General features: G+C 53.2%; 55 protein-coding genes, 1 other RNA gene and 1 pseudogene. 27 read left to right on the forward strand and 30 right to left on the reverse strand.

All coding sequences use genetic code 11. The features are described 5' to 3' along the window. On the forward strand, positions 1–1,107 hold a 1,107-nt coding region (locus tag A0129_RS07020), incomplete at its 5' end, for a putative solute-binding protein (RefSeq protein WP_291713664.1). A 15-nt stretch (positions 1,108–1,122) separates the two neighbouring features. Here the strand turns inward: A0129_RS07020 and A0129_RS07025 are convergent. The 5 genes from A0129_RS07025 to trxA all read right to left on the reverse strand — a co-directional run bounded on the left by A0129_RS07025 (position 1,123) and on the right by trxA (position 4,895). Continuing rightward, positions 1,123–1,623, reverse strand: coding sequence for a TPM domain-containing protein (locus A0129_RS07025; RefSeq protein ID WP_291713666.1), 501 nt, complete (start codon positions 1,621–1,623; stop codon positions 1,123–1,125). A 2-nt stretch (positions 1,624–1,625) separates the two neighbouring features. Further along, positions 1,626–2,495: a YgcG family protein gene (locus tag A0129_RS07030; protein WP_291713669.1), complete on the reverse strand. Its 870-nt coding sequence runs from the start codon at positions 2,493–2,495 to the stop codon at positions 1,626–1,628. Beyond that, positions 2,495–3,088, reverse strand: coding sequence for a LemA family protein (locus A0129_RS07035; RefSeq protein ID WP_291713671.1), 594 nt, complete (start codon positions 3,086–3,088; stop codon positions 2,495–2,497). Before A0129_RS07035 ends, A0129_RS07030 begins: the two co-directional genes overlap by 1 nt. A 98-nt stretch (positions 3,089–3,186) precedes the next feature. Next, positions 3,187–4,443: a transcription termination factor Rho gene (gene rho / locus A0129_RS07040; protein ID WP_008250210.1), complete on the reverse strand. Its 1,257-nt coding sequence runs from the start codon at positions 4,441–4,443 to the stop codon at positions 3,187–3,189. 122 nt (positions 4,444–4,565) lie between these two features. Further along, a complete protein-coding gene (trxA, locus tag A0129_RS07045; RefSeq protein WP_291713674.1) occupies positions 4,566–4,895 on the reverse strand; it encodes a thioredoxin TrxA in 330 nt (109 codons plus the stop codon). Positions 4,896–5,078: 183 nt separating this feature from the next. Here trxA and A0129_RS07050 point away from each other — a divergent pair, with 183 nt between their 5' ends. The 7 genes from A0129_RS07050 (at position 5,079) to A0129_RS07080 (ending at position 15,063) form a co-directional block, all read left to right on the forward strand. Then, a complete protein-coding gene (locus A0129_RS07050) occupies positions 5,079–7,595 on the forward strand; it encodes a PD-(D/E)XK nuclease family protein (protein WP_291713676.1) in 2,517 nt (838 codons plus the stop codon). Further along, complete coding sequence (locus tag A0129_RS07055; protein ID WP_291713678.1) at positions 7,588–10,824, forward strand: exodeoxyribonuclease V subunit beta; 3,237 nt, start codon at positions 7,588–7,590, stop codon at positions 10,822–10,824. Before A0129_RS07050 ends, A0129_RS07055 begins: the two co-directional genes overlap by 8 nt. A gap of 10 nt (positions 10,825–10,834) precedes the next feature. Further along, an RNA gene (gene ffs, locus A0129_RS07060) (signal recognition particle sRNA small type) lies at positions 10,835–10,931 on the forward strand. A gap of 35 nt (positions 10,932–10,966) precedes the next feature. Then, positions 10,967–12,805, forward strand: a complete 1,839-nt coding sequence (dnaX, locus tag A0129_RS07065; protein ID WP_291713679.1) for a DNA polymerase III subunit gamma/tau — start codon at positions 10,967–10,969, stop codon at positions 12,803–12,805. A 22-nt stretch (positions 12,806–12,827) separates the two neighbouring features. Then, positions 12,828–13,154, forward strand: coding sequence for a YbaB/EbfC family nucleoid-associated protein (locus tag A0129_RS07070; protein WP_040512993.1), 327 nt, complete (start codon positions 12,828–12,830; stop codon positions 13,152–13,154). A gap of 25 nt (positions 13,155–13,179) precedes the next feature. Continuing rightward, positions 13,180–13,815, forward strand: a complete 636-nt coding sequence (recR, locus tag A0129_RS07075) for a recombination mediator RecR (protein ID WP_291713681.1) — start codon at positions 13,180–13,182, stop codon at positions 13,813–13,815. 27 nt (positions 13,816–13,842) lie between these two features. Then, positions 13,843–15,063 (forward strand): CaiB/BaiF CoA-transferase family protein, encoded by a 1,221-nt coding sequence (locus A0129_RS07080; RefSeq protein ID WP_291713683.1) that lies wholly within the window; start codon positions 13,843–13,845, stop codon positions 15,061–15,063. 51 nt (positions 15,064–15,114) lie between these two features. On the opposite strand, the gene tal is transcribed toward A0129_RS07080, so the two are convergent. Next, positions 15,115–16,065, reverse strand: coding sequence for a transaldolase (gene tal / locus A0129_RS07085; RefSeq protein ID WP_291713685.1), 951 nt, complete (start codon positions 16,063–16,065; stop codon positions 15,115–15,117). Between the two features lie 129 nt (positions 16,066–16,194). Between tal and A0129_RS07090 the strand changes: the two genes are divergently transcribed. Together A0129_RS07090 and A0129_RS07095 are read left to right on the forward strand one after the other, a co-directional pair. Continuing rightward, a complete protein-coding gene (locus A0129_RS07090) occupies positions 16,195–16,548 on the forward strand; it encodes a hypothetical protein (protein ID WP_291713687.1) in 354 nt (117 codons plus the stop codon). A gap of 3 nt (positions 16,549–16,551) precedes the next feature. Beyond that, the gene (locus tag A0129_RS07095) at positions 16,552–17,055 is read left to right on the forward strand and encodes a disulfide bond formation protein B (RefSeq protein ID WP_291713689.1); all 504 of its coding nucleotides are present in this window, start codon (positions 16,552–16,554) and stop codon (positions 17,053–17,055) included. Here the strand turns inward: A0129_RS07095 and A0129_RS07100 are convergent. Then, a complete protein-coding gene (locus tag A0129_RS07100) occupies positions 17,039–17,347 on the reverse strand; it encodes a hypothetical protein (protein WP_291713691.1) in 309 nt (102 codons plus the stop codon). The two genes, A0129_RS07095 and A0129_RS07100, sit on opposite strands and share 17 nt — an antisense overlap. Before the next feature lie 148 nt (positions 17,348–17,495). Here A0129_RS07100 and A0129_RS07105 point away from each other — a divergent pair, with 148 nt between their 5' ends. Next, positions 17,496–18,581 (forward strand): HD domain-containing phosphohydrolase, encoded by a 1,086-nt coding sequence (locus A0129_RS07105; RefSeq protein ID WP_291713693.1) that lies wholly within the window; start codon positions 17,496–17,498, stop codon positions 18,579–18,581. Here the strand turns inward: A0129_RS07105 and A0129_RS07110 are convergent. The 11 genes from A0129_RS07110 to A0129_RS07160 form a co-directional block, all read right to left on the reverse strand. Further along, positions 18,578–19,549 carry an ATP-binding protein gene (locus A0129_RS07110; protein ID WP_291713694.1) on the reverse strand — a complete coding sequence of 324 codons (972 nt, stop codon included), beginning with the start codon at positions 19,547–19,549 and terminating at the stop codon, positions 18,578–18,580. The two genes, A0129_RS07105 and A0129_RS07110, sit on opposite strands and share 4 nt — an antisense overlap. A gap of 20 nt (positions 19,550–19,569) precedes the next feature. Continuing rightward, positions 19,570–19,875 carry a hypothetical protein gene (locus tag A0129_RS07115; protein WP_291713696.1) on the reverse strand — a complete coding sequence of 102 codons (306 nt, stop codon included), beginning with the start codon at positions 19,873–19,875 and terminating at the stop codon, positions 19,570–19,572. Next, on the reverse strand, positions 19,872–20,708 hold the full coding sequence (locus A0129_RS07120; RefSeq protein WP_291713698.1) for a lipopolysaccharide assembly protein LapB: 837 nt from the start codon (positions 20,706–20,708) through the stop codon (positions 19,872–19,874). Before A0129_RS07120 ends, A0129_RS07115 begins: the two co-directional genes overlap by 4 nt. A gap of 3 nt (positions 20,709–20,711) precedes the next feature. After that, positions 20,712–21,665 carry a type II secretion system F family protein gene (locus tag A0129_RS07125; RefSeq protein WP_291713700.1) on the reverse strand — a complete coding sequence of 318 codons (954 nt, stop codon included), beginning with the start codon at positions 21,663–21,665 and terminating at the stop codon, positions 20,712–20,714. 10 nt (positions 21,666–21,675) lie between these two features. Continuing rightward, complete coding sequence (locus A0129_RS07130) at positions 21,676–22,584, reverse strand: type II secretion system F family protein (protein ID WP_291713702.1); 909 nt, start codon at positions 22,582–22,584, stop codon at positions 21,676–21,678. Then, positions 22,581–23,822 carry a CpaF family protein gene (locus tag A0129_RS07135; RefSeq protein ID WP_291713753.1) on the reverse strand — a complete coding sequence of 414 codons (1,242 nt, stop codon included), beginning with the start codon at positions 23,820–23,822 and terminating at the stop codon, positions 22,581–22,583. Before A0129_RS07135 ends, A0129_RS07130 begins: the two co-directional genes overlap by 4 nt. A 128-nt stretch (positions 23,823–23,950) precedes the next feature. Further along, a complete protein-coding gene (locus tag A0129_RS07140; protein WP_105028322.1) occupies positions 23,951–25,150 on the reverse strand; it encodes a hypothetical protein in 1,200 nt (399 codons plus the stop codon). A gap of 12 nt (positions 25,151–25,162) precedes the next feature. Beyond that, on the reverse strand, positions 25,163–26,584 hold the full coding sequence (locus A0129_RS07145; protein WP_291713704.1) for a pilus assembly protein N-terminal domain-containing protein: 1,422 nt from the start codon (positions 26,582–26,584) through the stop codon (positions 25,163–25,165). Then, a complete protein-coding gene (gene cpaB / locus A0129_RS07150) occupies positions 26,581–27,546 on the reverse strand; it encodes a Flp pilus assembly protein CpaB (RefSeq protein WP_291713706.1) in 966 nt (321 codons plus the stop codon). Before cpaB ends, A0129_RS07145 begins: the two co-directional genes overlap by 4 nt. 24 nt (positions 27,547–27,570) lie before the next feature. Then, entirely contained in the window at positions 27,571–28,065 is a 495-nt protein-coding gene (locus A0129_RS07155; protein WP_291713709.1) for a TadE/TadG family type IV pilus assembly protein, read from the reverse strand. A gap of 21 nt (positions 28,066–28,086) precedes the next feature. Beyond that, on the reverse strand, positions 28,087–28,272 hold the full coding sequence (locus A0129_RS07160) for a Flp family type IVb pilin (protein ID WP_291713711.1): 186 nt from the start codon (positions 28,270–28,272) through the stop codon (positions 28,087–28,089). 250 nt (positions 28,273–28,522) lie between these two features. Here A0129_RS07160 and A0129_RS07165 point away from each other — a divergent pair, with 250 nt between their 5' ends. The 5 genes from A0129_RS07165 (at position 28,523) to A0129_RS07185 (ending at position 35,546) form a co-directional block, all read left to right on the forward strand. Then, positions 28,523–29,239, forward strand: a complete 717-nt coding sequence (locus A0129_RS07165) for an EcsC family protein (protein ID WP_291713713.1) — start codon at positions 28,523–28,525, stop codon at positions 29,237–29,239. 111 nt (positions 29,240–29,350) lie between these two features. Further along, positions 29,351–32,950: an indolepyruvate ferredoxin oxidoreductase family protein gene (locus tag A0129_RS07170; RefSeq protein WP_291713715.1), complete on the forward strand. Its 3,600-nt coding sequence runs from the start codon at positions 29,351–29,353 to the stop codon at positions 32,948–32,950. After that, positions 32,925–33,860: a PPK2 family polyphosphate kinase gene (locus tag A0129_RS07175; protein WP_291713717.1), complete on the forward strand. Its 936-nt coding sequence runs from the start codon at positions 32,925–32,927 to the stop codon at positions 33,858–33,860. The genes A0129_RS07170 and A0129_RS07175 overlap by 26 nt, the downstream gene beginning before the upstream one ends. Positions 33,861–33,905: 45 nt before the next feature. Next, a complete protein-coding gene (locus A0129_RS07180; RefSeq protein WP_291713719.1) occupies positions 33,906–34,292 on the forward strand; it encodes a hypothetical protein in 387 nt (128 codons plus the stop codon). 114 nt (positions 34,293–34,406) lie between these two features. After that, a complete protein-coding gene (locus tag A0129_RS07185; protein WP_291713721.1) occupies positions 34,407–35,546 on the forward strand; it encodes a mechanosensitive ion channel family protein in 1,140 nt (379 codons plus the stop codon). On the opposite strand, the gene rfaE2 is transcribed toward A0129_RS07185, so the two are convergent. From rfaE2 to A0129_RS07245, 12 genes and pseudogenes are all read right to left on the reverse strand, one after another. After that, entirely contained in the window at positions 35,543–36,037 is a 495-nt protein-coding gene (rfaE2, locus tag A0129_RS07190) for a D-glycero-beta-D-manno-heptose 1-phosphate adenylyltransferase (protein WP_291713722.1), read from the reverse strand. The two genes, A0129_RS07185 and rfaE2, sit on opposite strands and share 4 nt — an antisense overlap. 14 nt (positions 36,038–36,051) lie before the next feature. Next, positions 36,052–36,916, reverse strand: a pseudogene (locus A0129_RS07195) (ferritin-like domain-containing protein). A gap of 133 nt (positions 36,917–37,049) precedes the next feature. Continuing rightward, positions 37,050–37,538, reverse strand: coding sequence for a nuclear transport factor 2 family protein (locus tag A0129_RS07200; RefSeq protein ID WP_291713724.1), 489 nt, complete (start codon positions 37,536–37,538; stop codon positions 37,050–37,052). Continuing rightward, entirely contained in the window at positions 37,522–38,331 is an 810-nt protein-coding gene (locus A0129_RS07205) for an SDR family oxidoreductase (protein ID WP_291713726.1), read from the reverse strand. Before A0129_RS07205 ends, A0129_RS07200 begins: the two co-directional genes overlap by 17 nt. 12 nt (positions 38,332–38,343) lie before the next feature. Beyond that, on the reverse strand, positions 38,344–38,898 hold the full coding sequence (locus A0129_RS07210) for a DUF3833 domain-containing protein (RefSeq protein ID WP_291713728.1): 555 nt from the start codon (positions 38,896–38,898) through the stop codon (positions 38,344–38,346). Then, entirely contained in the window at positions 38,895–40,298 is a 1,404-nt protein-coding gene (locus A0129_RS07215) for an MFS transporter (RefSeq protein ID WP_291713730.1), read from the reverse strand. The genes A0129_RS07210 and A0129_RS07215 overlap by 4 nt, the downstream gene beginning before the upstream one ends. Before the next feature lie 17 nt (positions 40,299–40,315). After that, positions 40,316–40,885: a chalcone isomerase family protein gene (locus A0129_RS07220; protein WP_291713732.1), complete on the reverse strand. Its 570-nt coding sequence runs from the start codon at positions 40,883–40,885 to the stop codon at positions 40,316–40,318. Continuing rightward, entirely contained in the window at positions 40,882–42,108 is a 1,227-nt protein-coding gene (locus A0129_RS07225) for a cyclopropane-fatty-acyl-phospholipid synthase family protein (RefSeq protein ID WP_291713734.1), read from the reverse strand. The genes A0129_RS07220 and A0129_RS07225 overlap by 4 nt, the downstream gene beginning before the upstream one ends. After that, a complete protein-coding gene (locus A0129_RS07230) occupies positions 42,105–42,923 on the reverse strand; it encodes a DUF1365 domain-containing protein (RefSeq protein WP_291713736.1) in 819 nt (272 codons plus the stop codon). Before A0129_RS07230 ends, A0129_RS07225 begins: the two co-directional genes overlap by 4 nt. Next, positions 42,923–44,236 carry an NAD(P)/FAD-dependent oxidoreductase gene (locus tag A0129_RS07235; RefSeq protein WP_291713738.1) on the reverse strand — a complete coding sequence of 438 codons (1,314 nt, stop codon included), beginning with the start codon at positions 44,234–44,236 and terminating at the stop codon, positions 42,923–42,925. The genes A0129_RS07230 and A0129_RS07235 overlap by 1 nt, the downstream gene beginning before the upstream one ends. Before the next feature lie 109 nt (positions 44,237–44,345). Then, entirely contained in the window at positions 44,346–45,149 is an 804-nt protein-coding gene (folE2, locus tag A0129_RS07240) for a GTP cyclohydrolase FolE2 (protein WP_291713741.1), read from the reverse strand. 21 nt (positions 45,150–45,170) lie between these two features. Beyond that, positions 45,171–45,728, reverse strand: coding sequence for a glutathione peroxidase (locus tag A0129_RS07245; RefSeq protein WP_291713755.1), 558 nt, complete (start codon positions 45,726–45,728; stop codon positions 45,171–45,173). Positions 45,729–45,961: 233 nt separating this feature from the next. Between A0129_RS07245 and A0129_RS07250 the strand changes: the two genes are divergently transcribed. From A0129_RS07250 to A0129_RS07300, 11 genes are all read left to right on the forward strand, one after another. Further along, the gene (locus A0129_RS07250) at positions 45,962–46,903 is read left to right on the forward strand and encodes a MerR family transcriptional regulator (protein ID WP_105028343.1); all 942 of its coding nucleotides are present in this window, start codon (positions 45,962–45,964) and stop codon (positions 46,901–46,903) included. 5 nt (positions 46,904–46,908) lie between these two features. Then, positions 46,909–47,082 (forward strand): DUF2256 domain-containing protein, encoded by a 174-nt coding sequence (locus tag A0129_RS07255; RefSeq protein WP_105028344.1) that lies wholly within the window; start codon positions 46,909–46,911, stop codon positions 47,080–47,082. A gap of 16 nt (positions 47,083–47,098) precedes the next feature. Next, on the forward strand, positions 47,099–47,449 hold the full coding sequence (locus A0129_RS07260; RefSeq protein ID WP_291713742.1) for a cryptochrome/photolyase family protein: 351 nt from the start codon (positions 47,099–47,101) through the stop codon (positions 47,447–47,449). Next, entirely contained in the window at positions 47,431–48,642 is a 1,212-nt protein-coding gene (locus A0129_RS07265) for a cryptochrome/photolyase family protein (protein WP_291713744.1), read from the forward strand. Before A0129_RS07260 ends, A0129_RS07265 begins: the two co-directional genes overlap by 19 nt. Before the next feature lie 53 nt (positions 48,643–48,695). Further along, complete coding sequence (locus A0129_RS07270) at positions 48,696–49,691, forward strand: glutathione S-transferase family protein (protein ID WP_291713747.1); 996 nt, start codon at positions 48,696–48,698, stop codon at positions 49,689–49,691. 41 nt (positions 49,692–49,732) lie between these two features. After that, on the forward strand, positions 49,733–50,905 hold the full coding sequence (locus A0129_RS07275) for a hypothetical protein (protein WP_291713748.1): 1,173 nt from the start codon (positions 49,733–49,735) through the stop codon (positions 50,903–50,905). 73 nt (positions 50,906–50,978) lie between these two features. Further along, on the forward strand, positions 50,979–51,290 hold the full coding sequence (gene sugE / locus A0129_RS07280) for a quaternary ammonium compound efflux SMR transporter SugE (RefSeq protein WP_275270019.1): 312 nt from the start codon (positions 50,979–50,981) through the stop codon (positions 51,288–51,290). After that, positions 51,287–51,853, forward strand: a complete 567-nt coding sequence (locus A0129_RS07285) for a TIGR00730 family Rossman fold protein (RefSeq protein ID WP_275270018.1) — start codon at positions 51,287–51,289, stop codon at positions 51,851–51,853. The genes sugE and A0129_RS07285 overlap by 4 nt, the downstream gene beginning before the upstream one ends. Positions 51,854–51,859: 6 nt before the next feature. After that, the gene (locus A0129_RS07290; protein WP_291713750.1) at positions 51,860–52,408 is read left to right on the forward strand and encodes a GNAT family N-acetyltransferase; all 549 of its coding nucleotides are present in this window, start codon (positions 51,860–51,862) and stop codon (positions 52,406–52,408) included. Positions 52,409–52,412: 4 nt separating this feature from the next. Then, positions 52,413–53,165, forward strand: coding sequence for a sulfite exporter TauE/SafE family protein (locus tag A0129_RS07295; protein ID WP_275270016.1), 753 nt, complete (start codon positions 52,413–52,415; stop codon positions 53,163–53,165). Positions 53,166–53,206: 41 nt separating this feature from the next. Beyond that, positions 53,207–53,596, forward strand: coding sequence for a hypothetical protein (locus A0129_RS07300; RefSeq protein ID WP_291713751.1), 390 nt, complete (start codon positions 53,207–53,209; stop codon positions 53,594–53,596). Positions 53,597–53,650 lie beyond the last annotated feature (54 nt).

Below are 53,650 nucleotides of genomic sequence, written 5' to 3' on the forward strand. Positions count from 1 at the left end.
CCTGTGTGCCTTGCAAACAGGAAAAAAATGATGAATGCATGTTTAAAAAACAGCCTGCGTATCGCAGCTGTTTTCAGTTTAATGATGTTGGTTTTTCTGGCCTTCCAGAACACGGCACGTGCTCAAACGGTTAGCGGTCAAGAGCCCAACATTTGCGTATTCGATTTGCTCGGTGCCAAAGGACCTATTTTTAATCTGGCTCAAGAGTACGCGCTTGAGGGCCGAAAAAACGGTTATGGCTTCAAGCCTGTGGTGTATACCAACGAATCAGTAGCTGCCAAAGACTTTGAAATTGGTGTGTGTGATGGCTTGGTGGCCACCGGTATTCGAACCCGGAAATACAACAGTTTCACCGGCAGCCTGGATGCGATTGGTGGTTTGCCCAATTACGATGCAGTGTTGTTGGCTTTGAGGTCCATGGGTAGTCCTCAGTTGCAAAGTGTGATGCAGCAAAGCGATTTTGAAGTGGGTGGTGTACTGCCTTTTGGAACTGCGTATGTGTTTGTGCGCGATCGTGAAATCAATTCCCTGGCCAAGGCCGCGGGCAAGCGAGTGGCTGCGTTGTCGCACGATGAATCCCAGCGCAGGCTGATTGAGCAGGTTGGCGCACAACCAATTTCCGCTGACGTTTCCAATTATGGTTCGATGTTCAACAATGGTGCGGTGGATATAATTGTGGCGCCCTCTATCGCCTATTCACCTCTTGAACTCTACAAGGGCCTTGGCAAGCGTGGCGCAATTATTCAGCTCCCGGTGGCCATGGTGACCTACCAAATCATTTTGCGGAAGTCGAAATTTCAGCCAGGTTCTGGCCAGAAGTTGCGTGCTTTTGTCGCACAGGAAATGCCCAAGGCCTTGGATGCGGTGAAAAAAATTGACCGGCAAATTCCAGACAAAGCCTGGCTGAAAATGAGCGAGGCTGACAAGGTGGAATACACCACCATGATGAGGGAAGCCCGAATCAGCTTGAGCAAAGATGGCGTGTATGACGGTTGCGCCTTGCGCTTGTTGAAAAAGGTGCGCTGCTCGATCGATGGCAAAGCCTCCGAGTGCAGTTTGCCTGAGGGGTACACTGTGCCCAAAAGCTGCCCAATCCAGGCGATGTAAGCTGGCACCCGATAATCAGCCAATCACAACCGGGGTGTCGGGAAGTTCATTCTTGCCACCCCCCTTGTGTGGAAAGTGTTCGATCAGTTGTTTGCTCACGGCCTCGATACAGTCCATCACCCCGGCTTCAAATTGTCCTTCCCTGAAAGCGCGTCCAACTTCCTTGCACAATTCTTCCCAATAAGCGTTGCCTACTTTGGCATGAATGCCTCGATCGGCAACGATTTCGATGGCATGGTCGGCCAACAAGACGTAAATGAGCACCCCGTTGTTCAGTTCGGTGTCCCAGACATGCAACTCGCTAAACACCTCAATGGCGCGTTCTCGAGGTGTTTGTTGCCTTAGCAAGGGTTGCAGTTCAAGCGAGCTTTCCACGGCGACCCGAATTTCCCCGGAGTGGAGCATCTCACTGGTTTTGATCGCATGGGCCAGATGATCCAGTTGTTCACGCTTAAAGATCCTTCGCACGTGGCGTTCAGCAGTCATCAGGTGTGTGTAGATTCGCTTGAAACCCATGTTTACCACCTTCCTGAGGCACCACCGCCTCCAAAACCACCGCCGCCACCGCTGAAGCCGCCACCCCCACCAAAGCCTCCGCTACTTCGGCCAAAGCCACCACGTCCGCCGCCGATACCCCCCACCGAACTCCCAAAGAGGGTAAGCAGGGCAGCTACGGCTGAGGCGAGCAGTGCAAAAATGATTACTCCTGCAAACAGCCAAGCCACCACGAACACCAAACTGCCTGTGAGCACTGCCGCCGGTAACTTGCCAATTGCTTTGCGCAAGAACCCACCCACGAACAGCGAGAGCATGAACAACACGGGTGCGATATCCTCGATGGGGTCTTTGACGCTGTTTTCCGTCGCCTGCGCTTGGGGTTCAGGCAGTGGCTCGCCTTCAATGACCCTCATCATCTGATCCACCCCGGCCGACACACCGCCCGCAATATCACCCCGGCGAAACAGAGGCACAATCACTTCTTCAATGATTCGTTTCGAAGTAATGTCGGTGAGGGCACCTTCAAGGCCATAGCCCACCTCAATGCGCAGCGCACGGTCTTGCAGGGCCACCACCAAAATTGCACCATCATCAATATTCTTGCGCCCAATTTTCCATTGTTCGGCCACGCGCAAGGCGTATTGTTCAATTGCCTCAGGTTGAGTGGTCGGCACCAGTAGCACCGCAATCTGGCTGCCTTTGCTGGCCTCAAACACCTGCAATTTTTGGATCAGCGCAACCTTCTGTTGCTGGCTCAGCGTGCCGGTGGTGTCCACCACTTGAGCGCTTAAAGGGGGCACCGGTATTTCATCGGCCCACAACAAGCCCGGTGCAAGAAGGGCGATTGCATACAGCAAAAATTGGCCGAAAGTATGACGGATGGCGATCATCACTTGGTGCCGAAGTCCACAGTGGGTGGCTTGGAAATTGCCGCTTCATTCTCAACCGTGAAGCTGGGTTTGACGTCGTAACCCATTACCATGGCGGTGAGATTATTGGGGAATGAGCGCACGGTCACATTGTAATCCTGAACCGATTTGATGTAACGGTTGCGGGCCACTGTAATCCTGTTTTCCGTACCCTCAAGCTGCGTTTGCAAATCACGAAATCCCTGGTTTGCTTTCAAATTCGGGTAGTTCTCGGTGATCAGCAACAACCGTGACAGGGCTCCGCTCAGTTCTCCTTGAGCTTGTTGAAACTTGTTGAAAGCGTCTGGGTCGTTGATCAGTTCCGGGGTGGCCTGAATTGAAGTTGCTTTTGAGCGCGCTTCAACTACCTGGGTCAGAGTTTCCTGCTCAAAATTGGCCTCTGCCTTGACTACATTTACCAGGTTGGGCACCAGGTCGGCCCGGCGCTGATACTGGTTCAACACTTCTGCCCAGGCTGCTTTCACTTGTTCGTCATTGGTTTGAATGGTGTTATATCCGCAGCCGCTGAGAGCCAGCGCAAACATCAGGGTGAACAGAGAGAAAACGCGATTCATGTGAACGCTCCTTAGTGGGGTGGGTTGACTGATTGTGCAATTAAAAAAGCCCATGGTGCAACTGCAGCATGGGCTTTGCTTTGAAAAGATGATCCGCTTTACTTCTTCATCATCTCGAAAAATTCTGCGTTGTTTTTCGTTTGACGGATCTTGTCCATCAGGAATTCCATCGCAGCAATTTCGTCCATGTCGTGCAGCAAGCGGCGCAGTACCCAAATCTTCTGCAGCAGATCGGGCTTGATCAGCAGTTCTTCGCGGCGTGTGGAAGAACGGTTGATGTTGATGGCCGGGTACACACGTTTTTCGGCCATACGGCGTTCCATGTGAATTTCCATGTTACCGGTGCCCTTGAATTCTTCGTAAATCACTTCATCCATGCGGCTGCCAGTGTCTACCAGTGCAGTTGCGATGATTGTGAGCGAACCACCTTCTTCAATGTTTCGGGCGGCGCCGAAGAATCGTTTGGGGCGGTGCAGGGCGTTGGCATCTACACCACCGGTCAGCACCTTGCCAGAAGACGGCACGACGGTGTTGTACGCACGGGCCAAACGGGTAATGGAATCGAGCAGGATGACGACATCGCGCTTGTGCTCAACCAGTCGCTTGGCCTTTTCAATCACCATTTCTGCAACCTGCACGTGGCGGGTCGCGGGTTCATCGAATGTGGAGGCGATCACTTCGCCACGCACGGAGCGCATCATTTCCGTTACTTCTTCGGGGCGTTCATCGATCAGCAACACAATCAAGGTGATGTCGGGGTGATTGGCGGTGATTGCGTGGGCAATATGCTGCAGCATCACGGTTTTACCTGATTTCGGCGGGGCTACCAGCAAACCTCGCTGGCCCTTGCCAATGGGTGCCACCAGGTCAATGATACGGCCCGTGTTGTTCTCTTCACCGCGCATGTCGCGTTCCAGCTTCAATGGCTGGTTGGGGTGCAGCGGCGTCAGGTTTTCAAACAGAATTTTGTGTTTGCTGGCCTCAGGCGCTTCGCCGTTGACCTTGTCCACTTTCACCAGCGCAAAATAACGCTCACCGTCTTTCGGGGTGCGTACCTCACCTTCAATGCTGTCACCCGTATGCAGGTTGAAGCGGCGGATCTGGCTGGGGGAAATGTAAATGTCGTCCGGGCTGGCCAGATAGGAAGTTTCCGGTGAGCGCAGGAAGCCAAAGCCATCCGGCAATACTTCGAGCACGCCGTCACCAAAAATTTGTTCGCCGTTTTTGGCACGTTTTTTCAGGATTGCGAACATCAATTCCTGCTTGCGCATGCGGTTGGCGTTTTCAATTTCGAGGCCACCAGCCACTTCAAGCAGGGCAGAGACGTGTTGCGTTTTGAGTTCAGATAGATACATGTTTGGCTATTTGTGTAGGTGGCGAACGCCGCGAGGTAAACAGGTTAACGAAGGGTGGGGGTTGTGCTGCAGTGAGGGGGTTCGATGCCCGGCACACGCCGGGCTACTCAATCAATATTGTATTACAGGTGGCTGTCGATAAAAGCAGCCAGCTGTGATTTGGACAACGCGCCTACTTTCGTAGCCACCACTGCACCATTCTTGAACAACATCAAGGTTGGAATGCCGCGGATGCCGTACTTGGCGGGTGTTTCCGAGTTTTCGTCGACGTTCATCTTGGCGATTTGCAGTTTGCCCTGGTATTCAGAGGACAAATCATCAAGAATTGGCGCGATCATTTTGCAAGGACCACACCATTCAGCCCAATAATCCACCAGCACTGGGCCGTCGGTTTTCAAAACATCGCTGTCGAAAGATGCGTCACTGACGTGTTTGATCAGGTCACTGCTCATTTAAATCCTCAAGTGGGTAATTGCTTTGGAGGGTATTCACAAAGCATGTCCGGGTGATTAAAGCACACGCGCAGACCATGAAAGTTCTTCATTTAAGAAAATGCTATTCTGAATGGTACAGCGAAATCGAACTGAAACACAAACCCGTGCTCGTTTTAATTGACTTAACAACACATACACGCTTTGACCCTACACCCCGTTTCCATCGATCCTTTTCAAGGCACTCCTTTTGCCAAGGCCTTTGACTGGCTGAACCAATCGGGTCTTGAGGCCGGGCGAGTCTTGTGGATCATGCCCCGAATCGAGACGGTGGGTGGCTTTAAACAACTTTGGGCGCAGCACCATGCTGGCCGGGCCACACTGGGGCCCTGGATTCAAACCGCAGACCGTCTGAGCCAGCCTGCAGCCCTTGGTCCCTGGTTGACCCTGCAAGCTGATTTGGTGGGGGTGTTGCGACAATTGCCTCTGCTAAGTGGTGGGTCATCGCCCTCGCAATTGTGGGGTTTGGCACAGGAATATCTGGAGTTGGCGTTGCGACAGGTGTTGGTGCAAAAACGCAACACCAGCGCGCTGGTTCAATATTCAGAGAACAATGCTTTCGCCGCTGAAGAGGCCCAAGTGGTGGCCACACTGGCTCAAACCTACGCCAGCGAGCTGATGAACCTGCTGCCCAAACCAACCGAACCGGGGGGGCAGCCGCCTGAGCAGGTAGTGTGGTTTGACGACGGCGAGACGGTGCCTGGCTTGTGGCTTGAGCAGTTTTATCCCGAGGTTCCGGTGAAAGTTTTCAAGCTTGCCAACATTGAGGGGGCGCAACCCTGGCAAATTCTGGGGGCGAAGCGTTTTGAAGGCCAGAACAGTCCAGTGGCGTTGCAAGTGGCCCCCGACGAAACCACACAGGCCCAGCAAGCCGCGCATCAAATTCTGAGTTGGTTGCGCGAAGACCCGGCCAGCGAAATTGCAGTCGCTGTGCTTGATCGTTTGGCTGCACGCCGCATGGTCGCGCTGCTCGCTGATGTCGGTGTGTCGGTGGATGACCGCACCGGTTGGCGTTTGTCCACATCCAATGTGGCTGGCTGGTTTGACCAGCTGTTGCAACAGTTTGCTGAGCAAGGCGAGCTCACGGCCATCGCCCAGCCTTTCTCAGGTTTGCCTATCGAACAAACAGAGCCTTGGGCTTTTGGTAAAACAGGGAGCCGGTACACGCTGGCGCGGTGGGCTTGTGCCTTTTTGGGCCTGTTCGAAAAACATGGTTTGAACGAAGCCTTGGGGCCAGATGAGGCGGGGCAACAACTTTTGACCGTGTTGGGTTTGATGCAGCGGGTGCCCGCACAGACCGAATTTGACGCACAGGAATTTCTGGCGGCCTGGCGCAGTTGGGCTGAGTCACAGCGTTTTCGTCCGCTGGACATTGAGAGCCCCGTACGCATGGTGCCCTTGCTGAGCACGCGCATGCGGCAATTCAGCCGCGTGTTGGTCTTGGGTTGCGCACAATCGCATTTTCAAGAGAGCCCACCCGGTTTGTTGCCGCCTGCTGTGGCGCAGGAACTGGGTTTTCCCGGCCCGCGCCTGGCACGCATACAAAAAATATCCGCCCTGTACGAATTGCTGTTGTACAGCGATGAGGTCACCTTGGTACACAGTGCTCAGGTGGCTGGCAAACCAGAGATGTTGTTGCCCGAATTGATGTGGCTGGATATTGTGTTGCGAGATGCTGAAAGCCATTCGGAACATTGGTCCACAAAGTGGTATCGCGCACCGGGCAATTGTGAAATTGAAGTGCGCGAAACGCCCGAGCAGGCTTTGCAACTGACTGCCCTGAGCGATTTGGGCTCAATACCGGATTCACTCAAGGTCACAGCGCTGGACGACTGGAAGGCCTGCCGCCTCCGCTTTGGTTTGAAACACGCTTTGCCCTGGCCTGCCCAGCGTAATGAGAGCGCCATGCGCTACGAACAGCTGCGCGGAATTTTTGTGCACAAGGTGCTGGAGAAAACCGCGCAGCATATGGCTTTGCCAGGTCAGCCCGTGAACCAACTACAAGCGTGGAAGCAGGCCTTGCTGGACCATGCCCAGTGGGTGTGGGACAAGCTCGAACTGGACGATCGTGCGACGGTGTACCCGTTTCTGAAATTTTTTGATCAAATCGTGCCGCGCCTTGCTGGTAAATTGATGGAACGTCAAATTCAGGGCTGGCAATTCAAGGGAGCAGAGCAGCAACTTGAACACACCCTGGTGCTTCAACCGAGCGGTGCTACCCTCACATTGAAAGGCCGTGTTGACAGGCTGGATTTCCGGGGCGATGCACTGGCCATCGCCGACATTAAATTCACCAACCCGGCTGTCTTGAAAAGACGATTGGAAGACCCTTTAAGCCAGCCTCAATTGCCTGCCTATCAGGCCATGTTGAACAACCCAGGTGCGCGGCTTGATTTTCTGGGCTTGCACAAGGACAAGGTGGATTGGGTCAGTTTTCCGCCTTTGGATGATGAGCACCGTGAACAGGGTTTTCAGTCTTGGGGCGAGGTGTTGATCAGTGAACTGTCCAGTGAACTGGATTTGTTTTTTGAAGGCCGGGCGGTATGGCAAGCCAACCCGGGCGATGCCTGCGAATACTGCGATGTGCGCGGCGTGTGCAGGCCTGAAACTCACCCTTTGTTTAATGATGGCGTGGCTGGCGACGAGGGCGACGATGAGTAAATTCACCTCGATTGCCTGCGACCCCGCCAACAGCGTTGTTGTGGAGGCTTGTGCGGGCAGTGGTAAAACCTGGTTGTTGACCGCACGCCTGTTTCGTTTGCTGTTAAGTGGTGCAAGGCCTGATCAAATTTTGGCGATTACCTTCACCCGCAAAGCCGCACAGGAAATGCAGGAACGCCTGTTTGGCTTATTGCGTGAATGTGCCTTGTTGAGTGACGACAAGCTGAGCGTTTTGTTGACCGAACGTGGTGCCGTGGCCAATCAGGCAAACCTGAATAAAGCGCGTGAACTGGCGGGAGAGGTGTTGACCAATTCACGGGGGGTGACCATTGACACCTTTCACGGCTGGTTCGCATCGTTGTGCCAAATGGCACCCTTGGCCAGTGGCTTTTCAAGGCAAAGTGAACCCACCGATCAAACCGAGTTCTGGATGGACATGGCCATTGATGTGTTCACCGCCAATTTGTTGAATGATCAATCGGAATTGCTGCCAGCCTTTGACACGCTGGCCTCACAAATGGACCGCGCGGTGGTGCGTCAGGTATTGCAGCATGCGCTCAGCAATCGTGTGGCTTGTAGTTTGTGGTTGGGCAACAGCGATGCGCCGCCATTGAACACGGTGTTTGGCATTGATGAAGGCGAGCAATGGCCTGTTGAGGTGTTGAACAACAAGCATTATCTGGATCAATGGCAACAGGCTGCACGGTGGCTGTCCTTGGGCACAGCCAAGCAACAGGGCCATGCTATAGACATTGAAAAGGCGCTGACTGCGCTGCGCGAGGGCGCTGACGCAGCAGAGGTATTTGATCAGTTGAAAGCGGTTTGTTTGACTGCAAAAAATGAACCGAGCAAAAACTTTTTCAAGATCACCGCAGGGCAGAAAACTGCAGTGGACGAAACACTGTATGTGCAAACCCTTGAAGGTCTGGCCCTGAAAACTGCACAGGCTTTGCAACTTGAAAAAGACCAGCTTGATATGCAGGCCACAGCTGCTTTGGCGCAATTGATTGAGCCGCTGTTTGACACGTACAAATCAATCAAGCTTGAGCAGGGTTTGTGCGATTTCGATGACCTTGAAGCGACCGCATTGCGCATGTTGATGAATGATGAACAGCGTGCTTACATGCAGCAAAAACTGGACACGCGTGTGCGTCATTTGCTGGTCGATGAATTTCAAGACACCAATCCGGTGCAGTGGAATATCTTGAAACTCTGGTTGCAAGACTACAGTGGTGATGACAAGCCCAGTGTGTTTTTGGTGGGAGATCCGAAGCAATCAATTTACCGTTTTCGACGGGCGGAGGCCCGATTGTTCAACCACGCGCGCGCTTGGCTGGTTGAAAACTTCGCAGCCAAAACTTTGGAATCGGATTCAACACGGCGGTGTGCGCAGTCTGTGGTTGATGTGGTCAATACCGTGTTTGAGCCGGGGCAAACGCGGGGGCAAACTGCCTTTCGCACACACACCAGTTTGGCTGGGAAAAGTGAATCAACGCTGAGTGGCTTGAATGTGTATCCCAAGCTGCTCAAAGAAGACGAAGGCCCGGATGAAGCGCAGCGCGTGGTGAACACCCTGCAACACTGGCTGAAAAACGGATGCATCAAGCATTTGAGTGAAGTGATGGTGTTGGTGCGCGCCCACAAAAGTGGTGTACCCCTCATGGCTGCCCTGCGTGAGGCTGGCCTGGCTTACACCATCAAAGACAAAGGCGAGCGTTATACCTCCCCGGTGTGGTCTGACACCATCGCCTTGCTTGGTTTTTTAAATGATCCACATGCCAATCTGTACTTGTTGCAGTTGTTGCGTTGCCCACTCATTGGTCTTTCTTCCCCGCAATTTCAGACGCTGATACAGGCCGGCAAAACAAGCAAGACCACTACGGTGTGGAGCACCCTCGAGGTGTTGGCAGGCAAGGGTGAATGGCCTTGGGCGAACCTGCATGCGCAATTGTCAGAATGGCTGCGCATGGCGCGCGCCTTGCCGCTGTTTGAAACACTTTCAAAGGTGGTCACTGATACAGGTGCCTCTGAAAAATACTTGAATTGTGCGTCACCGCGCCAGCGGGTCATGATGGCTGAGCACTGGGATTGGTTGAAAGCTTGGGCACTGGGTTTGAACAAGGGGCGTTTTCCAAGCCTGCAGCACGCTTTGGATGAGGCGGTGAAACTGCAAACCTATGCCAGCTCCGACAGCGAAGGCGCAGCCAACAACCCCGATGTGCTGCGCATCATGACCGTACATTCCGCCAAGGGTCTGGAGGCAAACCATGTGTGGCTGTTCGATGCCAATTCCTCGCCCAAACCCGGTGGAAGCAATGCAGGTTTGCTGATCGATTGGGCTTTGGGTGAATCGCACCCCAGCGCAGTCACAGTGATGGGCAACCTGAACAACCCGAGCCCTGGCCGCGCGGCTGCGCAAACGATTGAACAGCAAGCCTATGTCGATGAAGAGGACCACTTGCTGTATGTGGCATTGACCCGGGCCCGGTATTCCATTCATTTGAGTGGCAGTGAAAAACGCGGCGCAAGCAAGGGGTGGTACGAGCGCTTGTCGCCTTTCGCCACCCAGGTCCATGAAAACTGGCCTGTGCCTGAAAGCTCCCGGCACACTACCGTGCCGGGGCCGGCACAAACAGAATTGACTGGCTTGTTTGACCCGCCCGCGGTGTGGGTTCGTCCTCAATTTCCGGTGCTCAAGGCGTTGAACACGCCGGTGGGCAAGGTGGTACCCCGATTAACCTCACCTGAACTGCGCAAAGGTACGGCTTGGCATGCCGCGCTGGAATGGGTCGATGAATTGAAAGACATGTCGTTCGACGTTTGGTGGGCGCAGGTGCAGTTGCGTTGCGAGTCCGTATTCCAGCGTTTGCAGGACGATGAATTGTCGCATGTGCAGCAAGCCTGCCAGTTGCTGGTCAACAAATCGGATTTGCAGCCCTGGTTGCAAGGGGCAAAGGCCAACAAGAATCGGGTGTTCAATGAACTGGAGTGGGTGTTGGGCGATGGACGGTCGCTGCGGGCTGACCGGGTGCTCGAGTTGCCCGACCGTTTTCTGGTGCTTGACTACAAATGGGCTGTTAATTCAGACAATTTGGAAGGCTATACCCGGCAAGTGATTGAATACGTGGGTTTAGTTGACCTCACGTTGAACAAGGGCAACAAGCCTGTCCCCACACAAGCTGCACTGATTGACCGGCACGGCGAAGTTCACTGGCTGACTTCGGTGTAGAATTCAGTCTGGCGGGCCTCCCCGCATGGCGTAGCGGCCAACCTGGTCAGGTCCGGAAGGAAGCAGCCACAACCGTGAAGTCAGTGCCGGGGTTCTGGCTCGCCTCTTAATTTGTTGGACCCAACTGCTGGACCCAATCTGAATGAATCAAACCGTATCTCAGGCTTTGGCACGAAAATGGCGACCGCGAGACTTTGATTCGCTGGTGGGCCAGGCCCATGTGGTCAAAGCCCTCTCCCACGCACTCGACAATCAACGCCTTCATCATGCCTACCTGTTCACGGGAACCCGTGGTGTGGGCAAAACCACCATTGCCCGAATTTTGGCCCGCGCCGTGAACTGCGAGCAGGGCATTGGCCGCACGCCTTGTGGGAAGTGCCAGGCCTGTGTGGAAATCAGCCAAGGTCGTTTTGTCGATTTGCTGGAAGTGGATGCAGCCACCAACACGCGCGTGGATGAGATGCGTGCCCTGCTCGAGAACGCCATGTATGCGCCTACCGCAGGCCGCTACAAGGTGTATGTCATCGACGAAGTGCACATGCTGTCCACCAGTGCGTTCAACGCCATGCTGAAAACGCTGGAAGAGCCACCAGGCCATGTGTTGTTTATTCTGGCCACGACCGACCCGCAAAAAATACCGGCCACAGTCTTGTCGCGTTGCCTGCAGTTCGCCTTGCGTCAATTGCCGCCCGACCAGCTCGCAGACCACCTGGCTCACATTCTTTCCGAGGAACAAATTGCCTTTGAGCCGGGTGCGCTGCGCCTCTTGGCCAAGGCCGCGCGCGGCAGTGTACGTGATGCGCTGTCGCTGACCGACCAGGCCATTGCTTACAGCGCGGGCCATGTGGGTGAGGAAACCGTTCGAACCATGCTGGGCGCCGTGGATCAGCAAGTGGTGCACCAGTTATTGCAAGCCTTGGCTGTTGGCGATGCCAAGGCATTGCTTGAATTGAGCAATGCGCTGGCCACAGCCAGTGCGCCTTTTGGTGCCATTCTAGATGAACTGGCCGCCGTTGCTTACCGGCTTTCGGTGGCGCACTTTGCGGGCGGCCTTGATTCCGAAGACCCTGACCAGGCTGCGTTGCAGCACCTGCAAGCTGCCTTTGGTGCTGAAGACCTGCAATTGATTTATCAAATTGCCACACATGCTCGGGCTGAATTGCACCTGGCCCCAGAGGAATCCATCGGGTTTTCCATGGCCTTGATCCGCATGCTGGCCTTCAAGCCAGGTGGGCACAGCGCTGTGACGCGTTCTGCACCCTTGGCTCCAGCAGCCATCAAAGCGACCGTTCCCCTGTTGGCTGCCAAACCCGCTGCGGCTAAGCCAGTGGTGGCTGCTGTGCCTGCAATGCCTGTTGAGGTTCCCGCTGAGGTCCCTGCTGCGCCTGTCATGGAGTCGATCACACCCAAGGGCCCATCGCCTGTGCTTGTGGAGGAATTCGATGAGTCCCCGCCGTGGGACACAGCCGATGATTTGCCGGTGGCTCAATCAAAACCTGTCGTGTCTGCATCCGCAACCGCATCCGAATTCAAGCCGCAACCGGTTTATATCCAGTCGGCCAGCGGCGATTTGCCCAGTGCTGCCAACTGGCCGCAAGTATCCCAGGAAGTTCCTGCCAAAGGTTTAACACGACAGGCACTGGTACAGGCCGAACTGGTCGAGGCCAGCCGTGATGGCGAAGTGCTGCAAATTGTGTTGCGCACAGCGATCAAGGCTTACACCGAACCCAGCATGGTGACCCGTCTGGAGGGTGCGCTGGGCCAATACTATGGAACTGCCGTGCGTTTGCAAATGCAGTTTGGCGAGGCGCAGCAAACCGCACACGCAGTTCAAAGTGAAACCCGCAGGCAAGCTCTGGAAGGGGCCAAGCTGGCTTTACAGGAAGATCCGTTTTTAAAAGACATTCAGAACTTGATGGGCGCAACTGTGGTCTCAGGTTCAGAACGCACGCTGAGCAACACAGGCCCAGCCGACATTTGACAGGAGAGATTTCGACATGAACATGATGAAAGGCCAACTGGCCGGCTTGATGAAACAAGCCCAGCAAATGCAGGAAAAGATGGCCAAAATGCAGGCCGAGATTGGTGCGCTTGAAGTGGAAGGGCAATCGGGCGGTGGCATGGTGAAAGTGGTGATGACCTGCAAGCATGACTGCAAGCGCATTACCATTGACCCATCGCTGTTGGGCGAAGACAAGGACATGCTGGAAGACCTCGTGGCCGCGGCCTTTAACGATGCAGTGCGCAAGGCCGAAGCCACCATGACTGAAAAAATGTCCTCAGTCACGGCCGGTTTCCCAATGCCTCCCGGCTTCAAAATGCCATTTTAATTAATACCCATGATAATTAATACCCATGAGCCGTTCCGCGTTTGACGCCTTTGATGGCCTCGACCCCTTGGTTGATCTGGTGCGGGCGCTCAAGCGTTTGCCCGGCGTGGGGCCGAAGTCTGCGCAACGCCTGGCTTTTCATTTGTTGCAAAATGATCGTCAAGCTGCGACTGCGCTTGGCGAATCACTGCTGAAAGCGGTGGCGGAAATACGCCACTGCAGCATGTGCAACAACTTTTGTCATGCGGATGTGTGCTCTATTTGCAGCGACACCCGCCGCAATCCGGGTTTGTTGTGTGTGGTTGAAACACCTGCAGACCTCGCTGCCATTGAGGCCACGCAAACCTATCGCGGTTACTACTACGTGCTGATGGGCAGGGCATCGCCCCTGGACGGAGTGCGCCCTGAGTCCTTGGACTGGCCAAAGCTTAGCCAACGCCTGGACGACAGCGAGGTCAAAGAAGTCATTCTGGCCACCAACTTCACCAACGAGGGTGAGGCCACAGCCGTGTTTCTCACCGATCGAATTCGCCGAATGGCATTGAAAGTAAGTCGCCTTGCCCGTGGTGTGCCCATTGGCGGTGAGCTTGAATACACCGACCCCAGCACCGTGGCGCGGGCTTTGTTGGACCGCCGTCAGTTGGGCTCTGACCCGGAATAACTCTTTTATTTTTGCCAGCGGCTTTCCATGACCAATCCTTCTGAGCAATCTTCCACCACCAACCTTGGTCCTTTGGCAGGCATCCGTGTGCTTGAATTGGGGTCACTGATTGCCGGGCCTTTTGCGAGCCGAATGCTTGGCGAATTTGGTGCCGAAGTCATCAAGGTTGAAACCCCGGGCAGTGGCGATCCGATTCGCAAATGGCGCGTGCTGCACGAGGGCAATTCCCTGTGGTGGGCTGTGCAGGCCCGCAACAAGAAATCAATTACCCTGAATTTAAAAGCCGAAGAAGGGCTGGCTGTATTGCGCAAGCTGATCGAAAGCGCCGACATGCTGGTGGAAAATTTCCGCCCAGGCCAACTCGAAAAGTGGGGCTTGAGTCCCGAACAACTGCAGGCCATGAACCCGGGCCTGATTGTGGTTCGCTTGAGCGGCTATGGTCAAACTGGCCCCTACAAAGACCGCCCCGGTTTTGGTGCGATTGCGGAATCGATTGGGGGCATGCGGTTTTTAAGCGGTGACACTGATCGCCCACCAGTGCGTGTGGGGATTTCGATTGGCGATTCACTGGCTGGTTTGCATGCGGTAATTGGCGCGCTGTTGGCTTTGCAACACCGCCACAAAACAGGCAAGGGGCAGGTTGTGGACGTGGCCCTGTACGAGTCGGTGTTTAACATGATGGAAAGCCTGTTGCCTGAATATGACTTTGCAGGTGTGGTGCGCAAGCGCTCGGGGGCCAGCTTGCCAGGCATTGTGCCGTCGAACACCTACACTTGCGGATGCGGCGGATTCATTGTGATTGGTGGCAATGGTGATGCCATTTTCAAGCGCCTGATGGTGGCAATTGGTCGAAGCGATTTCGCGGAGAACCCTGACATGGCCAGCAACGATGGCAGAGTTCGCCACACCGAGTTGATTGACAACACCATTGCCCAGTGGTGCAAGGAACGCAGCATTGATGAGGCACTTGAGGTGCTCGAAAACGCCGACGTGCCAGTCAGCAAAATTTACAGCATTGAAGACATTGTGCGCGACCCGCAATTTGCTGCACGCGGCATGATTGAAGAACATGCCTTTGGCGATGACCGTACTTTGAAAGTGCCGGGCATTGTGCCCAAGCTAAGCGACACGCCGGGGCAAACCCGTTGGCTTGGGCCCAAGCTGGGTGAGCACAACGAGCAAGTGTTGGCGGGACTGGGTTATTCGGCTGAAGAGATTCAGCAGATGAAGGATGGTGGGGTGATTTGAATTGTGGGGAGTTGATGCGATGCTGCTGCAAATCTGCGCCTCACCAACACCTCACGCTTTCAACAACCCATCCAGCGTAACCGAATCTTTCACAAATGCCCGAATGCCTTCCGCCAGTTTCTCAGTGCCCATGGCATCTGCATTCAGTTCAAAGCGAAAAGCCGCTTCGCCGTCGGGGAATGTTTCACGTGGCTGTGCAAGTGCCCAATCAATGCCCAAGTCAACCTTCAGTGGTGCATCGTCCGCCCGCAGCTCAGCCAACAATTCAGGGCTGATGGTGAGCAGGTCGCAACCCGCAAGCGCCTTGATTTGTCCTGCATTGCGAAAGCTGGCCCCCATCACTTCCGTGCGAATTTCATTCTGTTTGTAATAGGCATAAATGCGGCGTACCGATTGCACGCCGGGGTCGTTCACGCCCGCATTGGCCGCCTCATCCCAATTGCTGCCGACCGATTTTTTGTACCAGTCATAAATTCGACCCACAAAAGGTGAAATCAATTGAACACCGGCTTTGGCGCAAGCATGCGCCTGAATGGGCGAGAACAGGAGTGTGAGGTTGCAATGAATACCCTCGGCTTCAAGAATCCTGGCTGCTTGAATACCCTCCCAGGTGGAGGCGATTTTGATCAACAGGCGTTTTTCAGTATCGATACCTTCGGCTCGGTACAGGGATACGATTCGCTTGGAGCGGGCAATGGTGGCCTCCGTGTCGAAGCTTAGCCTTGCGTCCACTTCCGTTGAAACACGACCAGGAATGATTTTCAGGATTTCAGTGCCGAATGCCACCAGCAGACGATCCGTTTGCAGTTCAAGCGGCTCATGGCCATACGCAATCTTGATCTGCTCCAGCAGTGGCAAATATTGTGGTTTTTGAACTGCTTTTAAAATCAGCGACGGGTTGGTGGTGGCGTCTTGGGGAAGAAAGGCGGCCATGGCCTGAAAATCACCCGTATCAGCCACCACAGTGGTGGCTTGTTTCAATTGTTCTAATGCGTTGCTCATGTCTTGATGGTTGTGAAAATTCAACGAAGTACGCTTCAGTATAGGCTTTTAAGGCATTTATTTGATCAATGAAATAGTATCCTTTGAACAGGAATAAAAAAAACACAACAAACTCAATGAGTACTTGCCATGTATTCTGAACAAGAATTGGAACAACAACCCTTGATTGATGATGATCAATGGGGACGCCTCGAGAATGAACTGGGGCTTGAAATGCTGCAGGAGTTTGCAGCGGAGTTTTTTGAGGAAACCCGCGAAATCTGGTTCGTACCCGGTTTCGATCCTTTTTCGATGGATGAGAAGGCATTTAAATCGATGGCACACCGCAGCGCGGGCGCGGCGGGCACTATCGGCTTTAAAAAACTGAGGTTTGCTTTTCTGTGCATGGAGCACAACCCGCTGGGGGAGGCAACTCTGCGTTACTTGTCAGCCATGGGTGCCGTTTTTCAATCGACCCAGGACTGGGTTAAAAGCAAACAATAAATCATGCAATATTCTTCAGCACGACCCTGGGCAGGCCTTGGCCTGGCAATAAGTCTTGGTGCGCTGGGTGCAGCACTTTTCTTTCAAATCAGCAAAGAATGGTTTCCATGCCCTTTGTGCATCATTCAGCGTTATGCCTACATTGCAACTGCCCTGGGTTTTCTTGGCATTGCTTTGACCAGCCGAAAGAGCATGTGGTCAGCGGTGTTCGTGATGTTGGCGCTGCTTGGCTTTGCAGGCGGTGCGGGTGTGGCTTTCTACCATGTGTGGGTGTTGTCCAACCCGGCTCAGACCTGTGGCGTAGACCCGTTACAAAACACCTTGAATGCATTGCCCTGGGTGCAGTACTGGCCAGATATGTTCATGGCCGACGGTTTGTGTACCGATGACTACCCTCCCCTGTGGGGCCTGTCATTGCCCATGTGGAGTGGGTTGGGTTTTCTGGCGCAAGGCCTTGTGCTGTTGATCGCCGTTCGTACCAGGCAGTACGTTAAAGGCTCATGGTGATTGGGTTGGCCAGGGTCACCCAGTTTTGGGTACTTTGGCTGGCCTGCTGTTTTCTTTCCAGGTTTTCCATGTAACCCAGCAAGGTACCCAAGGCGTCCATTGCATATGGGTTTCTGCTTTGCCGCACTGCGTTCAATACCACTGCCAAAGCGTCATCAAGGTTGACATCGCTCTCCTGCAATGGAGCTGCCATTTGAAGCTCAACAGTTTCCGGAAAGCGGAAGTCGTGTTTGGGTGTGGCATCTAATTGTATGGCTTGCATGGTGGTGAACCCGAAGATGAATTGCTTCAAGAATCTCACCTTTGCCTGGGTGCCCACTTCCTGAATAAAGCGATTTTTTTCATCCAGTTCAGCGTATCCCTGAAATGGACTCCACCGATCGGGCGATCATTTTTCGGGCAACTTATTCGTTAAGAAGCAGACGAAGAGGAGTCTGCCCATGTTGATCAATATCTCAGATGCCAAGGTGGTACAACCGTTGTTGCAACGGAAGTCGCTGTCACCCGAGCATTTGTATCTTTATTCCGGCAAGCATTACAACCCGGCCACACGATTGGCAGGTGAAAGCCTGGTTGCCTTGGAAACCGAACTGACTCAATCCACATTGCTGTACCTCCAGGCGCAGGACTTGTTTGAAGAGCTGGACTGTTGTTACAAGGTGCTGTCCAAAGCCTTGGTGGATGAAGAACCAGAGACTTTTGTCCTGGTGATGGACGAACTCGCTGAGCGGTTCAAGCACATCGCCATTCATCATTTTGACCTGGCTTATGCTTATCTCGCCTGGCACACGGCGGATGATTACCCAGTGATGCACCACATGTTGGTGGCTTTGACCCTGTTTCGAGTGGGTTTGTGTAGCGACCGGTTTTCAGAGGCCGAGTTGACCTCACATTTGAAAGCTGCATTGACCATGAACATCAGCATGTTGACCTTGCAGGCGCGTTTGCGGGCTCAAACTGAACCGTTGTCACGAGATCAGCGGGAAACCATCCGCAAACATCCGGAGCAAAGCGCCAACAAGTTGAAGTTGCTGGGTGTCAAGGATGACATCTGGATTGAATCCGTACGCATGCATCATGAGCTGCCCGATGGTTCCGGTTATCCCAATCAGATACCGAACAACAATGTGGGCTCTGTGCTGTTGAGTGTGTGCGATTCCTTCAATGCAAGAATGGCCCAGCGTGATTACCGCAGCAACTTTACAGCGGAACAGGCCGTGAAAGACCTGTTCGCGCATGCAGATCATCTGTATAGCTGTTTCACGGCCATTATTCTTGAGGAGTTGGGAATATATCCGGCTGGCAGCCTGGTGCAACTGACTGGCAGTCAAATTGGTTGCAGCCTGATTCGAGGTGAGACCGCGATCAGCCCGGTGGTGTTGGTGTTTCGCAATTTGCCCAGCCCCGGACCGGGGGTCGCGTTGGTCGACACTTCAAGCGATGGCAATAAAGTGCGCAATGCTTTGCCCAGGCGCGACCTTGGCAAACTGCCCAGCCTGCTGGAGTTGCTGTCCAAGGTGGTTTAAATACGTCCGTGATCCGGCAACTGCAGACTGGCGACGGTTTGGTTGCCCACGCGGTTCAGCATGAGGATCATGTGATGTCGAGAGGCAATACGCTCGGCTGTGGCCAGGCCAATGCCTTCTCCTTCAAATTCATCATTGCCGTGCATGCGGTGAAACAGTTGAAATTTCTGGGCGTCGTGCGTGTCCGAGAAGCCCACGCCGTTGTCGATAATCTCAAGGTTGCTCGGGCTGCTTTGCCGAATGATGATTTTTGGAGAGTCGACCGGCTTGGAGAATTTCACCGCGTTGTCGATCAGTTCTTTGAATGCTTTCATCATCAGGGGCCTGTCAAAGCGCCATTTGCCCTGAACCTGAATTTCAATCGGCACCGGTGAAAAGTCAAAGTGCTCGTTGACCACCTGCACCAGTGTGTCGTGCAGGTCATGAAGTTGAACATTCAATGGACATACGCCAAGGCGCAAGTATTCAATCAGAGCGTCCAGTAACACACCCATTCGCTTGCCGTTCCGGCGAATTTCTTCCAGGGATTTGCTCGCCTCAGGTGGCGCGTTCTCGCCAAGATCGTCAGCCAGGAAAAAGGAATAGGCGTCAATGGCGCGAAGCGGTGCCCGAAAGTCGTGGGCAATGGTGCCAGACAACCAGTTCAACTGGCTGAGCAAATCATTGTTCTCTTTCAGTTGCCGCTGGGTTTCAATGTCGACACTAAGATTGAGCTGCCCCAGCGTTTCTTTCAAGCTGTCAATTTCAGACTGTCGTGCGGCCAACGCCTGTTCATGCGAATTCCGGGTTTCTCTTAGCAGTTCGTTCGCAAGGGCCTGCTGGCGTTTCATTTCGCTGCGAAGTTTGCTGGACAATAATTCCAGCGCGGCCTGTTTGCTGCGCAGGTCGTTGAGTTCAAGTTGTTGGCTTGCTACCTGCTCGGGTGTCAGCAGCCGTTGGCCGGTAACAAAAGACAGCAGTTTGAGCAACAGGCGCAGCACGTGGAAAATTAGTTGGTCTTGATGGTTGAAACTTGAGACACAGGCGCTTTTTGGTCTTTGGAACCGATTGAATCGGTGTAAGCCCTGTAGGCTTTGCCCGCCGATTCCGCCCTGTAGGCTTCAACTTCCCCCCGATTGATGCCCTCGGCCTGCTCTTTGAGCCAAGTGCGTGTACTCAAGCCGGTTTCGGCATCGGTGGTGCCGGAAAACTGTGTTGAGGCCTGATTTGTAGTGGCTGTGTTGTCTTGTGCGCCGACCAGCATGGGGAATGCACCTAACATCGCTGCCAATATCCAGGTAGTGCGTGAGTTCATTGGGAGTTTCCTTTGGCGTCAAAACGCCGTTTGATGGAATTGGCTTGCGACATCACCTGATTGCGGGTGTTGTCTGACCATTGCAGACGGTCTGCGATGTCCATGGCCATGTTGAAATCATCAAAGACCAAACCCCACAATGCGAGGTTGGCCATGATCTTCGAGTCGCCGCTGGCCAGTTGATTGGCTTTCATCAGTGTGTTGTAGGAGGGCTCTTTTTGGCCTTCCAACAGATAAACCAATCCGAGGTCAGAATAGGCATTGATATTCAACGGGTCGACTTGAATGGATTTTTCCAGTCGGGTTGCTGCAGTTTTCAAATCGCCTCGTTCAATCGCTACCTTGCCCAAACCGTACCAAACCGGCCCGCTTTTTTGTTGGCCTTGGCCACTGAGCAAGGATTTGTAGACCAACTCGGCCTGGTCCAACTGACTGGTTTTTCGCAATGAATCGGCGCGCAGTTGTTTGCTTTGGCGATCGGATCCCCACTTTTGATCGTAGGCATCCAGATGGGCCAAGGCGGCATATGCGTTGTCTTGTTCAATCATGGTTTGAACAAGTTTGAGATGCAGGTTCTTCTCACGTTCTGCACGGGCTTTTCGGGCTTCCTCGTCCTCTCGTTCAAGCTCTTGGCGTTCGGCCTGGATAAGTGCGTCTTGTGTAGGACTTGTGGCACTGATGTTGGGTGCACTTGGGGTCACTGTGGGCTCAGGTGCCGGGGCAGGCGCGTTGGGTGCCCGTTGTGGTGTCGCACATGCGGCCAGAATTACGGGCAAGGCCAGTGTGGCCAGTTGCCGACCGAATTGTCCTGAAATCAAACGACTGCTCAACACGCTTTAACCTCCAACCCGTTCAAATGCACGAATAATGGAGATGATACCGGGACCACCGGTCATGATCAGCAAGGCCGGCAGCATGGTAATCACCATCACACCGGTCAGTTTAACAGTCAGTTTGCCCATTATTTCTTTGGCGTTGGCTCTTTCTTTTTCGACAAGGCGATCCGAGAACTGCTTCAGAGGTTCCTGAACAGCACCACCGAACTTTTCAATTTGCTCCAGAACCTGCACGAATGATTTGAATTCGTCGCTCGAATACATGTTGCTCATTCGTTTCAACATGACAATCCAGGGCACACCAGACTTCACTTGGGCTCGAGACCGGCGCAACATACGGCCTGTGATGGGTACAAGGTCGTACAGCTGTGAGGTCATGACCTCGATGGATTGATCCACGCTAAGACCCACGCCTTGTAATAGACGCATCACGTCCACCACTGCCACCAGTTCTCGCTCGAAAGCCGCTTCACGGCCTTCTCCAACTGCTTTGAGGTACCACTTGGGTCCCATAAAACCGATGCCGGTCACTGCGATGACCTGAATCATGGAAATGGGACCAAAGCCTGCATCCCAATTCAGGAAAAGTCCAATCGCCAAACCAAGAAGTCCCAGCGCAATACGCATCAGCACAAATCGGCTCAGGTCTTCTTCGCGGCCAAAGCCTGCGCGCCCCAAGAGCTTTTTGTCCTCTTCTTCGACAAAATAGGTGAATGCCTTGGTTTTGCTGAATTGTTGACCCAGGCGCTCGATGCGCCCCGTGAGTGCACTGGTCGGTACCTGATTGCGAACTGCAGCCGAACTTTGAACCCGACGGCGCAATTCGGTGTACTCATCAATTCGGGCCAATGCCTTTTCTTTGCGACTGGATTGGCTCAAAAGACTCCAGGCCAAGCCAACAAAACCCAAGCCCAGCAGAAAGATGCCAATTGCCAGTAATGTGTTCATGTCCATGTGGGCGCCCTCAGATGCTCTTGACCATGCGATAGATGATCGCAGCGCCAGCGATTTGCAATATCCCGGCGACGAACAGCAGCATGCGACCTGTGTCGTCATTCCACATCGTGCCCAGGTAGGCCGGGTTCAGCGTCAGAATAATGCCGGCCAAAGCAGGCGTCAGGCAGCACATGAACACCGCAGACATTCGAGCCTCCGACGACATCGCCAGCATTTCCTGATGGTGTTGTTCGCGGTCACGCAGGTATTGCGCCAGGCGGCCCAGCAAAATATCGCTTTTGCCACCGTAGTTCAACGCCAGTGCAACAACGGAGGCAATCAGCTTGAATTCGCTCAAACCATAAACGCGCGCCAGGCGGTGCATCGCTTGGTCAAGTTCCAGGCCGGCATACTGCATTTGAACAGCAAGGCCCAGGGCTTCTTTCAGGGGTTGCTCGGCATTTTCAAGGGCGGTGTTGAATGACACGGTCAGGCTGTAACCCACTGCGCTGACCCTGACTACACCGTCCAGAAAGTTGGGCAGCTGACTCAACATTTGCAGTCTGCGTTTGCGCTGGCGATACAGCACGTAGGCCGCAATGCCCAGAATGGCGAGAATCAGCGCGCCAGTTGCGCTTGCCGCACCCCGGAAAACGAAGGCAGCCAGCGCGGGTATCAGTGTAACCATCGCCACGCGAATACCCAGTGTCCGATCAATGGTTAGACCTGCAGAAATCAGGCTGTCTGTGATCCATTGCGGAATGTATTTTTTGCGCAGGGGGTCTTTTTCCAGCGCCAATGGATCGCGGGACTTGCTCAGGGCTACATCCAGTCGGCTTTCTGCCAGTTTGCGGTTTTGTTCTTCAGCACCGCGGCCCAGCAACAGCAGGGCCAGAGAGATGAATACCAAGGCAGCAGCGATCAGTCCGAATGTCATGTCAGGCGAATGTGCGAGATTTTCGGGTTTTTGGGGTAGGGCACCACGGGTACCCAGTTGTCCAGTTCCTGGCCATCGGGTCCGAGTCGGCTTTCATGGCGATACAGGTCTTGAAGCAAAATATTGTCATCCACAATGCCAGCCACTTCCGTAATGCTGTAAATGCGGCGTTTGCCCGAGGGCAAGCGAACAATCTGAACAATCAGATCAAGTGCCGACGCAATTTGCCTGCGCAAACTCATTTCATTGCCTGTAAAGCCCGCAAAGCCGGACAACATTTCAAGCCTGTGCAAACAATCGCGAGGTGTTGAGGCGTGAATGGTGCCCATGGAGCCATCGTGACCCGTGCTCATGGCCTGCAACATGTCGAGTACTTCAGCGCCGCGCACCTCTCCCACTACCACGCGGTCAGGGCGCATACGCAAGCTGTTCTTGACCAGGTCGCGAATTGAAATCGCGCCGGCACCTTCGTGCCCACCCGGACGGCTTTCCAGGCGAACCACATGGTGGTGGTTCAACTGCAATTCAGCGGTGTCTTCAATCGTAATCAAACGCTCGCCGGGTGGAATAAATTCCGCGAGTACGTTCAGCATGGACGTCTTGCCTGTGGACGTAGCACCACTGACCACCAGGTTGCAGCGTTTGCGAACAGCCTCTTGCATCAGTTCATAGACGCGCGAATCGAAAGTGCCCAAACCCATCAGGTCTTCTGCGCGCAGTGGCGTGCTTCTGAATTTACGAATGGACACCACCACGCCATCGCGAGCCAGTGGGGAAATGATGACGTTGATCCGGCTTCCATCGGGCAGGCGGGCGTCTACCATGGGGCTGGATTCGTCGAGCCGGCGGCCCAGCGGTGCCAGAATGCGTCGAACAATTCTCAAAAGGTGAGCATTGTCGACAAAGCGGGCCTGCACACGTTCCATGCGACCCATTTTGGACACATACACGTCCTTGTAGCCGTTGATCATCACATCTTCAACGTTGGGGTCTGCCAGCAGGTCTTCCAATGGACCAAAGCCCGCAATTTCTTTGTACAGCGAGTCGGCGACGAAGGCCACTTCAGAATCGTTCAGCGGGATCTGCTTGCCATAAATCAGGCTTTGCACTTCACCTTGAATGAATTTTTCAAGGGCGCTGTTATCCATTTTGGCAAAGGTGGCGCCTTTCTTTTCGATGATGGCCAAAATGTGTTCATGGGCCATCTCCTTCACGTCCGCGAGCACGGCAGAGTCCATGTCGCTGACTTTGGTTGTCGCAAACTGCACGTCTTCAAGGGCGTTCGCAGTGTTGGACACGGAACCGACCAGATGCTCGGGCTCCTTGGGCTTTGGGGGCGGCGCTTCCTGGCCGAAAATGATCTCACTCATTTGTTAAACCATTTTTTGAAGGTGCTGGCGAGGCTGCCCTGGCCGTCTTGGTGTTTGCGGTTGGCATTCACTTTGTCGAGCAACTGGGCAACTGCTTTGGCATACGGGTCTTTTGAATCGGCTGCAGACAACACCTGGCCGCCATTGACCGCGTTGATCAACGGTGCGCGTCGGTCGGGCAGCGTGTGTACTGTTTCAATGTTCAGTTTCTTGGCAATCGAGTCTGCGTCCAATGCCACATCTTTGTGATAGGGCGTCACCACCAAATCAAATGTCTGAGTAGCAATGCCTTTGTCATTCAGGCTTTTAATCAACTCGGCAGCAGTCACGATACCTGGCACCGATTGGGGTGTGAGTACCATTGTCGCGTCTGCGCTTCGCAGCAGGCTGGCCACAAACTCAATGTTCGAAAACCCGCACAAATCAATCACGATATTCTCGAAAAATGATTTGATCAGGTTCAAAAATTTCAGAGCATCGGATGCGGAAATATCCCGAAGGTCTGCCAGGTTTCGTGGCAGTGAAAGTATCGCCACGCCAGTGGCATTGTTGCGGCGAAAGGCGGTCTTCGCGAGGGTGGCATCAAAGCGTTTCAGGTTGCGCACGCATTCCACAAAGTCCATGGCGCCCTGTTTGTCTTCCGCAGGAAGGTGCACCAGGCCATCGCCCAGGGGCAGGCCAAAGTCAAGCAGCAAGGTGCTGTCCTTGTTTTGTTTGGCCAGTTGCACGGCCAGGTTGACCGCCAGTGTGGTGGAGCCCACACCTTGCCGTCCACCCAGCACTACCAAGGCGTAGCCCTTGCGTTCATTGCTTTGTTTGGGCGCTTTTTCAACCACGCCTGTCAGAATTTTTGTAACTTCGCCTGCGCTGGAATCCAGGCTTAAAAAGTCTTTTACACCCGAGCGCAAGGCATTGACCACGTCTTCGGTCGAGTCCTTTGAACCCATCGCAACCACAGGCAGGTCGGGTGCCAGTTCGCGCAATTCTTTGACGATCAGGCTGGCGTCCAGGCCCACTTGAGGCGAGTAATCCACCACCGCCATGCTTGGCGATACCAGGCCAACACGTTTGGTAATTTCACTGAAGGTGCCTGATTCACGCACCAACATGAAACGGTCACCCACCGCGTCAGACAGCCATAGCCAGTTGGCGTCCGACCCACTGATAAACAATATTCGGGGCATGCTTTGTTGCATCGCTAATTCCCCTTAATTGGTGGTGAAGCCAGGAACAGGCTCTTTGGCGGAAGGCAGGAAAAGTTGGCCCCAGACACTGCGCGGGCGCATGCCTACGTTTTGACCAGGAAGGGCCAAACCGGGCGCGTCTGCTGCGCGGGGTTTTACAAATCGCGGTGTCACAATAATCAGCAATTCCTTGTCTTCCCGGCTGTAGGTGTTGCCTTTGAAGAAGGCACCCAGAATCGGAATTTCAGACAACCAGGGCACACGGTTGGCGTTTGCAATAATGTTTCGGCTGATCAAGCCGCCGATGACAAAGCTTTGGTTTTCGCCCAGTTCAACCGTGGTGCTGGCACGGCGCGTCAAAATGGCGGGAACCAGCACACCTTGAATGGAGGTACCACGAGAGAAGTCGAGATCGCTGACTTCGGGCGACACTTTCAAGGCAATTGTTTTGTTCGACAAAATGGTGGGTGTGAAACTTAAACCCACACCAAACTTCTTGTACTCAATGCCAATAGTGCCGTTGCCGGAAGGCACGGGAATTGGAATTTCGCCACCCGCTAGAAACGATGCATCCTGGCCAGATTGAGCAATCAATGAAGGTTCGGCGAGAACTTTGGCATAGCCGTCGGCTTGAAGGATGTTCAGACCCGAAACCAGATCGCAGGTGCGTGGACCAACAGGCGTCGGGTTAAGCGCGCCAATTACTGCCTCTCCAACGCACCCCGCACCATTAAAAGCCAAAGAGAATGCATTCGATACACCGCCCGAACCGCTCACACTTGCCGGCCCCGCAATTGAGTATGTGAATCCACCACCATTAACTTGGCCTGTCAGGTTAATCCCCAAGCGTTGCAATTCACTGCGTGTGAATTCAACCACCTTCACATCCACTTGCACTGTGCCTGATGTTTGGATGGTGGCTTGGTCAATCAGTTCTGCAGGTTTGCCGTCACTACCGGGCTTGATCAAACTCTCGCGCGCTTGCTGATAGGTGCTTACATTGGGCGTGGAGCCTGACAGTTTCAACACCTGCCCTTCGGTTTCAAGGTTCAAGTCTTTCAAGGTAGAAATGGTTTCAGCGGCTTTGCCAGTGACAGCCACAGTGATCACCCGGGCCATGCTGGCACCACGGTCCCAAATCAACAGGGATGTCGAACCGGTTTTCAAACCGGTGACCAATACGCCAGCATTTTTGCCACCGCGGTCGGTGGGTTTAAGCACCGTCACAGAAGCAATCGTAGGGTCGCCAATCGATACCCGTGCCGGAATGCCAGGCAGGCTGATGACTTTCTGAAAGCCAGTGCTCAAAGTGAGTACAAAAGGTGCTGCGCTGCTGGGTGCTGCGGGGGTTTGCCCCACTGCAATTTGAGGGCTGATCAGCCCAGCGCAGGCCACCAATGACATTGCTGCGACTATGCTTTTCAATGTGATCTTGCTTTTATTCATCGCGCTGTTTCCCGGGTAGTTTCACCGCCGCGAATGACTTCCACAGTGGCTGGTTCGGCCGTGCGTTGTGTAGTTTGTGCGGGTTTTTTGTTGTCTTTGGTGTTGCCGCTGCCTGGCAATATGGCGTTGTCCAGCGAAATGCCCGCGAAAGCTTTGTCGCTCGCAGTCAACTCAACGGGGGGTTGGTTTTTCAGCACTTTCCCATCGGGGCCCTTCACCGGCGCAGGCTTCAATACAGGTTCTGCTTGAGGGTACTTGCTCATGTCCGGAAGTTCTTCTTCTTCGGGGCTGCGCAACACCACAAACAATTCGCCTTGGGTTTGAGCAATCGCCAGTGTGTTGATATCCGCGGTGGGTACTTCGACCATCATCGCTTTCAATCGAACTGGGCGATTGTTGACGTCTTTCTCATTGGCGGCATTCGTTGTCTCAGGTGCATTCACCAGTTGTGAACCCACCGACAGAACGCGCAGCTTGGGCATGATCAAACGAGAAATGGTTTCTTCAATATCACGACTGTTGGATTTGAAGATCGAAAACACATCGACATAGTCACCTGCCTTGATTTTGGCGGTGGCCACGTTGTTCTCATCCAGACGCAGGGCAAAAGCGCGGTAACCTTCACGCACCTCAGCCGCGACGGCACCCGATTCAAAATATTGGTTGGTCACTGGCAAGCCTTTGCCAATATTGAACAATGGTTTTTTACCGATCACATCGCCAATGTCCGTGAAGGCGCCACTGGGGGCGATGGCAAATTTCTCCACCTTCAGCATTTCAGGTGTTACGGGCTTTCCAAACTGAATTTCAACAGTGCTGACGACCACCGGGAAACGCTCGAGTTCGGTTTTGATGGCTTCTCCGCCCTTCTTCACGTTTTGGCCGGACAAAAAAGCCATGACCATGAAAATCAATCCGATTCCCAATAGCAGCAGTGCGAGTATTTTTGTTTTTCCTGACATGTCGCGAAGGGCTCCCGGAAGAAATTACAGTGCGTCGGTGTTCTGGTACAGAACCACAGCGCTGGCGCTGAGTTGTTCTGGAAAAAAAGTATCTGCAAAAGGAATGTTGGACAAAAACGGATTCTCGGCGGTGTTGAAAAATCCCCGAAACTCCAGGCAACTCAGGGCTGGGTTGGTACCCGCGCCCAATGCGTTGCCACAATCTGCTGCACCGGCCAATTGGTCGGTTGAAAAACTAAATCCTGCCGGATACATCGCGCTGGGCAGGGAATTCAATAACAATTGCCTGGCCGCAGCTTCCGGGTCGGCTGTGCTTCCTGCAACAGCCACGCTTCGCGCAGCCTGAGATACGGCTGAGCTCAGCGTGTGTTGCACCATGAACAACAGGCTGTAACCCACAATCGCAAAAATGACGGTGAGTACAACTGGCAACATCAAGGCCAACTCCACAAGCTGCGCACCGCGCTGTTGTTCAGCGCGGTTGAAGAAAGCAGAGTGTGCCCGCTTGGCTGTAGTCATGATTACTTCATCGCGGGAGTATTACTCTCCGCCACCAGTCAAGGTGTTCACGATGTTGGTGAATGCTGTGTCCAGGCCATCACCCAAAGTCGCAAAACCAGCCACTGCAAGTGCTACTACCAAGGCCGCGATTACTGCGTACTCGATCAAGGAGGCACCGTCTTCCTTACGTTTCAAAACCAACTGCTTGTTTGCTGCTTTGCTCATGACATTCACTCCTTTGTGAAAACATCGAACTCTAGGTCGAATTCCCCCATATTAGGGGTACTCCAAATGGATCAAAACCACAATCAGACTGTGAAATGCACCGTCTATTCACAATTTTGATCCCAAGGGCCACAGCATTCCTAGGGAATTACCCCCAAACTGATTACTCCTTGTGAGTTACGATAGTAAACCAAGTCTGTGACTTGTTGATTAGTACCATTAGAAACAATTTGCCTTTGGTGAATTATTCATGCAAAAGACCAATTTACCCAGAGCCCTAATGGGGCCCCTCCACGCTGTAATCGGTTTGGTCACTGGTGGGGTGCCCGTTTCCAAAGAGCCTGGCAAGGCCAAACGTCCGTATGAGCGCTCGAAAGAGATTACGCAAAAAGCCTGCGCGAAGGCTGCGGCTGTGTCGGGCAGCCTTGCTTTGCCAGTCGGCCCTTTGGGAATGCTCACCGTGCTGCCTGACCTTGTGATCGTTTGGCGCATCCAGGCGCAGATGGTGGCTGACATTGCCGTGGCATTTGGCCACAAGAAGCCGCTGACAGAACAGGAATTGATGACTTGTCTTTTTAGTCACGTGGCGGGCACCGCCGTGCGCGAGTATGAAAGATCAATTCCCCTGGAGCACGACGAGAAAATGGGCACGTCGGTGCTTGACTTGATCGACCGATTCACACGAAGTGGCAGCCGGGACGTCGCAGTAAGGGTCACCAAACAGATTGGGCAGGTGGTGTTTGAGCGAGTGGCCAAACGCACTGCATCCCGAATTGTGCCTTTGGCTGGGGCGGCCGTGGTATCTGCCTATGCAGCGCTGGATACCAAAGAAGTGGCGCGCACCGCTGTTGAAATGTTTTCTGGTGAAAAATTACCGGCCCGCAAAAACAAGAAAAGTTATCCACGGCCCGAGGAAATGTTCAATGTGGACAATGTAAAGGACATTCAACCCGACCAAGGGGCTTGAACGCTCACGGGCTCTGTGTAACACTCAACTAGAGCCTCGTGTTGCTCACAAGGCAGTTACAAGGCACCTCGCACTCGCGCAAACTCATCCGTTTCGTGGAGGAAAGTGGTCATGAATGCCCCTCAGCACCCGCAACATCCCTTACACCGCGCAGTCACGCTCAGTGACAAGTACACACTCTCTCACGGAAAAATTTTCCTCACAGGCACGCAAGCGCTGGTGCGCCTGATGCTGCTTCAGTCCCAACTGGACCGCATGAATGGTTTGAACACAGGTGGATTTGCGTCGGGTTATCGCGGTTCGCCGCTGGGTGGCGTGGACCAGGCCTTTTGGGCAGCAAAACAGTTTCTGAAACCTGCGAATGTTCACTTTCAAGCTGGCGTGAATGAAGATCTTGCCGCGACTGCGGTGTGGGGTAGCCAGCAACTCAACCTCTTTCAGGGCGCTACGGTCGACGGTGTGTTTGGCCTTTGGTATGGCAAAGGGCCGGGCGTTGATCGAAGCCTTGACGTATTCAAGCATGCCAATGCAGCAGGCACATCCAAACACGGCGGTGTATTGCTGGTGGCTGGTGATGACCACGCCGCGAAAAGCTCCACCTTGCCGCACCAGTCTGACCATGTGCTGAAAGCGGCCATGATTCCGGTGCTGTTTCCAAGCAATGTGCAGGAAATTCTCGACTTCGGTGTGCTCGGATACGCGATGAGTCGCTATGCCGGTGTATGGGTTGGCATGAAGGCGGTGGCCGATGTGGTGGAGTGCTCTGCCACTGTGGATATTGACCCCGACCGACACCAGTTTGTATTGCCCACTGATTTCGACATGCCCGAAGGTGGTTTGAACATTCGATGGCCAGACACTGCATTGGCGCAGGAAGCCCGATTGCTGGATCACAAGTTGTATGCGGCGCTGGCTTTTTGCAGGGCCAATGGCATTAATAAAACAGTGATTGATTCGCCCAAGGCACGTTTTGGCATCGTGGCCACCGGCAAAGCATTTCAGGATACTTTGCAGGCCTTGAATGATCTGGGATTAAACCCTCAGCGCTGTGCCGAAATGGGTTTACGGGTTTACAAGGTGGGCATGGTGTGGCCGCTGGATGCGGTGGGCATCCGGGAGTTCGCCGAGGGACTGCAGGAAATTCTCGTGATTGAAGAGAAACGCCAGTGGGTGGAGTACCAGATTAAAGAGGAACTCTACGCATGGCGCGAGGATGTACGCCCCAAGGTGTATGGCAAGTTTGACGAAAGGCTGTCGGAGGACGGTCGCGAAGGCGGGGAATGGTCATTGCCTCAAGGCAACTGGCTGCTGCCCAGCCACTACGAGCTGGACCCGGCTTTGATTGCCCAGGCCATTGCCAAGCGCCTGCGACACATGCAGTTGCCTGCCGATATCAAAACCTTGATTGATCAACGGATTGCCACCATCGCGCGCAGTCATGAGGTGGGGCATTCAGCACACCCGCCTGTCGAGCGCAAACCGTACTTTTGCTCGGGGTGCCCGCACAACACTTCGACAAAAGTACCTGAGGGCAGCCGGGCCATGGCCGGCATTGGATGCCATTACATGGCTGTCTGGATGGACCGCAATACCCAAACCTATACACAGATGGGCGGTGAGGGCGTACCCTGGATAGGGCAGGCGCCTTTTACACAGACCCAGCATGTGTTTGCCAACCTGGGCGATGGCACTTATTTCCACTCGGGTATTCTGGCTATTCGGGCCAGCGTTTCCGCAGGCGTGAATATCACCTACAAGTTGCTGTACAACGACGCCGTGGCCATGACGGGCGGACAACACCTTGACGGCACGCTTACGGTACCGCAATTGACACGTCAGTTGGCCGCTGAGGGTGTGGCCAAAATCGTCATTGTCAGCGACAACCCCGCCTTGCATTTGCGCGACTTGCCAGATGATCCCAAAGCCGAGGGAATTGAAGTGTTCCACCGCCGCGATATGGACACCGTGCAAAGACTGCTGCGGGATATCAAGGGCACCACAGTACTGGTGTACGAGCAAACCTGTGCCTCGGAAAAGCGACGTAGGCGCAAGCGCACCGACCCGGTCACAGGCCAATTGCAGTTTCCAAACCCGGCCAAGCGCGTGTTGATTAACCCCCGGGTATGTGAGGGCTGCGGTGACTGCTCCAAACATTCCAATTGTTTGTCGATTGAACCCATATCAACGCCCTGGGGGGTCAAGCGCACAATTAACCAATCCACCTGTAACAAAGACTACAGCTGCCTTGAAGGGCTTTGCCCGAGCCTGGTGACGGTGGAGGGTGGGGAGTTGCGAAAGCCCGAGACTTCAATGCACCACAGCGCACTGGCCAAAGCCTGCGCCAGCCTGCTTGAGCCTGAATTTAAGGTTCATCCCGATGAACTGGAACAACGCTTCGCAGTCTTGATCAACGGTGTCGGCGGCACTGGCGTAGTCACGATCGGTGCATGGCTGGGCATGGCCGCGCATTTGCAGGGTATGGAGGCCTTGGCACTGGACATGGCCGGGTTGGCGCAAAAGGGTGGTGCCGTGTTTTCACATGTGCAGTTTGCACCGGCGGGCTACGCTTTGGCATCTTCCAAAATTCCGGTGGGCGAGGCTGACCTGATGATTGGCGGCGACCTGGTGGTGTCTGCCCATGAGAAAACATTGGAACTACTCAATGGCGCAGCATTTGCAGTGGTGAACACGGACACGCCTCCTACTGCCGATTTCATTGCCCAACGCGATTGGTGCGCGCCGGTTGAACAAATGCATTCGGATATTGCACGGGCCCTGAATGATCCCGGGCAGCGTTACACGCCGATTCGGGCCCAGTGGTTGGCCCAGAGGCTGTTTGGCGATACCGTGTATGCCAATGCACTGCTGCTGGGCGCCGCCTGGCAACGCGGTTGTTTGCCCTTGCATCTCGCCGCTTTGCGCAAAGCCATCGAACTCAATGGTGTGAAGGTGAATGAAAACCTGCAGGCCTTCGATGCTGGCCGGGTGGTGGTGTCAAATCCCGGTTTGCTTGAGCAGATGCTGGAGAAGAACCTGACACCCGCTGGTCCGCTCGAAAGCGATGACGAGAAATTGGGGCGTTATCAAAATGAATTGACGCACTATCAAAACAGTCAACTGGCCGAGCGCTTCAATGCCAGGGTGTTGCCCTTGCGTACCGGGTTTGAGGCGCTTGGTTTGAAGCACCAGTGGATGCGCCTTTGCAGCACCTACTTCAAATTACTGGCTTTCAAAGACGAGTTTGAGGTGGCCCGCCTGCACACCAACCCCGAGTGGAAACAGCAGACCATGTCGCAATTTGAACCGGGTGCGAAGTTGTATTTTCACTTTGCCCCCACTTGGCTGGCGGGGCACGGCAGCCGACCACGGAAAATCAGGCTGGGTCCCTGGATTTACCCGGTGCTCAAGGCCTTGGCGGCTTTGCGCCACTTGCGAAACACGATATTCGATCCATTTAGAGGAAGTTTAGAGCGTAAAAACCAGACTTTACTGGTGAGTTGGTTTGAAACATGGTTGGAACTGATGCACAATAATCCTTCAATGTTGCAGCACAGCAAACAGATCGATCATCTTCTTGACCTGTTCAATCAGGTGAAAGGATTCGGTCAGGTTCGTGCCCAATCATTTGAACAAGTGCGGTTCGAGATTCAAAAGTCCGTGGAAAACAAGCACAACCTGGATCAGCATGACCAAAGCAGACAACAAACCTGACACCAAAGTCACCAAACGCAAGGAAACCAAGCGCTCTGAAAAAGTGTTACCGGATGCTTTGGTGCCCGAGAGCCAGTGGGAAATTTTAGGCCAGGCCTGCATGGTCAACGGCAAGGCAGTTCGTTTGCGACAATGGCCTACGCGATATGGTGACATGCCTTCCAAGGAAGACATGCACGAGCGGGTTGATCAATTGTCAGAACGACTCAATCACTTGCTGACCTGCCTGTATGCTCAGGGTGAGCACAAGCTGCTGGTGATTTTGCAAGGCATGGACACCGCCGGCAAGGACGGCGCAGCCCGAGCCATCATGCGTTCAGTGCACCCCATGGCTTTGCGCATGGTGTCTTTCAAAGAACCCTCTGAGCAAGAAGCAGCCCATGATTTTTTGTGGCGGGTTCATCCGCACGTGCCTGGCGCGGGCCAATCCGTGATTTTTAACCGCTCTCATTACGACGGCATCATCATGCCGATTATTCAGGACAATGTGTCGAGCAACTGGATTGAGGAGCGCATTCGTCAGGCCAATGACTTTGAGCGCTTATTGGTCGAGACCGGCACCACGGTCTTGAAGATATTCTTGAATATTTCCCGTGAAGAACAGCACCAGCGCATGATCGAACGTTGGGAAACTCCTGACAAACGCTGGAAGTTGACTGAAAAAGACCTTCACTGTGGTGAAAACTACAGCATGTATGCCAATGCCTATGAACAAGTGCTGGAGAAAACCTGCACCAAGCAGGCGCCTTGGTGGATCATTCCCGCTGATCACAAAGGATTCCGGAACATGTTGGTGGCTGAAATTTTGGTCGGTACGCTCGAGCGCATGGGCCTGGCTTGGCCCGAGCCCGACCCGGTTGTGGCCAAAAGCGAGTTCTGGAAAAAGCCGTCAACCGGCCAGGCCACATGACCGTTATCTGGGTTCCCAAATAACATTCGAAAGGGGACTTTTATCATGAATAAAAATACATTGAAACTTGCCGTGCTCAGCAGTGCCCTGATGTTCTCTGCCTCCGCCATGGCGGTAGGCCTTGGTGTGAACACCGGCGTCGGCGTGAAAGCTGAAGTGCCCGGTGTTTCCTTGAATGCAGACGCCAAAGCCAAGGCCGATGCCAATGCAAACGCCGATGCTGATTTGAAAGGCAAGTCCAGTGCAGCCGTGAAAGGCGCCAAGTCTCAAGGCGATGAAATGCGCAGCGAAGCAGGTGCCTTGCATTCTGAAGCCAAAGGCGAAGTAGGCAAGCGTACGGGTCAAATTGAATCCGCTGCGGATGTGAAAGCCAAAGCAGATGTGAAAGCCGATGTGAAGGCTGGCGGCAAGCTGAAAGCTGACAAGAAGTAATTCGGCTCCCAATTCAGCTTCCTGAAACGTTGTATTCAAAAATGCCCCTGTCGGGGCATTTTTGTTGTTCAGGTTCTCTACACTGTCCCTTTCAGATATCAACAAAAAGTAGTCATGAATTTTTCCAGCCTGCGAGAATGGCTTATCGACTTGGGTCTGCCCAGCCATGTTTTTGCCTACAACACCTGGGTTTATCAGGTTTTCATGGTGGTGTTTCTCACTCTGCTGGTCAGCTACACCGTGGGATTGGTTTTCAATCGCTTGGGTCGATTCGCAGAAAGATCAAACAATCCCTGGGATGACCTGTTCCTGGAAAGTGCCCGCGAACCGTTGAAAATTCTGATCTGGTTGTTGGGTATTTCCTGGGCCGCCAAAATTACACACACTGCAAGCAACGCCGAAGTTTTTGAGTTGATCGACCCTGTTCGCAGGGTGGGTGTGATTGTGCTGATTACCTGGTTCTTGTTTGGCTTGGCCAAACGATTCGAACTTGCACTTCAAAGCCCGGATAGAGTGAAAGAGCCGCTTGATGCCACCACGGCCAGTGCGATTGGCAAGTTGCTTCGCGCCTCTATTGTGATCACTGCTGCTTTGGTGATTCTTCAAAACCTCGGGTTCAGTATTTCTGGTGTGCTGGCGTTTGGTGGTGTGGGTGGCATTGCAGTGGGTTTTGCTGCGAAAGATTTGCTGGCGAATTTTTTCGGTGGCCTCACCGTGTACATGGATCGCCCCTTTGTCGTGGGCGACTGGGTGCGGTCACCTGACAAGAACATCGAGGGCACCGTCGAACACATTGGCTGGCGACTCACGCGCATACGTACCTTTGACAAGCGCCCACTGTACGTGCCCAATGCCACTTTCAGCACCATTTCACTGGAGAATCCATCGCGGATGACACACCGTCGAATTCAGGAAACAATCGGCGTACGTCATGAAGACTTGCGACAGGTGCGCAGCATTGCAGACGCGGTCAAGCGGATGTTGATTGAGCATCCCGAAATTGACGACAATCAAACCCTGATTGTGAATCTGAACCAGTTTGCAGACTCAAGCGTGAACCTCATGGTGTATACCTTTACGAAAACCACAGTTTGGGTGAAATACCATGAGGTGAAGCAGGATGTATTACTGAAAATCGCCGAAATTATTCAGCAGCACGGCGCTGAAATTGCTTTACCCACTACCAGGTTGCACGTGGCCAGCCTGCCGGAGCAATTTGCACAGGCAAGTGTGACCCCCGTCAACCAGCATTAAAGTTTGCGGATTTTCTCGAGCGTGGCGGTGGTGCTGCGCTCATGTTCAAACGCGATTGACAGCGCAGTGCCTCCCCAGCCTTGAACCTCTTTGGCCCCAACCATTTTTTCCACCGGCCAATCGCCACCTTTCACCAGCACATCCGGGCGTGCTGCAAGAATGGCGTTCAAAGGTGTGTCCTCTTCAAAGTAAGTGACCAAGGTCACACACTCCAGTGCAGCCAGCACATGCATGCGGTCAATTTGGGAGTTGATGGGGCGGTCTGGGCCTTTGCCAAGACGTTTGACCGATTCGTCGGAATTGACTGCCACGATCAGGCTTTGGCCCTCTTGTGCTGCCTGGTCAAGGTAAGTCACATGTCCACGGTGCAACAAATCAAAAACCCCGTTGGTAAACACCACGGGGCCTTTAAGTTGTTTTGCGCGCTCGGCAAGCTCGGCGGGATGGCACACTTTTTTCTCAAAGCGGGCCGGTTTTCCAGTTGTTGTCATGTTTAACCAATCAATCAGGCTGCATTGCCCACCGGGGTGTCGTTGGTACCCAGGCGCGCCATCACTTCCTTTCGGTAGCGGTTCAAGTCTTGTACCGATTCAAATGTGCGTTCAAACAGCAGGCTCATGTTGTGCAAAATGCGGTCAACCACCTTCTTTTCCCAATCGGCATCGAAGCGAATCTGGCCATCCAGCCAGTTTTCAAGCCAATCTGGATCGGGCAGTCGACTTTGCACGGTGTCGTTTGGAAACAGGTCTTTGTTCACGTGCAAATTGGTGGGATGCAGGGGCTTTTGGGTGCGGCGGGCTGACGCCATGAGCACGCCAATTTTGCTGAAAGCAGCACGTGCACCATCACCCACTTCAACCAATGCTTTTTTCATGTAACGCAGGTAAGCACCACCGTGGCGTGCTTCATCATGCGAAATGATTTTGTAAATTTGTTTGATGACAGGCTCAGTGTGCCAATCGGAGGCGCAACGGTACCAGTGGTTCAGGCGAATTTCACCGCAAAAATGCAGCATCAGTGTTTCCAGGGGGGGTGCCGGATCGAATTCAAAGCGAACGGCATGCAATTCTTCTTCGGTGGGCAGCAAGTCGGGGCGGAAACGGCGCAGATACTCCATCAACACCAGTGAGTGCTTTTGCTCTTCAAAAAAACCAGATGGACATGAAGGCCGAGAAGTCACTGTCGTGTTTGTTGTCACGCAAGAACATTTCCGTGGCAGGCAAGGCAGACCACTCGGTAATGGCGTTCATTTTGATGGTTTGGGCCTGTTCTTCAGACAACTTGGAGGCGTCAAACTGGTCCCAGTTGATGTCTTTTTCCATGTTCCAACGAACGGATTCCAATGACCTGAATAACTCTGGATACAACATGTTGCTCCACCTTCACTGAATAGATTGAACTTTGTGATTTTAACAAGACATGTCATGAAGCGCATGAAGATTTGGTGACACAAGGCATTTATGTGCACATGTGTACGCCGAATCCTTCCTGATTCAGGCTCTTTTAGCCGGCCTGCTTTTTCAACCAGCGCATCAGTCCTCCCAGCACCGGGATCTTTTCATACAGCTCTTCAGCCGTGTCCCAATAGTCCCTATGTGACTGAACAAGCCCGTTTTGGTTCAATTGCAGGTGAGATGAGCCTTTGATGCACTGCACTTGCCCCACTTTGAAACGTTTCATCTCGAACAGAAAGTCCCAAGCCATGAATACCTGTTGACCCGATTGAAATGCGGTGTGCACCACAAAGCGAGGGTTGTTGACCTGATGGAACATCTCGCCAAAGATTCGCGCGATGTCCTCCACCCGGTTTACTTCATTGAACGGGTCTTTAAAGTAAGCGTTGTCTGCATAAAACCTGGGCATGTCGGCTACGGTGTGCTCGGTCAGGTGCTCAAAAAAATCGATTAGTCTGCGCAAAGGTTCAGACAATTGTTGACGATCCAGCGGTGCAAGGCCGCCTGTTTTCCCGGTGCTGTTACTTGCTTTGTTCATGGCCCAGTTCCGCTTTGTTTTTGTTGGCGGTCAGTTTTCGCACTGCAGCAAAGTACAGTGAATAAGGCAGTATGCGCAGGGTGCGCAGGGTGCGCGTGAATGCCTTGGGGAAATGGATTTCAAACTCTCCCTTCTCAAGGCCTGTAATAATTTCCTGCGCCGCTTTTTCTGCGGTGATTAAAAACGGCATTGGAAAAGTGTTTTTGCGGGTCAGCGGAGTGTCCACAAAGCCTGGGTTGACGACACTGACGCCCACATGGTGAGGCTGTAACTCCACATGCAAGGCCTCGGCCAGGTTGATCAATGCTGCTTTGGTAGGGCCATAGGCCAGTGAATTTGGTAAACCTCGATACCCTGCCACGCTTGACACAATCGCCAGGTGGCCTGACTTTTGTTCGAGCAGCTTGGGCAGTGTATTGGCCAGTACATACATGGTGCCGTTCAGGTTGACATCAATTTGTTGTTTGACCTTGTCAATGTCAAATTCAGCAACTGACATTTCCGAGTAGGTGCCCGCCATCAACACAATCAAATCCACGCCACCCCATGCGGCGATTACATTGTCGAAGGCGGTTTTCACCGCCGCTTGTTGGGTAATGTCCAAGGGCAGCGCTGTGGCATGTTGTAACTCGCCAGCCAGGGTGGTCAGTTTGTCTGCACTGCGAGCCGACAACATTTGCCTGCAGCCCAGTTGGTCCAACTGGCGTGCCAAGGCTTCACCAATGCCGGTGGATGCGCCCACCAGCCACACCCGTTTGTTTTGCCACTGAGTCAGTTTCGGGTTAAAGCTCATGCGGGTTCCTTCCTAATCTCGTTTGCGAAAGCTCAACAGAACTTCGCCCAATTCAATCCCGAATTTACTCATGGTGGCACGGTTGAGCATCACCTTGTCATCCATCTGGTACATCCAGTCGTCAAATTGCACTTCGTAGGTCGTACCATCCACTGGCAGCAGCATGGTGTACTTCCATTGAAATGCATTGCCAGAGGTTTCGCCATAGGCTTGGCCAAGCACATCACCTGCGGTCCCCGTGTATTTGTTGCCATCCTTTTTCAGGGTCCAGACACGCTTTTGAGTGGTGCCATCGGAATAAGTAAAGTCCTCGTCCAGTACACCAGTGTTGCCATCCCATGTGCACTTCATGACCACAGTGAAGCGCTTGACCACTTTGCCCGATCGGTCTTGAAACACTCCCCAGGCATCGATGGTGCCATTGAAATACTCTTTCAAATCCAGCACCGGTTTTTCCTGTGCGTAGTCGGCTGGTTGCGGGCTCGCGCAGGCAGTTAAAACCAGCGCACCTGCCAGTGCGAGGAATCCCATTTGCAGTTTGCGTGCCCAGTGTTTTGTTTCAATCATGCTGTACTCCCAATCGCGGTGTTACTTGTGTTTCGGTTCAGGCTGGCCAGGCCGCTGCGGCCCAGCAATACGATGGCCAGCAGTTTCAGGCCGCAGGGCACCAAGGCGTAAACCCACAGCAGCGGGTCGTTGGCCAGTTGTTGCAGCAAACCCATGCTTTGGTAAGACTCGGTCTTTGCCATGTCTGCTGAATAGCTGAACCACTGCAATGTACCCAGCGCAAAGCTGGGTGCCAGTGCCAGGTTGAATTTATTCACCCAATTCCAAAGCCCAAAGTAAGTGCCTTCTGTTTTGCCTCGTTCGCCGTTTTCCTCAATCAGCCGGGCCACCAGAGCCGCCGGCAGCGACAAATCAGCGCCCAGCGCGAAACCAGTCACAATACAGACAAACAGATAGCCAGCCAGATCGCCTTCACCCAGCACAATCACAATGATGAAGGCAGGTATGGATAACACCATGCCCCACAGCCATGAACGCGCCAAACCAATTTTGCTGGCCAACCACACCCAGAATACTGTGGAAGCTGCGCCTACCAAAAAGTACACGGCAAGCACCCATTGATCAGAATCGCCCAGCCCCAGGCGGTCGCGCATATAAAAAGGCACCAGAGTGGCTGGCAGTGCCGCGGCCAGGCCGTTGCACAAAAAGACACCCATCAATTTTCGAAAATTTCGTCGACGCAAGGGTTGAACAATGTCAGCAAATCCTCTGCGGATCACGCTGGCCGCACCAGCTTGTACCTTGTTGAATGTTTCGCCAAACGGGCTTGCAGCTTGCTGCGCCGTTCGGTCGGGTTTGGGGGAAAACTTCAACAGCAAAAACATGCCCAACACCAACATCACTGCGAATACGGTGAATATCAGTCCTGCATTGGTTTCCAGTGCCAGTGACACGGCGAACACCACACCGAGAATACCTACACCTTCACGCACTGCCACATAGGTTGAGCGTTCCTTGTCGGTGTGCCCAAGTTCAGCCCCCCAAGCCTGGTAGGCGATGCTGGCGAAGCTGTAGCCAAGGTGTACCACGATTAAGCTCACCATCAGGCTGGCGGCGTACTCGGTGGGTGTGTCGCCCACCGGGAAAAATACACCCGCCATGCCCAATAACAACAAGGGCACTGCCAGAAGCAGGGGCAGGGCATAACGATTGCCTGGGTTGGCTGAATTTCCTTGCGAGCTTCGCCGATCAACCCACAGACCAATGGCTGGGTCCAGCACTGCATCGAGTAGGCGCGACAACAGCAAGATGAGCCCCACCCACGCTGATGGCACTTCGTAGATGCGGGAGTACAGGTAGGGAACTTGGATATAGATGGGCACGGCCACCGCGCCCAAGGCCCAGCCCAGAAGGCCATAGTTCAGCAAATTCCTGGCGCTGGTTCGGGGCTGTTGTGTCATGTCGGCGTGGCCGCTGATCAGCGCTTCAAACCAATCAATTCACGGCGCATTTCAGGCGCAGAAGTTTTTGGATCGAGCCAAATACCCATGAATGCCTCGGCCAGTTCAGGGTCGTCCACTTTGGCCAAAGGCAGGCCGTTGCGGAAAAACTGAATACTTTTGCCGGGAACAAACAAGGCGCTTAATGTGTGGCCTTTCTTTACATCTGGAAAAATTTCGTTGAGCTTTACCAGCCAACCCTGGCGTTGCACCTCAGTGCCCGCACCAATTTCTTCCATTTCATCGATGCTGCGTTCCGCGATGTCACTTCCATCAAAGTCGCGGGCATATTTCAGTTCGAGCCAAGACGGATCACGTTTGTAATTGAAGCCCTCGGGATCAGCATTGGACCACAGCTGCCCGTCATACACTCGCAGACCGAACCAACGCAGGGTGCCGTACCCCATGAGTTTTGCATTTTCAATTGTTTGCGTAACCTGTTTGGGCGGCGCGTTCAAATTGCTGTTGGCCACGGCCAGGGGTGTAGTGCCCAGCAGAGCCAGACACAACAAAGCATGTTGAATAAACTGAACCTGAAACAGCTTCATTGGTTTTCCACCTTCTCGAGGTAAAACTGGATCACATCGGTACTTTCATATTCAAACCCTGCTTCGCAGTAGGCCAGATAAAACTCCCAGGTGCGAATAAATGGATCGTCAAAGCCCTGGTTTTTAACCTGTTCCAGTGTTTTCATGAATTGCACTCGCCAGCGGCGCAAGGTTTCAGCATAGTCTTTTCCAAACGCTTTTTCCGACACCACACGCAAACCATGCTTTTCAGCCATGGTTCTGAACTTCGCAGGTGAAGGCAACATGCCACCAGGGAAAATATACTGTTGAATGAAATCGGTGCCTTTGCGGTAGCGGTCAAACAACTCGTCCTGAATCACAATGGTTTGAATGGCAGCCTTGCCACCTTTTTTCAGCAGTCGATTCACTGACTGAAAGTAAGCAGGCCAGTATTCTTCACCGACCGCTTCAAACATTTCAATCGAGGCAATGTGGTCGAACTGACCGCGACAATCGCGATAATCCTGCAGGCGGAAGTCGGCTTGTTCAGCAAAGCCCTGTTTTGCCAAGCGTGCTTTGGCGTAAGCCAGTTGTTCGGTTGACAATGTCAGGCCCACCAGACTCGCGCCGGCTGCGCATGCCTTCTCTGCAAAACCACCCCATCCACATCCAATTTCGAGGACTTGCTCGCCCGCCTTGGGGGCAAGGTAGTTCAGCATGGCTTGGTATTTGGCGTGCTGGGCCTGCTCGAGGCTCAAGCTGGTGTCCCCATCGAACAGCGCGCTGGAGTAGGTCATCGTGGGGTCTAGCCAGAGCTGATAAAACGGATTACCCAAGTCGTAATGGGCATGAATGTTTTTCTTGGCCTGAGCCTTGGTGTTGCGGTTCAGCAGGTGTTTGATTTTGTAGGCGATGCTGCCCAGAAAGCTGCCATAGATGACTGTTTCAACTGCTTTGCGGTTTTCCAGAAACACGCCCAGAACGGAAGCGATGTCCTGTGTTTCCCACTCGCCAGCGATATAGGCCTCGGCAAAACCAATGTCGCCTGCTTTCAAGGCTCGTTGACAAACTGCCCACGAATTCAATTTGATTTTCGCGCTTGGCTGGTCTCCTTCTCCACCAAAAAGCAGGTGAACACCTTCGGGGGTCACAATCTCGAGGCGGCCTTTCTTGAGTTTGGTGAGTAATTTCAGGGTCCACTGGGCCGACGAGGGGGCGTGGCTTGGCAGTTGAAACTGGGAAAAAGTAATGGCTTGAGTCATGCTTCGAGTTCAGTCTGCGTAATTGTTTGATGGGGTGGGGCAGGCTTGCTGTGAAACTTCGCGCCTTTGAACAGAAGTTTCACTGCTTGCCAATGAATTTTTGCAATTACGGCCAATGTAAACCAACCGTATTTCAATAAGGTTTTACACCAAAGCAGGGTGTCTGGATGCATCAGTTCTCCGCTCACGCTGGTACTGAGCTGCTGAATTGAACCTTCAAAGTAGTTGATTCGCGCCAAGGTACGCTCCGCGCTGCTGACAAACCGGAACTCATAACGCCCCGAGACCGGGAAAAAAGGTGAGACATGAAACTCTTTTTTGGCGTGCAGTAACATGCCTTTGTTTATGGGTGCTTGACTGTCCGGGGCGTTTAGCAAATAAAAATGCCTTTCACCAAAGGTGTTGTTCACCTCGCACAGCACCACACGGCAGTGCTGGGCTTCATCGTGAAAATACCAAAAGCTGACTGGATTGAACACATAGCCCAATACCTTGGGAAAAGTGTGCAAATGCACATCACCTTGCAGCGCCATGCCGGTTTCCGATTCCACCTTGCTCACCAACTGACTGACAAACTCCGGAAACTTGAGTGTGTGTGCTTCGAAGCCATAATTGTGGGCTGACACGGACACCAAACCTTTGCCGTCAATTACTGGGTAAGTGTGCTTGGGAGTTGAATCCGATTGTGTCGAAAAAACAAGACGTACAAAGCAGGCGCCCGTGGAAAAGCCGTTGGCTTTGGGAAGTGCCCGATGATGTTTCACCAAGCCCCAGGCCAGTTTTACTTCGCTGAGTTGAAAACGCTTTTGCGCCATCAAGCCGCCTTTTGTCTGCTTTTCGTCAACTTGTCGATCAATGTGCGTGCCGCATTCAAGCCAGACGTATGGCCATCTTCGTGAAAACCATATTTCATCCACGCCCCTGCCAGGTAGACATTGTTCAGACCCTGAAGTTCGACCAGAGCCTGTTGGGCTTGAACAGCAGGCACGTCAAACACAGGGTGTGAGTAATGAATTTCCCTGAACACCTGATTTGCGTCTGGCTGGACAATCGGATTCAGCGTGACGAAGATCGGTTTTTTTACCGGCAGTGGTTGGAGGCAGTTGCTCCAATAAGTCACAGAAACACTGGGCTGGGGATTCAATACATCACTCAAATAATTCCAGGATGACCAGGTGCTTCGGGTTTTGGGCATCAGTTTCACGTCGGTATGCAGGTATGCCACGTTGGCTTGGTACTTGATGTGTTGTAACTGATCTTTCTGGGCCTCGTTGCCTTTGAGCATTCCCAGCGCTTCATCGCTGTGGCAGGCCAAAATTACCTGGTCAAATTCCCGCTCGCCCAGGTGCGTTTTTACAATCGGTTTCACGCCCGTAGTGGTTACCTCAAGCACTGGTGTGTTCTTGTGAACCTCATCCACGAAAGGCAATATTTTTTGTACATAATTGCGGGCACCATTTTTCACGGTGAACCATTTGGGTCTGTCATTGACTTGCAACAACCCGTGGTTGTGACAGAACTGAATGAATGTAGCCAATGGGAAGGCCAGCATTTGTTCACTGGGGCAAGACCAAATGGCGGCAGCCATCGGAATCAGATACCAGTCGCGGAATTCTGCACTGTACTTTTCCTCGACCAGATAGTCGCCCAAATGCATTTTTGCCTTGCTCTGGAATAGCGCGGCTCGCCCGGCATCAGCAACCATGGCGGTGGCCTCTTTGTTGAACCGTAAAATATCCAGCAGCATGCGGATAAAACGGGGGCGCAACAAATTGCGGCGCTGCGCGAACACTGTATTCAGGTTTGTGCCAGCCCATTCAATGTTCAACTCTGGCAAACACACTGAAAAAGACATGTCCGATTCCACGGTCTCCACAGCGAGCTCATCGAACAAACGAATCAGATTGGGATATGTTCTTTCGTTGTAGACCAGAAATCCCGTGTCCACTGCGACTTGTGTTCCTTCAACCTCGATGTCCACCGTATTCGTATGGCCGCCAATGTAATCGTTGGCCTCAAACAAGGTGGTGTGTGCATGGTCTCGCAGTGCGTAAGCCGCCGTGAGGCCAGAGATTCCTCCGCCCACGATTGCGACTCTGGGCAATAAATCTTTTGAATTCTTGGTCATGTGTACTCAGGGTTTAAGAGAAGCAAGGGTATTCACTAACATCCTAACCTTTTATTACTGCAGTAAGTGAAACTGGTTCTGGCTTTTCCAGCCAGAACCGCGTTAATGATTAATTTTGTTTGCGTTTGTCTTCTTCGATCCAGGCCACTGCTGAATGGTTGTGAATCGATTCGAAGTTTTCACTCTCAATTCGATAGGCCAAAACCTTTTTGTTGGCCCGCAGGCGAATCGCGACATCACGAACCAGGTCTTCAACAAACTTGGGGTTGTCGTAGGCGCGCTCGGTCACATATTTTTCGTCTGGACGCTTCAACAAGCCCCACAGTTCGCAAGACGCTGATTCCTCAGCCATTCGAATCAGTTCCTCAACAGCGATGCCGTCGGCCACCAATGCGCGGATCGTAATGTGGCTGCGCTGGTTATGTGCACCATACTCGGAAATCTTCTTGGAGCAAGGGCACAGGCTGGTCACGGGTACCACCACTGTCATGAATACGTCTGTATTCGAGCCATTGTTGTCAGCTTCCAACGTGACCTCGTAGTCCAGCAGGCTAGCCACACCCGACACGGGCGCAACCTTGCGCACGAAGTAAGGAAATTTCATCGTGATGGTGCCGGCGTTTGAATCCAGACGTTGAAGCATGTCCCTCATCATCTGTTTCATGCCAACGGGGGTCAGTGCACTCTCCTGGGTTTGCAGGATTTCGAGAAAGCGCGACATGTGTGTGCCCTTTACATCGCTGGGCAAAAACACCGACATATCAATCGTGGCCACCGAAGGCTGTGGACCTTCCAGTGTTTCCACAATGATCGGGTGCTTGATTGATCGCACCCCCACTCGTTGAATGGCGATGTTGCGTTTGTCTGCACGTGATTGTTCGTCAGGTAAAAATAGTCCGTCCGGTGCATTCATGACGAAGCGCTCCAATAATAATTACTGCTCTGTGATTGGATGTGCATCGAGTGCACGGCGAATTGCCTGGGTAATCTGGGGGCTTGTGGGTGAGACACCGCTTTTGAAGGTGCCGACCACTTCGCCCTTGCGATTGATCAGGTATTTATGGAAATTCCAGCCGGGTTGTTCTCCGCTGGCGTTGGCCAATTGCTTGTACAAAGGGTTGGCCCCATCCCCTTTCACCACGGTTTTTGCAAACATCGGAAACTTCACTCCGAATGTGTTGTTGCAAAAAGCCGCAATTTCCTTGTTCGATTTGTATTCTTGATTACCGAAGTCGCTTGATGGAAAGCCCACGACACTAAAACCTTTCGATTTGTATTGGCTGTGCACTTTTTCGAGTTCTTCATACTGGCTGGTAAAACCGCAGAAGCTAGCCGTATTGACCACCAACAAGACTTGTCCCTTGAAGTTGCAAAGTGAAATCGCCTTCTCGTCCTGAAGTCTGGGAAACTCGTGGTTCAGCAAAGCGGGGCATTGCTGGCCTGGCTTGGCCTGTGCAGAGTTCCACAGCAACAAGCCAAACACCGCAATCATGCCAGCCATAACCCGCTGCCCAAGGTTTACCCGGACTGGACTAGACAGATGCTTGTCTTTACAATGCGCATTATCCACTTGAATGTCTCTATATGTGTGGTTAAATCTCAGCCAATGTGCTAATTTGATTGGCAATCAGGCTTTGAGTTCCATTATTATTCGTTCAGTGTGGCAAGTCAATTTGTCTAGGACAAAACAAAGATGTTGAAGTTTCACCGTGGTCAGGTTCAGGTATGAATGAGCGTGCAGATTTAAGCCAACCCTCATTTTCAATCGCAGCAGTCGAGCGGGACACCGGCTTGCCCAAAGACACCTTGCGCGTCTGGGAAAAGCGCTACAACTTTCCACAACCTGGCCGGGATTCCTTCGGTGAGCGTATTTACTCCATCGATCAAGTCGAGAAATTGCGAGTCATCAAAAGGCTTCTCGACGGCGGTCACCGCCCCGGAAAAATCATTGGTTTGAGTATCGACGAACTCGTCAAGTTGGCAGAGGTCAGTAGCGCGGGTTCGAGAATGAACGTGGCGCCAGACAGCCTGGACGAATTGAATGGCTACATGGAGCTCATCAAGCGACATGATGCAGAAGAATTCCGCCAGGCGATGTCTCGCCTGGCCTTGACTATGGGTCTGCGCCGTTTTGTGGTTGAAATCGTGGCGCCCATGAATGCAATGGTGGGAGATGCCTGGGCTCGTGGGTACTTTGAAATTTTTGAAGAACACATTTACACCGAGACCATTCAGGTGGTGCTTCGCAATGCATTGAACACCATTCCCTCCACCCGAAAGGGTCCACGCGTACTGCTCACCACACTTCCCAACGAGTTGCATGGTTTGGGTTTGCTGATGGCCGAATGCATTTTTTCAATGGAAGGTGCTCAGTGCGTATCACTGGGTACCCAAACGCCCATCTACGACATTGTATTGGCTGCCCGCGCGCAGAACATCAATATTGTGGCCTTGTCATTCTCGGTGATACAAAGTTCGCCCGCAGTGCTTGAAGCGGTTGCCGAGTTGCGCGAGAAGTTGCCTCCCATGGTTGAAATCTGGTGTGGCGGTTCCTCCACGGCCCTGCGCAAAAAGCCTTCAGAAGACTTCGTGCTGCTCTCCAGCCTTGAGTCGATCAGCGAGTCGATTGCAGACTGGCGACTGCGCAACAAATTCAATCAGCAGTAACTCCAGTGTCGGGCAAGCAGCAAACTTTCAAAGGCAACAAGTCGTATTTGCCCAGCAAGCCGTGTACTGTTTGCGGCAAAGACATGACCTGGCGCAAAAGCTGGGCCAGGAACTGGGATGATGTGAAGTACTGCTCCGACGCATGCCGCAAGGCAGCGCCACGAACGAGCGGCAAATAAACTGGCAGCAAACAACATGGGCAGTGACACAAAAGCAGTGGTGGTGTTGGGCGACCAACTCGATATGAACAACCCCGCGCTGCGACTCAATCCCCCGGAAAACACACACATCATCATGGTGGAGTCCGCCACCGAATCCACTGTGGTTTGGGTTCATAAGGTTCGCATTGCTTTGTTTCTAAGCGCCATGCGCCATTTCGCCGATGAGTTGCGCCATGCAGGTTACACGGTGCACTACCGCACTTTGGCAGACACGGGTCGACGCAGTCTTGTGCAGGAAGTCGCTGCACTGTGCAAGCAACACGGATATACCAGCATCGACATGGCCGAAGCCCGGAGAATCGGCGCTTGGAGCAAGACTTCCTGACGCTTGCCAAATCAGACAATCTCAAGTTGCGTCTTCTCGAAGACTCGCATTATTTGTGCAGCCGCGCTGAATTCGCAAAGTGGGCCAGTGGCTACAAACAGATGCGCATGGAGTATTTTTATCGCGAAATGCGCAAGCGCACGGGCGTATTGATGGAGGGTGCTGAACCGGCGGGTGGCAAATGGAATTTTGACGCGGACAATCGCAGTGCCTTTCCCAAGGCAGGTCCAGGCGACATTACGCCCCCTGCATTTTTCGAACCCGATGAAATCACTCAGGCAGTATTTGCAGAGGTTGAAGCGAGTTTTCCTGATCACCCAGGCACATTGAAAAATTTTGCGTGGCCAGTGACACGTGAACAGGCTCTGCAGGCGCTCGATGCCTTCATTGAGAACCGTTTTGTCAACTTCGGCACCTATCAGGATGCGATGTGGACTGACACGCCGTTCGGTTGGCACTCACTGGTGTCCAGTTCAATCAACTTGCACTTGCTACATCCTCTAGAAGTCATTCAAAAAGCAGAGGCGGCTTACCGCGCGGGCAAGGTGGATGTCGCCAGTGCAGAAGGGTTTGTTCGGCAAATTCTGGGCTGGCGTGAATTCATGCGCGGGGTGTATTGGCTCGATATGCCGAAAATGCGTGACGACAACCATTTGCAAGCCGAACTTGATTTGCCCAAATGGTTTTGGACTGGCAATACCCAGATGAACTGCCTGAAAGACTCCATCGGCCAAACGCTCGATTACGGCTATGCACATCATATTCAACGTTTGATGGTGATTGGCAATTTTGCCTTGTTGGCCGGGCTAGTGCCACAGCAGGTGGAAGAATGGTTCTTGGCGGTGTACGTAGACGCCGTTGAGTGGGTTGAGCTGCCCAATGTGGCCGGCATGGCTCTATTTGCCAATGGCGGGCGTTTCACCAGCAAGCCCTACATTGCCTCGGGTGCTTACATCAAACGCATGAGCAACTATTGCGGCGGTTGCAAATACGACCCAGCTGAGAAAACTGGTGACAAGGCCTGCCCATTCACGACGCTGTACTGGGGGTTTCTTGACCAGCATGAAAAAATGCTGTCCGCCAACCCGCGAACCGGCCTGATGGCCAAAAACATTGCGCGACTGGATGAGGCCCAGCGCCGTGCTCTTCGGCAAAAAGTAGCCGATACCTTCAAGAATATTGAACAACTGTAAGCCTCCGTTTTGTTAAGGTGAGGCCTTGTTGTTGCAGTTCAAGGAGTGGAAGCATGGGTCTGTTGGTCGATGGTCAGTGGCAAGACAAGTGGTATGACACCAGTTCAAGCGGTGGCAAATTTCAGCGAGAAAGCGCCAAGTTGCGCAACTGGGTGACCGCAGACGGCAGTGCTGGGCCAAGCGGTATAGGTGGATTCAAGGCTGAAAGTGGCCGCTACCATTTGTATGTGTCCCTTGCTTGCCCATGGGCGCATCGCACCCTGATTTTCCGCAAGCTGAAAAATCTTGAAAATCACATTGACGTTTCGGTTGTTAGCCCGGACATGCTCAGCCATGGCTGGACATTCAACACAGATGCGGGCAGCACTGGCGACATGCTTTTCAACAGCGAATTCATGCACCAAATTTACACGCGTAACAAAAGCGACTACTCCGGGCGGGTCACAGTGCCCGTGTTGTGGTGTAAAAAAACCAATCAGATTGTCAGCAATGAATCGTCTGAAATTATTCGCATGTTCAATTCAGCGTTCAATGAAATCACTGGCAATCACGATGATTACTACCCTGAAAACCTGCGTGCCATGATCGATCGGGTCAACGGACTGGTGTATGACAACATCAACAACGGTGTATACCGGGCTGGCTTTGCCACTGAGCAGGGCGCTTACGAAGAAGCCTACAACGCCGTGTTCATGGCGCTAGATTCTGTCGAAAAAATCCTGGAGAACAACCGCTATTTGGTGGGGCCAAGAATGACAGAAGCGGATTGGCGCTTGTTCACCACCTTGATCAGGTTTGATGCGGTGTACCACGGCCATTTCAAGTGCAATCGCCAAAGGCTTGAAGACTTTCCAAACATTTCCAACTATGTGCGCGAGTTGTATCAGTGGCCTAGCGTGGCAGAAACCGTCGATTTTTATCACATCAAACGCCATTACTACTACAGCCATGACATGATCAACCCCACACGGGTTGTGCCCGCTGGCCCAGCCATCGACTTCACCCGTGAGCACAACCGCACGCGTTTGCCTGCAAGCCACGCCGCATAATTCGGTGGTAATCTTGGGCAACATTCATTCTCGTGTTGCCCATGGCCCGCCACCCTGAACTGCAAGGTTTTCAAGTCGATTCCGCCATTGAACGATTGCCCGCCCGTGCCAAAGTGTATGTGGTGGGCGGTGCAGTTCGCGATGCGCTGATGGGTCGCACCAGCAGCGATAGGGACTGGGTGGTAGTCGGTGCGACCGTGGACAATATGCTGGCTGCTGGTTTTACTCCGGTGGGTTCAGACTTCCCCGTATTTTTGCACCCGCGTACCCACGAAGAATACGCCCTGGCCCGCACCGAGCGCAAAAGCGGACACGGCTACAAAGGCTTTACTTTTCACGCAGACCCCTCGGTTACCCTCGAAGAAGACTTGGCTCGCCGTGATTTCACCGTGAATGCCATGGCCATGAATGCGAAAGGTGATTTAATCGACCCATTTCATGGGTTTGTCGACCTTCAAAACAAATGCATGCGCCATGTTAGCCCTGCTTTTTCTGAAGATCCGCTGCGAGTGCTTCGCCTGGCGCGCTTTCTGGCCCGTTTTCTCGATTTTTCAGTGGCCGAGGAAACCATGGACTTGTGCCGGGAATTGCGGGCAAGCGGCGAGTTAAAACACCTTGTGGCCGAGCGTATATACGCCGAGTTGAACAAAGGCATGGGCGAGGTGAAGCCTTCCCGCATGATCAAATTGATCAGCAAGCTCAATGCCTGGGGTGAGTTGGCACCGAGCTGCCCTGTGCCGTTTTCTGGTTTCGACAAGCCAGAATACGATCGTTTGAATGGTCTTTCCGCCGCTGAAGCGCGCTGGGTTTATTGTCTTGGGTTTTTCCTGGATGTTGCACAGATCCGGGCTTTGGCCAAGGCATGGCGTTTACCGCGCAACACCGAAGATTTGTCGATCGTCACGCGTCAGTGCCTTGATTTTCTGGCGCAGTGTACGACCGATTCCAACAGTTTTGGCAGGTTTTTCAATCAGGTCGATCTTTACAGAAAGCCAGCCCGTTTGCGGCAGATTAACCAGCTTGTGGCCCAGCTAAGTGGTACAGGGCCAGTACACGAATTTGTCGAGAAGGCTGTCGCGGAATTGGAACAAGGGCATTACAAAACTTTTGTTGGTGATAAAATCGCCGATGTCCTGCCAAGTGAACAGGTGGCCCAAGTGGCCTCGGAAGCGCGACAGGCTTGGGTCAGTGAATTACATTCCAGATACTTTTGATTCTTGAAGTGAGGACGACCTCACCGCTCAACCTTCGATCGGGGACGGCCCCATTTGCTTGATGGGAGTTGTCATGTCCTGGTTAATTCTGTTTGTAGCGGGTCTCTTTGAAATCGTTTGGGCCATTGGCCTGAAATACACCGATGGTTTCACCCGCCTAGTTCCCTCTGCCATCACCTTGATTGCCGCCGCAATCAGCTTCGGGCTGTTGGGCCTGGCCATGAAAACCCTGCCTGTTGGCACCGCGTACAGTGTCTGGGTCGGTATTGGCGCGGCTGGTACAGTGCTCATGGGTATTGTCTTGTTCAACGAGCCTGTCAATGCACTGCGCATCGGCAGCGTCGTGCTGATTGTGTTGGGTGTATTGGGCTTGAAGCTGTCATGAAAAATATTTGTGTGTACTGCGGCTCCAGTGCGGGCAACCGGGTTGAATACACCGAGGGTGCGAAAGCCTTGGCCCGTGCATTGGTCGACAATAGTTTCGGCCTGGTGTACGGCGGGTCTAATTTGGGCTTGATGGGTGTGGTGGCGGAAGAGGTATTGGCTTTGGGCGGCAATGTCACTGGCATTATTCCCGAATCGCTGGTGACCAAGGAACTGGCCCACCCTGCCTTGACTGAGTTGATCGTAACTCGCAACATGCACGAGCGCAAAGCCCTGATGGCCGAGCGTTCTGATGGCTTTGTTGCTTTGCCCGGTGGTTTGGGAACTTTCGAAGAACTCTTTGAAATCCTGACCTGGGCGCAACTCAGTTTTCATCACAAGCCAGTGGGTGTGTTGAATGTGAGTGGCTATTACGACGGTTTGCTCGCCTTTCTGGATCATGCTCATCAGGAGGCATTCATTCGGCCCCAGCACCGCAATATGTTGATGGCCAATACCTGTGCATTCTCGCTGCTCGAAGCTTTCAAAACGTACAGCGCGCCCGCGGTCGTAAAGTGGGTTTAAGCGGCCATGCAACACGCTACAAGATCAGCTTTTCAAATCCGGGATGCCTGCCTGGCCGACATGCCTGCTGTGCAGGCTTTGTATGCGCATTATGTACTTCATGAGCTGGCCACATTTGAGCTGGTTCCGCCGACAGTGGAAGAAATGTGTGCCCGACGGCAAGCCATACTCGAGTCCGGTCTGCCTTATCTGGTTGCACAAATCGATCAGGAGATTGTTGGTTACGCCTATGCAGCCAGTTACAGGCCCAGGCCCGCTTACCGCTACACCGTTGAAGATTCAGTGTATTTGTCACCAAACCACAAAGGCATGGGCTTGGGTGCGGCTTTGCTTGGAGAGGTCATTCGCAGGTGCGAGCAGGGCCCCTGGCGGCAAATGGTGGCAGTAATTACGCAGGGAGGCATCGCAGGTTCCGCGGAATTACACCGAAAACTGGGCTTTCTGGAAGTTGGGCGCATGCCCAACGTAGGCTACAAATTCAATCGTTGGGTGGGCACGCTCATCATGCAACGTGCTTTGGGAGAGGGTGATAATTCTTCACCCGTTCCTCTTTAAGGACATGGCTCTGGACATTAACGACTACACCCTGATCGTTGGCCTGGCATTTTTGGTGGCAGGTTTCGTCAAAGGCGTCACCGGCATGGGTTTGCCCCCAATCGCAATTGGTTTGATGGCGGTGGTGGTTGCGCCCGTGCAAGCAGCCGCGCTGATTGTTGTGCCCTCCATGGTCAGCAATGTCTGGCAAATGCTGATAGGCCCGGGATTTTGGATTGCCTTGCGCCGCTTTGCCGGTTTACTCGTCATGGTGTGTATCGGCGCTGCCTTCGGTGTGGGCGTTTTGACCGGTAGCACGCCTGCGTATGCCACCCTGGTTTTAGGTCTTGTCCTGTTTGTGTACGCCGTGTTGGGTCTGTTCAAGTTCAACATGCATGTGAACGCCAGTCAGGAACGCTGGGCTTCGCCCCTGGTGGGTGGGCTTACCGGGTTTCTGGCGGGTGCAACCGGCGTTTCATCGGTGCCTTCCGCACCGTACATGAATTCCTTGGGTATGGACAAAGACGAGTTGTTGCAGGCTTTGGGTTTGGTATTCACCGTGGGCACTTTTGCTCTGGCAGTGGGCCTGTACCTCAAGGGGCGGTTTGAATTGGCTGCGGCCTGGGAATCCACTTTGTGCCTGATACCCACCATGGCCGGGGTGCTGGCGGGGCAAAAATGCCGAGCCCTGTTGAGCGCAGAGACTTTCAAAACCGTGTTTTTCCTTGGCTTGCTGCTATTGGGCAGCTACATGATTGCCCGTGTGCTTTGGCTGTAGGCTGATATACACTGAGAACTCGAACACCCAGGGAGAAAAGCATGCGTCGCATGTGGGTAGCAGTGTGCATCATGGCGGGCGCAGCTGGTTTGCTCAACGCCGGTCAACTTCATGCCGCACCTATCACGGTCGAGAAAGCACTGGCTCGTTTGAATCAGGAAGTGCAGGTTCAAATGAAAGTCCGTTCCAGCAAATTGCGCACCGAACGCGATGAAGTCGACTTGAATTCACACACCAGTTTTCGGGATCCAGCGAATCTCTCCGTGGTCATTGATGGTCGCGTGGCGGCTTGGTATTCGTATCAAGGTATTCACGACTTGCCAAAATTCTTTTTTGGTAAAAATATTGTGGTGTCGGGTGTGGTTGAGCAATTTGGCGATCAAACCCGAATCCTTGTCGTCGACCCAGCCCAAATTCAAATCGTGAAGTAAGCCCATGTATTTGCCCAAGCAGTTTGAGGAAACCTCGATTCCGGTGTTGTTGAA

This window comes from Limnobacter sp. CACIAM 66H1, assembly GCF_001601825.1.
Lineage (GTDB): Bacteria > Pseudomonadota > Gammaproteobacteria > Burkholderiales > Burkholderiaceae_B > Limnobacter.

Excerpts from the sequence above, each read along its gene's own strand:
- A0129_RS07025 (WP_291713666.1), bottom strand. The coding sequence starts at position 1,623 with ATGGGTTTCAAGCGAATCTACACACACCTGATGACTGCTGAACGCCAC.
- A0129_RS07030 (WP_291713669.1), bottom strand. The coding sequence starts at position 2,495 with ATGATCGCCATCCGTCATACTTTCGGCCAATTTTTGCTGTATGCAATC.
- A0129_RS07035 (WP_291713671.1), bottom strand. The coding sequence starts at position 3,088 with ATGAATCGCGTTTTCTCTCTGTTCACCCTGATGTTTGCGCTGGCTCTC.
- rho (WP_008250210.1), bottom strand. The coding sequence starts at position 4,443 with ATGTATCTATCTGAACTCAAAACGCAACACGTCTCTGCCCTGCTTGAA.
- trxA (WP_291713674.1), bottom strand. The coding sequence starts at position 4,895 with ATGAGCAGTGACCTGATCAAACACGTCAGTGACGCATCTTTCGACAGC.
- A0129_RS07055 (WP_291713678.1), top strand. The coding sequence starts at position 7,588 with ATGAGTAAATTCACCTCGATTGCCTGCGACCCCGCCAACAGCGTTGTT.
- dnaX (WP_291713679.1), top strand. The coding sequence starts at position 10,967 with ATGAATCAAACCGTATCTCAGGCTTTGGCACGAAAATGGCGACCGCGA.
- A0129_RS07070 (WP_040512993.1), top strand. The coding sequence starts at position 12,828 with ATGATGAAAGGCCAACTGGCCGGCTTGATGAAACAAGCCCAGCAAATG.
- recR (WP_291713681.1), top strand. The coding sequence starts at position 13,180 with ATGAGCCGTTCCGCGTTTGACGCCTTTGATGGCCTCGACCCCTTGGTT.
- A0129_RS07080 (WP_291713683.1), top strand. The coding sequence starts at position 13,843 with ATGACCAATCCTTCTGAGCAATCTTCCACCACCAACCTTGGTCCTTTG.
- tal (WP_291713685.1), bottom strand. The coding sequence starts at position 16,065 with ATGAGCAACGCATTAGAACAATTGAAACAAGCCACCACTGTGGTGGCT.
- A0129_RS07090 (WP_291713687.1), top strand. The coding sequence starts at position 16,195 with ATGTATTCTGAACAAGAATTGGAACAACAACCCTTGATTGATGATGAT.
- A0129_RS07095 (WP_291713689.1), top strand. The coding sequence starts at position 16,552 with ATGCAATATTCTTCAGCACGACCCTGGGCAGGCCTTGGCCTGGCAATA.
- A0129_RS07105 (WP_291713693.1), top strand. The coding sequence starts at position 17,496 with ATGTTGATCAATATCTCAGATGCCAAGGTGGTACAACCGTTGTTGCAA.
- A0129_RS07115 (WP_291713696.1), bottom strand. The coding sequence starts at position 19,875 with ATGAACTCACGCACTACCTGGATATTGGCAGCGATGTTAGGTGCATTC.
- A0129_RS07125 (WP_291713700.1), bottom strand. The coding sequence starts at position 21,665 with ATGGACATGAACACATTACTGGCAATTGGCATCTTTCTGCTGGGCTTG.
- A0129_RS07130 (WP_291713702.1), bottom strand. The coding sequence starts at position 22,584 with ATGACATTCGGACTGATCGCTGCTGCCTTGGTATTCATCTCTCTGGCC.
- A0129_RS07135 (WP_291713753.1), bottom strand. The coding sequence starts at position 23,822 with ATGGACTCTGCCGTGCTCGCGGACGTGAAGGAGATGGCCCATGAACAC.
- A0129_RS07140 (WP_105028322.1), bottom strand. The coding sequence starts at position 25,150 with ATGCAACAAAGCATGCCCCGAATATTGTTTATCAGTGGGTCGGACGCC.
- A0129_RS07145 (WP_291713704.1), bottom strand. The coding sequence starts at position 26,584 with ATGAATAAAAGCAAGATCACATTGAAAAGCATAGTCGCAGCAATGTCA.
- cpaB (WP_291713706.1), bottom strand. The coding sequence starts at position 27,546 with ATGTCAGGAAAAACAAAAATACTCGCACTGCTGCTATTGGGAATCGGA.
- A0129_RS07155 (WP_291713709.1), bottom strand. The coding sequence starts at position 28,065 with ATGACTACAGCCAAGCGGGCACACTCTGCTTTCTTCAACCGCGCTGAA.
- A0129_RS07160 (WP_291713711.1), bottom strand. The coding sequence starts at position 28,272 with ATGAGCAAAGCAGCAAACAAGCAGTTGGTTTTGAAACGTAAGGAAGAC.
- A0129_RS07165 (WP_291713713.1), top strand. The coding sequence starts at position 28,523 with ATGCAAAAGACCAATTTACCCAGAGCCCTAATGGGGCCCCTCCACGCT.
- A0129_RS07170 (WP_291713715.1), top strand. The coding sequence starts at position 29,351 with ATGAATGCCCCTCAGCACCCGCAACATCCCTTACACCGCGCAGTCACG.
- A0129_RS07175 (WP_291713717.1), top strand. The coding sequence starts at position 32,925 with ATGACCAAAGCAGACAACAAACCTGACACCAAAGTCACCAAACGCAAG.
- A0129_RS07180 (WP_291713719.1), top strand. The coding sequence starts at position 33,906 with ATGAATAAAAATACATTGAAACTTGCCGTGCTCAGCAGTGCCCTGATG.
- A0129_RS07185 (WP_291713721.1), top strand. The coding sequence starts at position 34,407 with ATGAATTTTTCCAGCCTGCGAGAATGGCTTATCGACTTGGGTCTGCCC.
- rfaE2 (WP_291713722.1), bottom strand. The coding sequence starts at position 36,037 with ATGACAACAACTGGAAAACCGGCCCGCTTTGAGAAAAAAGTGTGCCAT.
- A0129_RS07200 (WP_291713724.1), bottom strand. The coding sequence starts at position 37,538 with ATGAACAAAGCAAGTAACAGCACCGGGAAAACAGGCGGCCTTGCACCG.
- A0129_RS07205 (WP_291713726.1), bottom strand. The coding sequence starts at position 38,331 with ATGAGCTTTAACCCGAAACTGACTCAGTGGCAAAACAAACGGGTGTGG.
- A0129_RS07210 (WP_291713728.1), bottom strand. The coding sequence starts at position 38,898 with ATGATTGAAACAAAACACTGGGCACGCAAACTGCAAATGGGATTCCTC.
- A0129_RS07215 (WP_291713730.1), bottom strand. The coding sequence starts at position 40,298 with ATGACACAACAGCCCCGAACCAGCGCCAGGAATTTGCTGAACTATGGC.
- A0129_RS07220 (WP_291713732.1), bottom strand. The coding sequence starts at position 40,885 with ATGAAGCTGTTTCAGGTTCAGTTTATTCAACATGCTTTGTTGTGTCTG.
- A0129_RS07225 (WP_291713734.1), bottom strand. The coding sequence starts at position 42,108 with ATGACTCAAGCCATTACTTTTTCCCAGTTTCAACTGCCAAGCCACGCC.
- A0129_RS07230 (WP_291713736.1), bottom strand. The coding sequence starts at position 42,923 with ATGGCGCAAAAGCGTTTTCAACTCAGCGAAGTAAAACTGGCCTGGGGC.
- A0129_RS07235 (WP_291713738.1), bottom strand. The coding sequence starts at position 44,236 with ATGACCAAGAATTCAAAAGATTTATTGCCCAGAGTCGCAATCGTGGGC.
- folE2 (WP_291713741.1), bottom strand. The coding sequence starts at position 45,149 with ATGAATGCACCGGACGGACTATTTTTACCTGACGAACAATCACGTGCA.
- A0129_RS07245 (WP_291713755.1), bottom strand. The coding sequence starts at position 45,728 with ATGATTGCGGTGTTTGGCTTGTTGCTGTGGAACTCTGCACAGGCCAAG.
- A0129_RS07250 (WP_105028343.1), top strand. The coding sequence starts at position 45,962 with ATGAATGAGCGTGCAGATTTAAGCCAACCCTCATTTTCAATCGCAGCA.
- A0129_RS07260 (WP_291713742.1), top strand. The coding sequence starts at position 47,099 with ATGGGCAGTGACACAAAAGCAGTGGTGGTGTTGGGCGACCAACTCGAT.
- A0129_RS07270 (WP_291713747.1), top strand. The coding sequence starts at position 48,696 with ATGGGTCTGTTGGTCGATGGTCAGTGGCAAGACAAGTGGTATGACACC.
- A0129_RS07275 (WP_291713748.1), top strand. The coding sequence starts at position 49,733 with ATGGCCCGCCACCCTGAACTGCAAGGTTTTCAAGTCGATTCCGCCATT.
- sugE (WP_275270019.1), top strand. The coding sequence starts at position 50,979 with ATGTCCTGGTTAATTCTGTTTGTAGCGGGTCTCTTTGAAATCGTTTGG.
- A0129_RS07285 (WP_275270018.1), top strand. The coding sequence starts at position 51,287 with ATGAAAAATATTTGTGTGTACTGCGGCTCCAGTGCGGGCAACCGGGTT.
- A0129_RS07290 (WP_291713750.1), top strand. The coding sequence starts at position 51,860 with ATGCAACACGCTACAAGATCAGCTTTTCAAATCCGGGATGCCTGCCTG.
- A0129_RS07295 (WP_275270016.1), top strand. The coding sequence starts at position 52,413 with ATGGCTCTGGACATTAACGACTACACCCTGATCGTTGGCCTGGCATTT.
- A0129_RS07300 (WP_291713751.1), top strand. The coding sequence starts at position 53,207 with ATGCGTCGCATGTGGGTAGCAGTGTGCATCATGGCGGGCGCAGCTGGT.